The organism is Deferribacter abyssi (assembly GCF_049472655.1).
GTDB classification, from domain to species: Bacteria; Chrysiogenota; Deferribacteres; order Deferribacterales; family Deferribacteraceae; genus Deferribacter; species Deferribacter abyssi.
Genome location: NZ_JAQNCS010000003.1, coordinates 57,672 through 115,342, shown reverse-complemented (window position 1 = coordinate 115,342; position 57,671 = coordinate 57,672). Strand labels below are relative to the sequence as shown.

Sequence of the window (57,671 nt, the reverse complement as noted above, 5' to 3'; positions counted from 1 at the left end):
AATTTTTGAGGAGGATGTATGAAGAAATTATCGTTACTAATATTAAGTTTTGTTTTGGTTGTTTCTTTTTCAGTTTTTGCAAAAAGTAAAGATCTTACTATTGGTGTTGTAGGTCCAGAAACTGGTAATCTAGCAGTTTATGGAACTAAAACACTTGATGGAATTATGCTTGCGGTTGATGAGATTAATGCAGCAGGTGGTGTAAATGGTAAAAGACTAAGTGTTGTTCACTATGATGATAGGGGTGATAAAGCTGAGGCAGCAGCTGCAACCCAGAGGCTGATAAATAGGGATAAGGTTTGTGCAATTATTGGTGAGCCTACATCTGGAGCTACTTTTGTGATAGGCCCTATTGCTAACAGAGCAAAAGTTATATTGATATCTGCTGGTGCAACAGCAAAAGGTGTAACAGATGGAAAACCTTTTGTGTTTAGAGATACATTGCTTGATAGTGATGGTGCTCCAGCTACGCTCAAGTTTATTATGGATAAGTTTGGATGGAAAAACTTTGCCTTGATCACTTCCGTTAACAATGATTATAGTGTAGGTTTATCAGGAATATTTAAAGAAGCTGCTAAGAAATATGGTGCTAGTATTTTAGTTGAGCAGACAGTTTCCGATGGTGATACAGATTTCTCAGCTCAAATTACAGCTATTAAGCCACATAAACCTGATGCTATTATTTTCACAGGTTATTATCCTGAAGGTTCTTTGATTATGCTTGAAGCTAGAAAGCAAGGTTTAAAAGCACCTATGGTAGGTGGTGATGGTCTTCTTGCCCCAGATTTATGGAAAGTAGGTGGTGACTCTGTTTTGGGTTCTATTGTTTATGCTGGATTTTCTCCACAAGCTAAGGCTGAAAATGTTCAGAATTTTGTGAAAAAGATGAAAGAAAGAGGAAAAGAAGCTGATATGTTTTCAGCTCAAGGGTATGATGCGGTTTACCTTCTTGTAAATGCTATGAAGAAAGCAGGTCTTACAAGTTGTACAGATGTAAAACAAAGAATTAAAATGAGAGATGCTCTTGCTGCAACTAAAGATTTTATGGGTGTAAGTGGTAAGATGAGCTTCGATAGTGAAGGTAATGCAAAGAAGGTTCCTTTTATTCAAATGGTTGATAAAAAAGATGGAAAATACTATTTTAAACTTCTTAATGAATAAAAAAGTAGTTTAAAAGAGTATGTAGAGCCGCCGAAAGGCGGCTATTTCTTTGTTAGGAGGCATCACATTGTTAGAGATAATTATTAAACAGCTTTTGAATGGTTTAACAGTTGGTAGTGTTTATGCACTTATTGCTCTGGGTTATACTATGGTTTATGGAATTATCAAGCTGATTAATTTTGCTCATGGTGATATTTACATGGTTGGTGCTTTTTTGGGGCTTATAGCTGCAACCTTATTATTTAAGAATTTTGTAGTTGTTCTTGTTTTTGCTATGATGTGTAGCGCTATTTTGGGAGTATTGGTTGAAAAAGTAGCTTACAAACCATTAAGGAATTCATCAAGAATTTCTGCTTTAATTAGTGCTATTGGTGCTTCGATTATCTTATCAAATACTGTAGTTTTAATAAATGGACCACAAAGGGAAGCATATCCAAAACTTTTTCCGAATATTACTTTTAGTGTAGGTGATATTTCTGTTTCTTTATTGCAAATTTTTATAATTTTGGTTTCAATAGGCTTAATGTACGGCCTTTATTATATAGTTCACAATACAAAAATGGGTATTGCAATGAGAGCAGTATCTCAAAATTTAAATGCTGCAAGACTGATGGGTATTAATCCTGATAAAGTGATAAGCTTTACTTTTGCTATAGGTTCAGCTCTTGCTGCAGCAGCAGGTGTTTTGGTAGGTACCTATTACACAGCTATTGATCCGATGATGGGATTACTTTTTGGGTTAAAAGCATTTGTTGCAGCAGTTTTAGGTGGAATCGGTAGTATTCCTGGTGCAATGTTTGGTGGTATTGTTTTGGGACTTGCAGAAGTGTTAGGAGTTGCTTTTATATCTCCTTCTTTTAGAGATGCGATAGCTTTTGGTATATTAATTATTATTTTAATTGTTAAGCCAACTGGACTATTTGGCTCCACTGCAAAAGAGAAGGTATAGAGGGAAGCGTATGGATTTTTTAGCTTTTTTACAGAATGATTATTTTTTACAAATCGCTACTATGACATGTATTAATATTGTTATTGTATTGGGACTTAATTTAATAACGGGTGTAACCGGACAACTTTCATTGGGGCATGCAGCTTTTATGAGTCTTGGAGCATATGGTTCAGCATTGTTGGCTTTAAAGTTAAATATGCCTTTTTGGGTATGTTTGTCTTTCGGTACATTGTTTGCAGGTATTATGGGTGCATTACTAGGTATTCCAATCTTAAGATTAAGAGGTGATTATTTAGCTATTGCTACACTAGGATTTGGTGAAATTGTTCGTGTTGTTATTTTGAATACTCCTTTTGCAGGAAGAGCGTTAGGACTTTATGCTATACCTTTATATACAACATTTTTTATTGCATTTGTTGCTGTAGTTGTTGGTATAATTTTTATGTACAATTTTGAAAATTCTATGCATGGACTTGCTCTAAGAAGTATAAGAGAGGATGAAATTGCAGCAGAAATGATGGGAGTAAATATTGCGCGTTATAAAATCTTAGCTTTTGCAATAGGTTCTGCTTTTGCAGGATTGGGAGGTTCTTTATATGCACATTTTTTAACATATATAAATCCAAACGACTTTGGGTTTATGAAATCGATAGAGCAGTTGTGTATGCTTGTTCTTGGTGGTATGGGAAGTATAACTGGAGCTGCTGCTGGTGCTATTGTTTTAAGCACTGTACCAGAATTGTTAAGATTTGCTTCTGAATACAGAATGGTGACTTATGGTGTTGTATTGATTGTGATGATGGTCTTTAGGCCTCAAGGCCTGTTTGGTAAAATTAGAGTAAATGTTTAAGAGGCAGCTATGGGTGATGTTATTTTAGAGCTAAAGAATGTTTGTATGTATTTTGGTGGATTGAAAGCTGTTGATGATGTTAGTTTTGTGATTAAAGAAAATGAAATTATGAGTTTGATTGGACCAAATGGTGCAGGTAAAACAACAATTTTCAATGTGATTACAGGAGTTTATACGCCTACAAGTGGTGAAGTATTATTTAAAGGTAAATCACTGAGCAAAAGTAAGCCTCATGAAATTACAAAGCTTGGAATTGCTAGGACTTTCCAAAATATTAGGTTGTTTAATCAGTTGACAGTGTTAGAAAATGTTATACTTGCTATGCATTCTCGTAGAAAGCTTAGTGTATTCCATTCTGTATTACGTCTACCGTATTTTTACCGTGAATTGAAAAAAACTATTATTAGGGCAGAGGAATATTTAGATTATATGGGTTTATTAGGCAAAAAAGATGAAAAAGCTGAAAATCTTCCTTACGGTGAACAAAGAAAACTTGAGATAACAAGAGCACTTGCTACAGGTGCAGAGTTATTACTTTTGGATGAACCTGCGGCTGGCATGAATCCACAGGAGACTTCTGATTTGATGAATTTGATTCAAAAAATAAGGGAAGATTTAAGTAAAACTGTCTTTTTAATAGAACATGATATGAAAATGGTAATGGGTATTTCAGATAGAATTGTTGTTTTGGATTATGGGAAAAAGATTGCAGAAGGCTTGCCTGAGCAAATACGTAATAATAAGAAAGTTATTGAAGCATATCTTGGTAAAGAGGTTGCAAATGCTTAAACTTGAGAAAGTTCATACAAAGTATGGTCATATTGAAGCATTAAAAGGTATTGACCTCCATATTAAAGAAGGTGAGATTGTTACAATTATAGGTGCTAATGGAGCTGGCAAAACGACAACACTAAACACAATATCAGGGATATTAAAACCAGCTGCTGGTAAAGTTATATTTCTGAATAAAGATATAACCCATTTATCTGCAGATAAGATTGTTGCTAAAGGAATTGTTCAAGTACCAGAAGGTAGACAAATTTTTCCTAATTTAACAGTTTATGAAAATCTTTTGATGGGAGCATATTTAAGAAAAGATAAGATAGAAATAGAAAAAGATTTAGAGAAGGTATATGATCTTTTTCCGAGATTGCGTGAAAGAAAAAATCAGCTTGGAGGAACCCTTTCTGGTGGTGAACAGCAGATGCTTGCCATTGGTAGGGCTTTAATGAGTAAACCTGTCCTTTTATTATTGGATGAACCCAGTCTTGGCTTAGCACCGATTATTGTAGAAAATATTTTTGAAATTATTAAAGAGATTAATTCACAGGGGACAACAATACTTCTAGTTGAGCAAAATGCTCATTTAGCTTTATCTGTTGCTGACAGAGGATATGTAATGGAAACTGGGCGTATAATTATGGAAGATGATGCAAAATCTCTTTTGAGCAATGAAGAGGTGAAAAAGGCTTATTTAGGTATGTAAGAAGCGGCAATTTGTTTGCCGCTTTTTTTATATGTAAAAAATAAAAAAATTTTTTAAAAAGTATGTTCAAAATATTGAAATTTATTTTTTATTTTGATATAATGAACTATAAAATTTCATAGAGAGGTGAAATATGTTTCTGTTTAATAATAGTATAGTTAAGATTCCTTATCCTGAAAATGAACCAGTGTACAGTTATGCCCCTGGTACCAAAGAAAGGGAGTTGTTAAAAGAGGCTATCAATGATTTAAAAAGTCAAAAAATTGAGATTCCACTAATTATTGGTGGTAAAGAAATAAGAACTGGAAAATTGGCTAAAGTCGTTTGTCCTCATGATCATAGTCATGTGTTAGCTGAATATCATCAGGCTGGTGAAAAAGAAGTAAAGTTGGCAATTGATACTGCATTTGAAGCTTGGAAAGAATGGCAAAAGTTTAGATGGGAGGAGAGAGCGGCTATATTTTTGAAAGCAGCAGAGTTGTTGTCTGGAAAATATAGGTATATTCTTAATGCAGCTACAATGCTATCAGCTAGTAAAAATGTTTTTCAAGCTGAAATTGATTCTGCTTGTGAACTAATAGATTTTTGGAGATTTAACACATATTTTATGCAGCAAATTTATACTGATCAGCCTCCATATTCTCCAAAACCTACCTGGAACTATGTACAGCATAGGCCTCTTGAGGGGTTTATTTTTGCTGTAACTCCATTTAATTTTACATCAATCGGTGGTAATTTGCCTACAGCGCCTGCTATTATGGGTAATGTAGTTGTTTGGAAACCAGCATCAACTGCAGTATATGCACCTTACTTCATTATGAAGTTATTGAAAGAAGCTGGGGTCCCTGATGGAGTGATTAATTTTATACCAGGCCCAGGTTCTGTTGTGGGTAATATTGTATTAAGAGATCCAAACCTTGCAGGAATTCATTTTACTGGAAGTACAGAAGTATTTCAAAATATGTGGAAAATTGTTGGTGAAAATATCAAAAATTATAAATATTATCCAAGAATTGTTGGTGAGACTGGTGGTAAAGACTTTGTTTTTGCTCATAGCAGTGCAGATGTTAAAAAACTTGTTACAGCGCTTGTAAGAGGTGCTTACGAATATCAAGGGCAGAAGTGTTCTGCTGCATCAAGAGCATACCTACCTAAATCACTCTGGAAAGATGTAAAAGAATTGATGGTTGAAGAGATTAAATCTATAAAAATTGGTAATCCAGAAGATTTTACAAATTTCTTCAACGCCGTAATTGATGAGGCAGCATTTGAAAATATCAAATCTTATATAGATTATGCTAAAAAGTCTAATGAGGCTGAAATAATTGTTGGCGGTGGTTGCGATAAATCTGTGGGTTATTTTATTGAACCAACCCTGGTTGAAACCACAAATCCTAAGTTTAAACTGATGGAAGAAGAAATTTTTGGTCCTGTATTGACTGTGTATGTGTATGATGATGATAAATATGAAGAAACATTGGAGTTGTGTAACAGTACATCTCCTTATGGGTTGACAGGTGCAATCTTTGGAGAAGATAGACAAGCTATTAGTATTGCTTTAGAGAAACTTGAATATGCAGCAGGTAACTTTTATGTAAATGATAAACCGACTGGTGCAGTAGTAGGTCAACAACCTTTTGGTGGTAGCCGTGCATCTGGTACAAATGATAAAGCAGGTAGCTATTTAAACCTTATTAGGTGGGTAACTCCAAGAACAGTTAAAGAGAATTTTGATGCTCCTGAGGACTACAGATATCCTTTTATGAGTGAGGAATAAAGATGGGATTCTTGAATTTTCTCATTTCTAAATCAATTATGTATATACCAGGCCCCATTGTGGGCCTTTTTGCAAAAAGTTATATTGCAGGTCCAAATCTTCACGATGCAGTTAAAGTTACACATGAAATGAATAATAAAAACATGATGGCTACAATTGATATACTTGGTGAGTTTATTAGTACTAAGGATGAAGCAAAATATTTTAAAGAGAGATGTATTGAAATACTAGATACCATAGATAAAGAAGGACTTAATGCAAATTTATCCCTTAAACCAACTCAAATGGGGCTTCTCCTAGATAAGCAATTTGCTTTTGACAATATCAGAGAAATCGTGGCACATGCAAAATCGTTAAACAACTTTGTTAGGATAGATATGGAAGACTCCCCATGTACAGATGACACTCTTGAATTTTATAGAAAATTAAGAGATGAATTTCCCGGTCATGTAGGTACTGTTTTACAAGCTTATTTAAGAAGAACACCGTATGATATTGAAAAATTATCTGATGGAACGTTGAATTTTAGGTTATGCAAAGGAATATACAATGAACCAAGAAAGATTGCGTATAAAGATCCTTATATAATTAACAGAAACTTTATTTATTGTTTGGAAAAACTTTTTCAGAAAAGGGCTTATGTGGGTATTGCTACTCATGATGAAAAGTTAGTTTTTGAAGCATTGCGCCTTATAGAAAAATATGACTATAAAAAAGATGAATATGAGTTTCAGATGCTTTTGGGTGTGGATGAAGAATTAAGAGATATTATTGTATCTGCAGGACATCGGCTTAGGGTATATGTTCCTTTTGGAAAGGATTGGCTTCCTTATTCCAGAAGGAGATTAAAAGAGAATCCAAATATTGGCCGACATGCTTTAAGGCAATTATTTGGCCTCCATGGGAACTAATTGAGGAAGCATAAGCTTCCTCAATTAGTTATAAATCAAGTTTTTCAGTGTAATTACTTTATACTAGTTTTTTCAGTGAAGTCTAAATACATCTATTAAATAATAGATAATCCAGCCTGTTATAAATCCATCTAAAAATGCCCAAATGATTCCTACAAAAATCCCTTTTAAATTTTTAGTAGAAAAGCCTAAGTAAACCAATTTTATTTTGTCTAATATTAAATTGCAAAATTTGTTATTTTCAAAAAGTATTAACAGGCAAAATGTAATTGTGTATAATGAAGCTGCAATCATAGCGATTTTCATGATATAATTATAAAAGAAAAAATGAAAATAGAAAAGGAGTTATCTTATGAAAAGGATTTTATTTTTGTTCCTGATATTTTTAATATCTTGTGTGTCTAAAACGGACCCTTATAAATTGAAATATATATGGCAGCCAGAATCCGATTATGGAAGGGAATTGAAATCGATATATGTGGCCGAGCTTTTGTCTGTCTATGAAAATATTAAATTAACCGGTTTAAAGGTGCAGGAAAAAGGGATAGGTTTTACAACCTCGCTGGAATGTGAAGGGAAAGATACCTGTGATGACAATAAATTTTATATGTTTATAATTTTACAAAATGGTGAATTTAATAGTTTACGTTACAAAGATTATGAAAAACGTAAATCTAAGATGTTTAAGAAATATGGAAAAGATATTAAATACTTATTGAAAACAAGCAAGTTAGATAATTTGTTAAAAAATGAAGATTTTGGCGGATTTATAATTGATCTTAACTGGACTTTTAGGGATTTAAAGCATATTACAAAGCCGATTTTTGAAAGTTATAAATATGAAATAAAAAAAGATGAAATAATGTAGTGAGAAAATTTAAAACACATGTAAAAACTCTTTGAAAAATTATCGAAAGAACTATATTTCAATATGCGCATATATGAATAAATAAACATGGAGGTCAAAATGGATAAAGTTGTAATCGTGGGTGGTGGCCCTGCTGGAAGAGTGGTTGTTCATTCTTTGCATGCAGCGAAAAAAGAGTATGATGTGGTGTTAATAAAAGATGAAGAAATTAATGTAAACAGGTGTTCTATTCCTTATGGAATAGTTGATAAAAAACCGGTGGAAAAATATTGTATTTCTGATTCTCTTATTACTGAATTTGGAGCAAAGCTTGTTATTGATACTGTAGTCGAAATAAATAAAGAGGAGAATTTCGTTGTAACTGAAAAGGGACAAAAATTTAATTATGATCATCTTCTTTTGGCTACAGGTTCAAAACCTATTATTCCACCCATTACGGGGATTGATTTGGATAATATAACATCAGTACGTTCGAAAGCAGATTTGGAAAGGCTGAGAAAATATGCAAAAGAATATAAGAAATGTGTTGTTGTAGGTGGTGGATATATTGGTGTTGAAGTTGCTGTGGTGTTAAAAAAATTGGGGCTTGATGTGACGATAATGGAGATGTTACCTCATATATTATTAGCCACTATGGATGATGACTTTGCCGAGATAATAGAAAATCATGTAAAAGAAAAAGGTATAAACGTGATGACAGAAGCAAAAGTTGTTGAGTTTACGGGTAGTGAAGGGAAAGTAAAACAGGTTATTTTGGAAAATGGTGAGAGAATTGATGCTGATTTTGTCATTGTTTCGGTTGGTGTTGTTCCAAATACCGAATTGGCTGAAAAATCAGGTATAGAAGTTTCAAAATTTGGTGTTGTGACCGATGATTATTTAAGAACAAGTGTGGAAAATATTTTTGCTGCGGGAGATTGTGCTGAGAAGAAATCTTTTATTACCAAAAAGCCTACTAGGGGTGAGTTTGGCACAAATGCTGTTTTTATGAGTAAGGTTGTAGGAGCCAATATCCAAGGTAAAAATGTAATTTTTCCTGGTGTAATAAATGCAAACGCATCCACTGCTTTTGAATATAGTTTTGGCTCTGCCGGATTAATTCAAAAAATGGCTGAAAAAGAGGGGCTGGATATTGTTGTAGGTGAATCTGAAGTTTTAGATATGTATCCGATGATGGATGGAGTGGATAAAATTAAGACGAAATTGGTTTTTGACAGAAAAACAGGAAAATTAATTGGTGGTTCGGTGTTGAGAAAGGGGCATTGCACTGCTAACAATGTGGATTTTATCTCTTTTGCAATCCAAATGGGAGCCACCATCGAAGATATTATGAAGTATCAATATGCTACGCATCCCGAATTGGCTGCAAAACCTTCTGATAACACTTATGTGTTTGCAGCAAGGGATGCTTTAAGCAAAATGTAGAAAATTTAGAAGGGGGGATAGCCCCCCTTTTTTTATGTTTTGTGCAGGTATCCGTATAGGGATATTTCAAGAAAATCTTTTTCAGTTTTCAAGAAAACTCCTGAGCCTTTTTCTACAATACCTATTTCATAAACTTTTTTCGGAACAACTTTTAAGAACGTTTCATAATATTTTTTATCGATGGTAAAAGTGAGTGCATATTCTTCACCAGATTTCAAAATTTCATCTGTTGACACTGGAATGTTTTCAGCAACAGGTATTTTATTTTTATCAATTATAATTTTTACTTTGCTTGTATCAGCAATAGATGCCAAATCTACTCCAAGTCCGTCACTAATATCTGTACAACTTGTAACAAAAGGTAAAGTCCCCAGAAACTTACCGAGCTCTACTTCAGCTTCAAGATGATAATGTTCTGTAACGAAATCTCCTCCCAATTCTTTGTTTAAGTAATAAATGGATTTTCCAAGAGGTCGAGATACAAAAACTATATCTCCAGGTTTTGCTCCTTTTCTTGTAAGTAACAATTTGTTTTTTCTCCCAATGATTGTAACAGAGATGAAAAGTAATGCTGATTTTGAAAGGTCACCACCAATTAGATCGAGCTTATAATGGTCAAGTGTTTTCTCCAAAGCTTTTAAAAGGTCAGCATCATCAATATAATCGGGTAAACCAAGTCCCAGTAAAAGATATTTAGCCTCTGCTCCCATTGCAGCTATGTCACTAACATTTGAGGTGACGGCTTTAAATATAATATCATTTATATTATTTTTAAAAATGAAATGAACGTTTTCAATGAGTATATCTTTAGATATTATAAAATTTTGTAAAACTGCAGCATCATCAGAAAGATTCAATGATATTGATTTGTCTTTTGATAGGTTACGAAGTTTTTTTATTAAACTTTTTTCATCCATTATAGAAACTCAAGATTTCTTTTACTTTTTCAAATGGTTTTTTTGAAGCGCATATATAAGAGCTTATGGCAAAACCATCTATTTCTATGTTATTAAAATTGGAAATATTATACCCTTTTATTCCACCTATGGCAACAGCAGGCATATTTGCTTTTTTGATAAGATTGATATAATCGTCCTTGCTTAAAACAGGTCTTAAATCTTCCTTAGTATTTGTTTGAAAAGCAGGACCTATCCCGATGTAATCTGCAGGTATGTCGTTTGCATAACGTATATCAGATTCGGTATTGCAAGAATAACCAATAATTAAATTAGGATATTTTTCTTTGACTACTTTTGCCGGAATATCCTTGACACCAAGATGAACACCATCAGCTTCAAGAACAATCGCCAAGTCTACTCTATCATTTACAATGAATAAAGCATCTTTGTTATTTAATATTTTTTTTATTTCTAAGCCTATTAAGTAGTTTTCTCTTGCAGTTTTGTATTTGTTACGAAGCTGGAAAGCTCTGGCTCCAGCTTCGTAACATTGAAGAATAAACTCGTCTAAAGGTAATTTTAGAAAATCAGTTTCTAAAATAATATAGCATTTTAAATAGTTGGCAATTTTTGGTCTATTTTTACTGCACATAATCTTCCACACATGGTGCAGGAATTTATATCCCTATTTTTTTGAAACTTTTCTCTTGCCTTTTTTGGGTCAATTGCAAGCGAGAACATTCCTTCCCAATTAAGCTCTTTTCTATATTTGCTCATCTGTAAATCTCTTTCAAAGGCACCTGGAACACCTTTTGCAATATCTGCAATATGAGCAGCAATTTTTGATGCAATTACCCCTTGGTATACATCCTCTTCATCTGGAAGACACAAATGTTCAGCAGGGGTTACATAACATAGAAAGTCAGCGCCCACTGAACCTGCAATTGCTCCCCCTATGGCACTTGTTATATGGTCGTATCCTGGAGCAATATCGGTGGGAAGAGGTCCTAAAATATAAAATGGTGCTTCATCGCAGAGTCTTTTTTCTAATAAAATATTTGCCTCAATCTGGTTTATTGGGACATGTCCTGGGCCTTCAATCATAGCCTGTACATTCTTTTCTCTTGCCCTTTTTGCAAGTTCACCTAATATTATAAGTTCATCTATTTGAGCTCTGTCCGTAGCATCTGCAATAGCACCAGGTCTGTAACCATCTCCAAGACTCAACGTCACATCATATTTATAAGCAATTTCAAGTAAATCATCAAAATATTCATAAAGGGGGTTTTCTTTTTTATTTCTTCTTATCCAGTCTGCTAAAATAGATCCACCTCTACTAACAATACCACACACTCTGTCTGTTCTGTCCATTCTTTCTACAGATTCTTTTGTGACACCGCAGTGAACAGTTATATAATCTATCCCTTGCTTACATTGTTCTTCGATAGATTTAAATAATGTATCCGGATCCATTTTATAAGTTGGTATATCTTGTTCAGCTAATTTTGCTGCAACAGCATAAATAGGTACTGCACCAACCATAACTGTGGAGTGTTCTAAAATTGCTTCTCTAATAGCCTGCAAGTCTCCGCCTGTGGATAAATCCATGACACTATCAGCACCTGCTTCAATGGCCACTTTCAATTTATTAATTTCTCTTTCGATGGATGGACAATCTATACTTGTACCGATATTTGCATTTATTTTTGTTCTCAATTTCTTACCAATACCCATTACATTGGGGAAATCGTGATTTTTATTTTTAGGAATAACAATTTTACCTTGAGCTACCAGTTCACGTAGTTCGTTAGGTGAAATCTTTTCATCTTTTGCGATTTTTTCCATTTCTTTGGTTATAATTCCTTTTTTTGCAGCTTCGATTTGAGTCATCTTTTACTCCTTTCTAAAAAAAAATCCTTTCCGCCGCAGAGACGGAAAGGATTTTTTTTTCCTTCACCGTTTCCCTGCGCCGGAATTACCCGGATCAGGTTCAAGGGGTATTTCTCAGCCCCATGGTTGGAGCACCCCCACGGTGGAATTTATAATAGTTTAAAATTTTAAAAATTCAACAATATAATTTCTAGAGTCACTCCCATTTTTTTATCGCCAGTATAATTTATGTATATATATCAAATAGCTACATGTTGTTGCTTATAAAAAAAACATTTTCTTCATTCTCGCAAAACATCCGGTTTTGCTCCGAGGCAAGTTTCTCTAAAACCGCCGTCCATGGCGGTTTTAGAGAAACTTGAACCCAGAAAATGCTTTTCCATAAACAACTTCAAACAAGGTTTTACAAAAAATGGGGTGATTCCATTATAATTTAATTAGTTATGCTGCTTTGGAATGAAATTGCGAAATATGCTTTTATATTATAATGATTACAATTGTTTGTTTTTGAGAAAGATTTTAAATATTGACTCTATTTAGGTTGAAGTATATTTTGTTAGAAATTATTGAAATAGTGTTTTGAGACTTTTCTAGATGGTTTTATAATGTGATTTATTATAGACATTAAAGTATTTTTGTGTTATAAAGCAAATTGTATACAGTATACCATATGATCGGAGAGGCTTATGGCAAAGGTTTACTATGGCTTTTGGAAGGACCAGATAATAGATAATAGAAATAAGCCGTATGAGGAGTGGACAGACGCTCCGCTTAAAATTGACGATGAATTTAATGGTAAAAAATTAAAGGTTTTTGTAAACTGGAACGGTTTTTTAGTTTTTGATAAAGATGTGAATATCTTAGATGTTCTCACAAAGTATATGTATGAGATTAGTAGTTTTGGTTGTTGTGGCAGATGTTTTCCTGGTAGGATGGGTACAAGGATTTTGGCTGAACAGTTACAGAAGATGAAAACTAATGGCTTTAAAGAAGATGATGTTAAGTTAGCCTATGATATTGCTTATTCAATATATGTTTCTGCTAAATGTACTGTAGCTCCAACAGCCACTATACCAGTAAGGCAATTTTTGAAAAATTTTACTAAAGGTGAATTAAATGAGATTGATTTGAATCAAAATCATAAACAACTTGAATATATTAAACATTTAACTGCTCCTTGTACTGCTGGTTGTCCTGCAAATGTTAAAATACCAGAGTTTATAGAAGCAGTTAAAGATCATAGATATCTTGAAGCGTTAAAAATTATTAGGACAACTATGCCATTACCTGGAGTATGTGGTAGAGTATGTCCTCATCCATGTGAAGCAAACTGTAGACGCGGTTTAGTAGATGACCCTGTAAATATTATGGTTTTAAAAAGAACACCCTGGGATTACGAATATTACCATCATAAAGATCCTGACATCGATAAAATAAGAGATGAAGAAACAGGAAAAAAAGTTGCCATTGTTGGAGCAGGGCCTGCTGGTCTTACGGCTGCTTATTATTTGGCATTGATGGGACATCAAGTAAAAATCTATGAAATGCTTCCAGAACCAGGTGGAATGGTTGCTGTTGGTATTCCTGATTACAGACAACCAAGGCATCTCTTAAGACGAGAAGTAGAAATTGTTCAGTCATTAGGCGTGGAAATACAATATAATACAAAGCTTGGTAAGGATATATTTTTAAAGGATTTAAAAGAGCAATATGACGCTGTTTTACTTGCAATAGGTGCTTTTAAAAGCCGTGATATGGGTGTTGAGGGTGAAAAAGACGGCTATAAAGGTGTAATGGATAGTGGTATTGGTTTTTTAAGACGTGTATCTTTGGGCGAGCCAGTGGAAATTGGTGATAGAGTGGTTGTTGTTGGCGGTGGTAATACTGCAATAGACTGCGTAAGAACTGCCTTAAGACTTGGAAGTAGTGATGTGAATCTAGTTTACCGTCGTTCTCGTGCTGAAATGCCTGCAGAGGATTACGAGGTGGTTGATGCTGAGGAGGAAGGTGTTAAGTTTCATTTCCTTTGTAATCCAGTAAAACTTATTGCCGAAAATGGTAAGCTTGTTGGTGTGGAGTGTGTTAGGATGAAACTTGGTGAACCAGACGAGTCAGGCAGAAGAAGACCTGAGCCAATACCTGGTTCTAATTTTGTAATTGAATGTGATACGATTATACCTGCTATTGGACAGTTTCCCGATTTGAGTTTTTTAAGTGAAGAAGATGGTATTCAAGTTACAAGGTGGAATACAATAGCTGTTAAGGAAGATTTATATATGACTGATGTCCCAGGAGTGTTTGCTGCAGGTGATTGTGAATGGGGACCTGCTACAGTGGTTAAAGCTATTGGTGCTGCAAGATGGGCGGCTAAAATGATTGATAGATACCTTATGGAAGGTGAGCCATATTTAACAGACAACGAAAAGTTAGAATTAACCTTGTATAAAAATAAAGTGTTTGAAAAAGATGAAAGGATTCAAGAAACACATACGATTCCTAGGGTTCATCAAGAAAAATTACCACCTGAGGTTAGGGTAAGGAATTTTGAAGAAATTGAAAAGCCATATACTGAGAATCAGGCCTACTTGGAAGCTACTAGATGTTTGAGATGTGTTAGAATGGCAATGGTTGGTTTGGATAAATAAATAATAGGGGTATTGATATGGCGCAGATTTTTATAAATGACAAACCTTATGAGTTTAAAGAAGGAGAAACCATATTAGATGTTGCTAGAAGAAATGATATTTATATACCTGTAATGTGTTACCTAAAAGATATTACCCCTACTGGAGCGTGTAGGCTTTGCCTTGTGCAGGTTGAAGGGATTGATAAGCCTGTTGCATCTTGTGTTACCTATGCTATCGATGGTATGAAGGTATATACTAATACTGAAGATGTTATTGAACAAAGAAAAAGAAATCTTGAGTTTATTTTAATAAAACATCCACTTGATTGCCCAGTATGTGATAAAGCTGGCGAATGTTTGCTTCAGGATACAACTTATGAATTTGGGATAAATGAAGAGTCGGTTAAGTCTGTAAAACCGAATAAGCCTAAGTTTGATTGGGATATGATTATTCATGATGCTAATTTATGTGTTTTATGCGAAAGATGTGTGAAGGTTTGTCATGAAATTACAGGTTGTAGTGCACTGAAAATTGAGGAGAGGGGTTATAATAATCTCATTACTACAGCCAATAATGCAAGCCTGCAGTGTGATTTCTGCGGGCTTTGCGTTGATTTTTGCCCTGTTGGGGCGCTGCTTGATAAGCCTTATAAACATAGTGTGAGGAATTGGGATTTAGAATACGTTGAAACATCTTGTAATTTTTGTCCAGTTGGGTGTTCTATCAAATATGGAAAGCATGAAAATACAATTTATAAAAGTTCAGTAGCTGATGGATATATTTGTTCTTTAGGAAGATATGCTTATAAATACACTGAGCATGAGGACAGGGTTAAGGTTCCTTTAATTAAAACTAATGGAGAGTTGAAGGAGGTTGACTGGACTTCTGTAATTGAAAGCATAAAAACAAAACTTGGTGGTATCGTTGATAGATATGGTAATGATAGTATTGCTTTTATTTTAGGAAGTAGGCTTTCCAATGAAGCGCTTATAAGCTATAAAGTATTGGCTGATGGGTTAGGAGTGAAAAAAATTGTATCAGATATATCTTTTAATCATCCTGAGTTTTTTAATTTGTATTTTCAGAAGTTTGGCAGTTATGAAACTGTTGGTAAACTTGATGATATTAAAGATTCTGACTTAATCTTTGTTATTGGTGCAGATATTGCGAGAGAATCGCTTGGAATTAAATGGAAAATAATGAATGCCGTTATTCATAATGATTCAAAACTGGTGACAATTGGTCTTAAAAAATATGAATATGATTACTTTACTGATGTATCAATTTTAGCAGATTATGGTGATTTTGCGATAGTTTTTTATAATATTATTAATTCTGATAATAAGTTATATAAAGATATAAGAGAGTTTATTGGTAAAGCTGAGAAAATATCATTTATTGTAGGAAATGAATATTTAGAGGCAGAATCACAAAAAGAATCAATTTTTGCTTTTGTAGATTTTATTGGAAAGGATAAACTTAAGTCATTTTTTTATACTTTTGATAAACCTAATGTAATAGCAAGCTTTTCATTGGGGATTTATGGGAATTATGGTGCGGATGAATTGATAGAGGACATAGAAAAAGGGAAAGTTAAATGTTTGATTACTGCTGATTTTTATCCTTTTAATACGAGAGGTAATTATAAAAAATTAAGAGATATTGTTGGGAAATTAGAATATTTTGTTAGTATTGATTTGTTTAAGAACGATTTTAACAAAGGAGCCGATGTTATTTTACCTGTTCTTTCGCATCTTGAAACTGAGGGCACTCTTACCACCATTGATGGTAGAATCATAAAATATCGTAAAGTAATAGAACCAGAGCTGGATGCAAAAAGTGATGTGGAAATTGCTTATTTGATAGGTTTTGCCAATGGTGTTCAATGTGAAAGTTACCCTAAAGCAGTTTGGGATAAAGAGATTAGAGGTAAATATGGTTATCCAGATGCTTTTTTCGATGAGATAGACGGGTTGCTTTATAAAGATAAAAATTTTAACATAAGTAAAACAGAATATAATTATAAAGAACAGCCTAAAGGTACAAAAGAAGTATATGTAAACGCAAGATATCATAATAGCTTTTTATCTACAAAGGCTGTAATTGAGAAAAAATCTGATGATACGTATAGAAAATATTATTTTGATGTGGACAAATCTGTAATTATTGGTGAAGATACAAAATGTAATATTTCAAATTGTAGTTTAGACAAAAATATTGCTAAAGGTATTATTTTAATTCCAAAAAATTAAAAAGGAGCTTTTTTGCTCCTTTTCTCTGGTTATAAAATCATCATAGATAATGTCTTGTAATGTGAAGAGAGTTGTTCAAATAATAATTTTTCTTGAAAAATGTAATTTTATGCATATTATATTTGCTAAAAAAAATTATTAGCACTTGGAGGTGGGTGATGCCAATATATGAATATGAATGCAAAAAATGTGGTAATGTATTTGAGTTGATGGAAAGTATTCATTCGGATGTTTATGAAAGAAAGTGTGTTAAATGTGGGGGAACAGCCAAGAGGATTATTTCATTATCAAGTTTCCATTTGAAAGGGTCAGGTTGGTACGTGACAGATTATAAGAATAATAAAAGTTCTGGTAATAAAACGAAAAGTGAAGGAACAAGTTGTAGTGCTGGATCAAAAGAAGCCTGTCCTACATGTCCAGCATCGCAAAATAATTAGTTAGCCCTTGTTAGGGCTAACTATTGCTATCTTTGAAGTCTATTTTTTCTCTTATCTCTTTGATTATCTTCCATGAACCTTGTACTTGTTTCATGTATGATATACAAAATTGAACAATACTATTTTGATTATCGAGGATATATTCAAAAAAAGTAACTTTTGATAAATTACTTTTAATATTTTCATCAAGGATTTGTATTTTTTTTATTTTTATTTGCTTTGCGAATTTTGCCATGAATATGGTATAATCGGTAAGTGACGGATACATTTGCTTAAGAAGACTATTATCATCGTAAAGCTCATATATTTCTTTAAAACGTTTTTCTTCAAAGAGCTTTTGTCGATAAATAATTAATTCAGCTGGACGCATATTTTAGTTTTTTTTTAAATATTTTGTAAAAGATTTTGTCGAGAAGGGGTTGGAATGTTTTTCTGTCCAATGCAGATATGAAAGCTGCTTCTGGATATTTCTTTTTTACTTCTTTCAAATATTCATCGTTAACTAAATCAATTTTGTTGAAAACAAGAATAGTATCTATATCTTTAATGTTAAGTTCTTCTAGTATTTTATTTACACTTTCAATTTGTTTAATATAATTTTTATTTGAGATATCGATTACATGTAAAAGGAGGTCTGCATCATATAACTCTTCTAGGGTAGATTTGAAGGCATCTTTTAGATCTTCAGGTAAATCTTTAATAAATCCCACTGTGTCAGTAATTATTATTTCTTTTTCTTCAGGAAAGCGGAGCCTTTTAGAACTAGTATCTAAGGTAGCAAACATCAAATTATCAGCATATATTTTACTGTTTGTTAGGCTATTAATTAATGTGGTTTTTCCTGCATTTGTGTATCCCACAATAGATACTGTGGGGATATCTTTTTTAGTTCTTTTTTTACGTTGGATAGTTCTGGTTTTTTCAATCTGTTTTAATTTTCTTGTTAAAAAAGCAATTTTATCTTTGATCCTACGTCTGTCTATTTCTAATTTTGTTTCACCTGGGCCTCTTCCGCCAATACCGCCAGTAAGGCGTGACAAAGAGTCATCCTTAACACTTAATCTTGGCATTAAATATTTTAATTGAGCGAGTTCTACTTTTAATTTTCCTTCATTAGAATGGGCTCTTTTAGCGAAAATATCTAAAATTAGTTGAGTTCTATCCATAATTTTTATTTCTACTAGCTTACTTATTTCTCTAGCTTGTGAAGGCGTAAGATTATTGTCAAAGATTATGTAGTCTACTCCAAGTTGATAAGCCCTAATTGCTATATTTTTTAACTTACCAATTCCTAATATATATTTTGGATCAACTTGTTTTCTAATTTGATAAATTGTATCAACGATATTTAAACCTGCACTTCTTGCCAGTTCCTTTAATTCTGATAGAGACTCATTAACTTCTTCTTTATTTTTATAACATCCTACAAGGAATGCATTATTTTCCTCTTTTACTTGAAAGAGAGATACACTTTTTTCTTTAATTTCTTTTTCTAAGTTTTTGATAAATCCTATAAAACTAGTTTTTTGGTTATAAATATCTGTTTCATCAAGAAGTTCATATAATTTATTCTCCTTGTTTGGTGGCATAAGAAAAGCGGTTTCTATTTTTGATGGAAGCCCTTCTTGATTTATAAGTATAGCTGATACAGCATCAAGACGAAGCATTGCTAAATCTGTAATATCATCTTCTGTCAGTCTTTCATTATATAGATGAGTGTGGATTAACCTTAAACCTCTTAATTTTCCTGGAACTAATCTAAATCTTTTAAGCTCAGGTATGAAAATAGATTTATTATCTCCTACTATTACATATTGTATTTCATTAGATCTATCAATTAAAAGCCCAATTTGTCTATTTATTTCTTTTGAAAGCAATGATAGTCGTTTTGCTAATTCTGGTGAGATGACAAAATCAGTTTTGAACTTTTTTCTGTCAAGCTTTTCTAATTTATTAATAATACTTTGTTTTAAATCTTTGATATTCCCTGTTAATATAATAACCTCCTACTTAATAATTATAAATATATTATAGTTAGTTGAAAAAGATTTGCAACTGACTTATAATCTAAGTAAGTATTTTTAATGGGGTGGAAGATGATAAATCCTTATGATGCTTTAGATTTAATATTGTCAAACATAAAAGAAGTTGGGTATGAACTGATTCCTGTATTTAATGCTACAAATAGAGTTGCTTATGAAAATGTTAAATCAAAGGTAAATTTGCCTGGGTTTGATAATTCAGCAATGGATGGGTTTGCTTTTAGATACGATGATTTAAAAGAATGTGATAATAAATTTAAAATAAGAGGAACTATTTCTGCTGGAGATTTTGGTAATTATAAAATTGAAAAGGGTTGTGAATGCTATAGAATAATGACTGGTGCTAAAATGCCTGATGGTGCCGATACTGTGATGGAAGTTGAAAAAGTTGATGAAAAGGGAGAGTTTATTTTTTTACTTGATAAAATAAAAAAAGGAAAAAATGTTAGAAAAGTTGGAGAAGATATTAAGGTAGGTGATGAGATAGATATAAAAGGGAAATTTTTGAAACCGTGGGATATTTCGAGATTGATTAGTTGTGGTATTTTCAATGTTAAGGTATTTAGACGTTTAAAGGTAGCTGTAGTAGCAACTGGGGATGAGTTATTAGTACCCGGAGAAATTTTAAGTGGTGAAAAGATTTATGATGCAAATAGCTATAATATAAAACTTTTACTTGAAAATTATGGTATTGATATATCATATTTTGGTGTTGCAGAGGATGATTCTGATAGGTTTTTGAAGCTTTTTGAATTGTTTGAGGATTATGATGCTGTTATCAGTAGTGCCGGTATCTCATTTGGGGATTTTGATGTTGTTACTAATGCATTTGAGAAGAGAGGAATAAAATGGCTATTTAAAAATGTAAAACAGAAACCAGGTAAACCTTTTTCTTTTGCGCTAATTGATGGGAAAATACCGTTTTTTGCTTTACCTGGAAATCCTGTTAGTGCATTTTTTTGTACGTTTTTTTATGTGTTACCTGCTTTAAGAAAGATGCTTGGATTTAAAAAATATACGAACAGTTTTGTATATGCAAAGCTGATGGGTAATATGACGAAAAAAAATAATCGTTTCCATTTTAATCGTGTAAGTGTGAAATTGAATGAAGGGGAGTTTTTGGCATTTCCTTTTAGGACACAGGACTCACATGTGATTAGTTCAATATTTTTTGGTAATGCATTTGCTGTTATTGAAGATGATAGGGTAGGTGAGATACCTGCGGGGGAAAAACTGAAATGTTATCTTTATGACTATGAGTCAATTTTCTAAGAAATATGATATAATATATGAAGATGATGATATATTGGTTGTATGTAAAAATCATGGTGTTCTCGTAATACCTGATAGGTATGATGAAAGTCTATTTAATTTAAAAGCGCATTTTGCTGATATATACGGAAAAATATTCGTTGTTCACCGGCTTGATGCTGGTACGGGTGGAGTGGTTGTTTTGGCAAAAAACAGTTTTGCTCATAAAAGGTTATCTCTTCAGTTTCAAAACTGTTCTGTTAAAAAAAAATATCTTTGTATTACTGAAGGAATATTGAAGTATCCTTTTACAACAATGTTGCCTATATCCAAAAGAAATTACCGTGGTAAGTATAAAATAAATTTTAAGAGTGGGAGGAAATCTATAACGACCTTTTATCCAATAGCTTACAATGAAAAGTATTCTTTTGTAGAAGCTGTTCCAAAAACTGGCAGGTCTCACCAAATAAGAGTTCATTTAAAAGCTTATCAATCTCCCTTAATGCAAGATTATCTATATAATAAACGTGTTAAAGATAAAAGGTTGACACTTTTCGCATATTTTTTGGAGTTTGTACATCCTATCACGGGTAATATCGTTCAATTTAAAGCAAAACTTTTTGATTTTATGGAAGAAAAATTAAAAAGAACTGGGTTAGTTTTTTGAAATTAACATTTTAATGGGAGATGAAGGAATGAGATTAGTTGTAGCAGATTCAGAAAGATGTGTAGGATGTCAAAGCTGTATGTTTGCATGTTCAAGAAAAAATAATGAAGCAGGATTGTCAAAAACAAGCTTGATGGTAAAATCAGTGGGTGGAATTAAAAATGGTTTTGTTATAATTGTATGTAGAGCCTGTGAAGATCCTTCTTGTGTTAAGGTTTGTCCTACTAATGCATTGACTAAACGGGAAAAAGGTGGAGTTTTTGTTGAGAATTCAAAATGTATAGGGTGTAGATATTGTCTTGATGCATGTCCTATAGGTGCTGTTTTTTGGGATGATGAAATCAATAAGCCTATGATTTGCTCTCATTGTGGTTATTGTGTTAATTTTTGTCCTCATGGTGTTTTAAAAATGGAAAAAGGGAGGTAAATAATGCTTATAAATGATTCGCTTGCTAATGTATTATATATAGATCTTACTAATAAATGCTTTTGGGTTGAAAGAAGAGAGGATCTTTTTAATAAAAATATAGGTGGCTCTGGTGTTGCTATTTCACTTCTTCATGAAGAGTGTCCAGAAAATTGTGATCCGTTATCGCCAGAGAGTCCTATTATTTTTACAGTAGGGCCTTTGACAGGACTATTTCCTTTGGCTTCAAAAACTGTTGCAATGTTTAAGTCTCCTCATACAAAAAATCTTGGTGAGAGTCATTGTGGCGGACGAAGTGCTATTGCTATTAGAATGGCTGGTTATGGCGCAATTGTTATTAAGGGTAAGAGTGATTTCCCTATATATCTTGCTATTCATGACGGGAAAGTTTTTTTTCGTGATGCTTCTGCACTATGGGGAATGAGTAGTAGTTTTACAGTGGGAAGAATAATAAGGGAAAAAGAATCTGGCGATGGTTTAAGGACAATAATGCGTATTGGTAGAGCAGGTGAAAAGTTGGTTTCATATGCATGTGTGACTACAGAGACATATCGCCATTTCGGTAGGCTTGGTTTAGGTGCCGTATTTGGTAGCAAAAATCTAAAAGCAATAGTTATATCAGGGAAAAAATCTTTGCCTGTTGTCGATATGAAACAATATAAAAAGCTTTATTCTGATATTTACAAAGCATCTGTTTCAAGTTCAGCAATGAAAAAGTACCATGATTTGGGGACTCCACAAAATGTCCTTCCTTTAAATGAGCTCGGTGGACTACCAACTTATAATTTAAAGGAGAGAAGATTTAAATATGCAAGGGAATTATCAGGAGAAAATTTTGCTGAAAATTTTCTTGGTCGAAGGGTAGCATGTGCTCATTGTCCGGTGGGATGTGTCCATATAGCGGTTTTGAGAGAACCGTATGGAGATGAGCCATATTTCTATAAAACATCTATGATTTCTTACGATTATGAGCCAATATATGCATTGGGTTTTATGCTAGGTTTATCTGACGCTCCAAAGTTTTTGAAATTGATGGATAAGATTGAAATTCTTGGACTTGATGTAATGAGTACAGGGGTTATTCTTGCTTGGGCAACAGAGGCTTTAGAGCGTGGTATGATTACTACTGATGAGACAATGGGGGTAGATCTTAAATGGGGTGAGTTAGATCATTATCTAAAAGCAGTAGATTTAATTGTAGAACAACCTAATGAATTTTATTATGCTTTAGCGAATGGTGTTGAATATGCGTCATCAAAATATGGTGGGAAAGATTTTGCTTTAGCGTTTGGTAAAAATGAAATGCCTGGTTATCATACGGGACCTGCTGCTTATTTAGGATATTCAATAGGTGCTAGACATAGCCATCTGGATAATGCAGGTTACAGTATTGATCAAAAGATTCTTCCGAAAAATAGATTAACTCCAAAAGAAATGGCAGAAGCTTTAATCTCTGAAGAACAGTGGCGTCAGATTTTATCAAGCATAGTAATATGCTTTTTTGCAAGAGAAATTTATAAACCTGAAATAGTATCTGAGTCATTGAAAATTGCAGGGTTAGAATTAGGATTAGATGAATTAAAAGTGATCGGGAAAAAAATTTTATATGATAAATACAGATTTAAATTTAGAGAAGGATTCTCTTTTGATTCTCTTAGATTACCTAAGAGAATTTTTGAAACACCATCTCCGTTGGGTAAGTTGGATGAAAGATATATGCGTAATGTGATAGAGCATGTAAAAGAAGAGTTAGATAACTTTTTATAGACCTTTTTCTTTTTTTGTTATTAAATATAAGCCAAAAAATGTAAAAATTATATGTGATGTAAAGTTTGCTAAAACTGGGGTTAAAATTCCACTTTTTCCTAACGATATACATATTGATTGTAATATCCAAAATAACATACTAAAACTCAGAGATTTTGAGGCTATTTTTATGTATTGATAATTTCTTGATATATCAATAGATAAAGGGATTAAGAAAATGATCATAACAATCAAAATTAGTGGTACGGAGATTTTATTGTAATAAATTAATTTGTATTTATCAGCATTAAGTCCCTTTGATTCATAAGTTTTGATAATTTTATCTAATTCTTTAAATGTTAGTCTTTTGGGTTCATCTGATGGCAGGTTTATTAATTGTGTCAATGTGTTGTCTAAACTTTCTAGTTTTTTGTATGAGTATTCAATTTTTGGGATATCAGATGTATCAAAAGATTTGTAATTGTAGAAGATCCAAACGTTATTCCCTTTGTAAATTGCTTTATCAGCCTTTACTACTTTTATTATGTTATTGTCTTTAATTTTATAAATTGTTATATCAAAAAATGTTTTTTTATCAAATGCTATTAGTCCTATTGAATATATAAAGTTTTTTTCTTTAAAATAAAAGTCTGTTAAGGAAAAATTTTTTATATATTTTTCTTTATATATTTTCTCTTCTTTAAATTTTTTTCTTATACTTTCAATCTTAGGATTAATTACATCAGAATAATAGATTAAAATACCCGTAAAAATAAAGTTTAGTATTACAATTAACAAAACTAAGTCTTTAATTTTACCGCCGAGACTGAGGTATGCTATAAGCTCATTATTTTTAATTAATTTTAATATAGTAATTACGACGGCTGTTGCTCCAGCTACTGGAAATACTTGATATATAGAATAAGGAATTTTTAAGAAATCATAAACTAATATATTAAATAAAGAAGTATTGTATTTTGATAAATATTTTGTATGCTGAATTATTTGGAAAAATGTATATAAGATTAAAATCAATGCAAGTACTGAGATAAGATTTAATAAATAAATCTTTAACACATATTTATTAAACTTTTTCATTTTAGACCTTTTTTAAGGCAAAAAGTGATAGAAAACAAAAAAATACATTTGCAATCCATGCTGCAAAAAAAGGAGGTACTGTATTAATCATATTTTGGGAGAAGATAAATAATGAGTTATAAACAAGTACAACTATTATAGACATAAAAAGCCCAAATGTTTTTCCGCTTCTATGAAAGAATGAACCTAATATGCCTCCAAAAAAAGCCATGATAATTGATGCAAAAGGGAGAGCAAAACGTTTTGAATACTCAAATTTGTAAAGTGTATTTTTATTAAAGTTTTTCTTTAATTCTTTCATGGTCATTAATCTTTCTGATTTAATATCAATTTTGTTAGTTGTTATTATAGGGATATTTACAAGAAAGTTACTAAATTCTATTTTTGATGGAGTAGATTTATTCATATTTAATAAAACTCCTTTTTTTAAATTGAAAATCAAGTTTCCGTTATTTGTATTTGTAATGGTACCTAATTTTGAAGTTATTACAACATTTTTATCTTTATTTATAATAATGAACCCTTTGTAATTATTATCGTCTAATTTTTTGTCAGCATAAAGAATAAAGCCTGGTATTTCTGTATAAAGTTCGTGTTCTTTAAAATCTTTAATTGAAACAAATTTTGAGATTTCAAAAAGTTTTTTTATTGCGTATTCATTACCGAGTGGCATTAGATAGATGCTCATTAAAATGGCTAATGCTAATGATAACATACCAAAGACGACTGTAGGTTTATAAAGTGTAATTTTATTTGCTCCAAAAGATTTTATAGCAATTAGTTCAGAATCATCAGATAGTCTTCCGTAAGTTATTAATGATGCTAATAAAGTAGATGTTGGGATTGTGATTACAAGAAAGGAAGGGAGGTAGAAAATTATTAGTTCTATAATAATGAAAAAAGGAACGTTTTTAGTAAAGATTAAATCAGATAAAGAGATAAACTTGTCTAACAATAAAAGAAAAATAAAAAAGAGGTTGCCAAGCACAAATATTGGAATCAACTCTTTTATAATATATTTTTCTATTAATTTCATGAATCGTTTTTATAAAGTCTAATAATAGGGGTTTCCTTTTCTAATATAATTTCGTCTATTCTGACGATATAGTTTATTGGGATAAATGTTTTTTCTACGTCTTTGAACTCACTTTTTATTTTGTCATCATTAGGTGTAAACAAAATTTCTGAAGTATCAAGGAAAACAATATCTGATACTTCTATTAGACCCAAAAAAGAAGATGTATTAACTTTGCTTGCATGAATTGTAAGGGTTTCTTTTTTATCATTTAAAAAAGTTATTTTAAATAGTTTCTTTTTCATAGTTTTGGCCTTATTAATAATTTTGGTTTTCCGTTTACGATATTTATTTTTATTTCAAAATCTTTAAAACCTTTTGCTTGCATTTCTTTCACCTTCTTATTTATTATTTGTTTGATTTTTTCTTTATTATAGGAATCTGAAAGTTTTTCAAGTTCTTTATCTATTTTAGTGTTTGTATCTGATTCCATTTTATACGTTTTAGTTTCATCATCAAGATAGCCTCTTTTTATATAGTTGCGCTTGATGCCCTCTATTTCCATCATTTTTCTATTCCATTTTTCTCTATATGTCAAAAATCTAGCAACTAAATTGTTGAATCTGAAACGAAGTGTTGGATTGGTTATTTGATATAAGTTGTATTTCCTAATAATTTTATTGATTTCTCTTTCTTTAACAATAGGAGGATGTTTTATGTTACCTGCAAAAAAATTTGAATATTCAAAGTTAAAAGATTTAATTAAACTTTCAAACTTTTCAAGATCTTCCTGAATTTCTTTTATTTCCATTCAAAAAACCTTATTTCTGAATTTGTAGCGAAAATATCAAAGATAAAGTTTACAGCACCTATTATTATACTACCTCCTACTGCAGGCCAGAAACCGTCAATAAAGAAGCCACCAATTAATACTGAAGTCAATTTTAAAATAAAAGCATTAGTTATAAGGTAAAAAATTCCGAAAGAGAGTATTTGAATTGGTAACGTTAATATAAGTATTACCGGTTTTAATATAATATTTAAGATAGTTAAAAGTACTCCAGCAATAAATAAAGATAAAAAGGAGTTAATTACTATATGTTTAAAAAATAAAGCAGCGAATCCTATTGCCACAATATTAACACACATCCTATATACCATAAAACTAGTTCTATACATAGCTATTCCCATTCTAATGTTAACTTTACATTTAGTATAATCTAAAGATAAAAAATTAACAAGTAGATATTAAAACTCCATGATATTAAAAAAGCCAGCCTGTTAGGCTGGCAAAAAATATATTTTAAGGAGGGGGGAGGAGGGTCCTTAAAATATCTGATGTTAATATATAAAATATTTTACTAAAGTCAAGTAAAAAAGTTGAACGATATAACTTGTTTTAACAACAAAGGTATTTACTTTAGTTTTCAATAGTATTAACAAATAGAAAATTATGTTTTAGGATTACTAAACTTTTTCCATATCTTGACCACAGCATACAAGAGTGCCTTTGCCAGATTCAATTACTTTTACTTTGTTTCCGCATATTGAGCAATAATATATTTCTCCAACTTTTGTAGCCATTTTCCTACCTCCTTTTTCTTAATTATAACATAAATTGATTATTTTGTGCACTCAAAGTTGAATTTCTTGATTTTATTAAAAATGTATGAAATTTATAAATATATTGCCACTTTTATTTTTGTCAGTTTCTTAAAAGGTATATCTTTGTGCTTAGTTATGTAAAAATAAAGATTGTAATTTTTGATGTATGTTGTAAGATATAGTTATGAATGAGAAGATTAAATATTTTTATGATCAAAAAGTTCATTTTTTTATGAAAAGTGAAGAATATGGTAGGGCTGAGTCATTATTGAAAAGCTATTTGAAACGTAGCAATATTTCTGCTTTAGATAAGTCTAAAATTTATGAGCTTTTAGGCGTTTTAAAATTTCAAACTGGTAATTACAAGCTTTCTAAAAGATATTATAATTTATCTCTTAAATATAACATTAGGAATAGTAATGCACTACTTAATTTTGGCAATATTTTAATTATTGAAAATCGATACTATGATGCAATTAAATTATTTAAAAGTTATTTGAAACATCAAAAGTATAAGAAAGAAGTGTTGAGACAGTTAGGATGTTGTTATGCTTTTGTTGGAGATATAATTCATGCTAAATTTATCTTTGAGAAAATCTTAAAGGAAACTGATCTTGATGAGCAGTCTTTTGTTGATTATGCGTATGGTTATGTTGTAAATAAAGATTTCGAGTCAGCTAAAAAGATTATTATTAAAGCACTGGGTAAATATCCTGATAGTTTTATTCTTTTAGATGCTTATGATGAGTTTGTCGATATTGAAGAAAACCTGAAGAATATTAAGAAAAATATTTTGTTTCCTTTTTTACAATCTATCAATAATCGGTTATATGTAAGAGCTGCAACTCTTCTCACCGAAGGGATGTGTGTCCGTGGGTATTTTAGATTTGAAATTGAAAAAGGTTTAGAATTGTTAGAGATGTTATACAAAAAGGGTGCTGTATTTTCAAACAGTAATTTGATAGCTGCAGTATGCGAATATTTTACTACCTTGAGTATTACAGATATAGATTTTACTTTAAATACTGTGGGTACATTTTATAATATTAATAGAAACACATTAAAGAAAGCTGTGAATGTGGTTAATGACAATTACAGTAGTATTATTGAGGAATTTACTAATGAATTGAGCATGTTTTATAATTATGAATTGGATAAAATCTCTGAAGAATTAGGGGATTTTGATGATTAAAAAAAATATAGGTGAATTACTAGTTGAGTATGGCTTGATAAATGAAGATGATTTGAAAGAGGGGTTGGAATATCAGAAATCACGTGGTTTGAGATTGGGAGAGGCGCTTGTTGAATTAGGTAAAATTTCCTACGATGATATAGAGTATATTTTAAGTAAACAGTTGGATATTCCGTTTGTAATTTTAAATGAAAAAATACTTGAACATGATTATATAAAAACTTTTCCTGCTGATTTACTTAAAAAATTTAATTTTATCCCCCTTTATGAAACAGGAGATACTCTAGCAATTGTTACGGATGATCCTTTCAATAGTGAACTTATTGATGAGTTGGAAAAATTAAAGCAAAAAAAAGTTCAGGTATCTTTGGCAAATGGCAGAAAAATTAAAGAGCTTTTACAGAGAGTTATAAAAGACGATGGTGACTTGGATGTTTATTTAACAGAATGGATAAAAAAAATAAAGAAGACTTCTTTCTATAGATTAGACTTTATTAAAAATGAAAATCATATTAAAGTTTTTGCTTTTGGCTTTGGTTTAAGGAAAGAACTTTTTACTTTTAAATCTAATGGTGAATTGGTTGAAAATATAAAAAAATTTTTTATGAAAGAAGGGTACGATATATGTTATGAAAAGTTTTGTAATGAAAGCTGTGAAATGACTACAGTATTTCCTATTGATAGAGCATTTTTTTGTGAAAAAGATTATGATATCATAGTTGCAGCAAGATTTGGATTGATTTACGATGACATCTTGTTTTGTTTGAATAAGAGTGTTTATTCAAACAAATTTCTGTTTTCATCTAAAACTTATGTTCCTGGGTATAGAAATTTTGTTTTTGATAAAAATTATTATAATAAAATACTAACAACAATTGATTATATTTGTGATGATAAAAAATTTTATTTTATTGGTTATATACCAAAAATGTGTGATTGTGATAGTGTTGGATGTGAAAAATGTAGTAATTTAGGGTATTTGTTTGAAGAAATAGATGGTTATTACACTAAAGCTGAGTTAAAAAAACTTACAGGTTTTGAAAATGGCTAAGATTGATGCTTTTTTCAAATATTTGATTGAGCAAGGTGGAAGTGATCTTCATCTTAGTTCAGGTTGCAAACCTATGATGCGTATACACGGTGAATTAGTTGAGATTAAATACCAGGTGTTGACTGATGAGATCTTAAAAACGTTATTGTTTGAAATTTTGGATGAAGAAAAAAGAAAGCTTTTTTTAAAAAAAGGTGATTTAGATTTTGCATATGAAATTAAGGGTGTTGCAAGATTTAGAGCAAACTATTTTTTTCAAAAAAGAGGAATTGCAGCTGTTTTTAGGCAAATTCCTGCAAAGATTTTATCTGTGGAGGAACTTAATCTTCCACCTCAGATTTTGAAATTTGCTGATTTATCAAGAGGTCTTGTTCTAGTAACTGGACCTACCGGTAGTGGAAAGTCAACGACTCTGGCTGCAATTATTGATTATATTAATAAAACTAGAAAAGATCATATACTGACAATAGAAGATCCCATAGAATTTGTACATGTTAATAAAGGGTGTCTTATCAATCAAAGAGAAGTTGGTAACCATACAGATTCATTTGCTTCAGCATTGAGAGCTGCTTTGAGAGAAGATCCTGATGTAATTTTAGTTGGTGAGATGCGTGATTTGGAGACTATTGAGCTTGCAATTACAGCAGCTGAAACTGGACACTTAGTTTTTGGAACTTTGCATACAAATTCTGCAGCTAAAACAGTGGATAGAATTATTGATGCTTTTCCAGCTGGCCAACAGGCACAAATTAGGACAATGCTTTCTGAGTCGTTGAAAGGGGTGGTTGCTCAGCAACTTTTGAAAAGATGTGATAAACCTGGAAGAGTAGCTGCATTAGAAATTTTATTTGTTAATAGTGCAGTGGCTAACTTAATTAGGGAAGGTAAGACGTTTCAAATACCTTCTGTTATTCAAACTGGTAAAGCTGATGGTATGCAATTAATGGACCAATCAATTATGGATTTATTAATGAAAAAGATTGTATCTCCTGAGGAAGCTTATTTGAAAGCTAATGATAAAAAGGCGTTTGAACGGTTTTTGAGACAATAGTGATTAATGGATGGTTTGTCTTTATATAAAATAATCAATTATTTTAAACCTCAGTTGGTTAATGCCCGTATTAACTGGTGTGCATATGATCATGATAGGTTTATTTTAAGTCTTTATAATAATAAAAATTTTTTTCTAATTTTTGATTTATTACTAAATTCTTATATTCTAGTATCTAATAATCAAAAGCATGGTAGAATAAGGCTTACACATATTTCAAATGCAAAAATTGTTGAAATAAAACAGCGTGGTTTTGATAGGCTGTTGACCTTAAACTTGATAAAAAGGAAACCCAGTGGTAAGTTATTACAAATGAAACTGATTTTTGAAATAGTTGGTAGGTTATCTAATGTTTTTGTCTTGGATCAAAGTGATAAAATAATTTTTAGATGGAATGATAATAATATTGATAGTGATAGAAAGATTAATTTAGGAAATATTTATACACCTTTTAAAAGTAATAAAAAAAATAATTTGTTCAACATTGAAAATTGTGATGATTTTGAAGAGTTAGAAGGGTTTTATAAAGTGACAGCAAAACATGCAAATGAATTACGTAATCATTTTAGCAACTTTGAAAATGTTAAGAACTTTATTTTAAACTCACTTAATTTGGATGACTCTTTCTATTTGGATAATCAAAATAAACTTATACCTTTTGAGATATTGTCGTATAAAGAAAAAATAAAGATAGATTTCTTAGACCAGCATCTTGATTCTATTGTTAGAGCTAAAAGTCATAATGATTATAAGTTTGTAAGAATAAAAAACTATTACATTAAGAAGAAATTGAATTATGAAAAGTTATTAAAGAATCTATATGATGATTTAGAAAAAGCTAAGAATCATATAAAATATTATGAAGAAGCAGAGCTTTTAAAAAATAATCTTTCGAAAATAAAAGGAAAGACAGGAAGAGTATTGCTTGATAAATATACTGAATATGGTGTGGAAAAGATTGTTTATTATATTGATTCTGGGGAATCTGTTTTAAAAAAAATTGAAAATTTATATGCTAGTGCTGAAAAATTGAAAAGAGCATTGGAAAAATTGTCTAATAGGATTGATGAAGTAAAAAGAACAATATCTTATTATGAAGAAGAAATTTTTAATTTAGAAAATATGAATTTGGAAGAGGTTAATAAACTTTATGAAGAGCTTTTTGTTTTAAAAAACAATAAAGTTAAAGATGTTGTGAATGTTCCATATCTTACTTTTAAAAAGAATGATATACTGTTTTTTTTAGGGAAAAATAGTCGTTCTAATCATTTTGTTGTTTTTAAAATTGCTAATCCTAATGATTATTGGTTTCATGCGCATGAAATACCTTCTGCGCATCTGATTCTGAGGAAAGAATCTCCAGTTGCTGAAGATGATATAATTACTGCTGCTCGTATTACTGCAAGTTTTTCAAAATTTAAAAATGAAAAAAGGGTGCCAGTGGACTACACTTTAAGGAAATATGTTAAAAAACCTAAAGGAACACCAGAAGGTTACGTTATTTACAAAAACTATAAAACTATATATGTTGAGCCATTTTCTGAAGAAGAGTTGGAGCAATTAAATGTTAATGATTAGTTGCTATGAAAACTTGAAGAAAGTTTTCAATGATATGTAGTTATTGGTTTGCTAATACTCTAAGTTGTGATTGATATAAATCTCCCACAGTTTGAAATTTGTGTTTTATCTTTATTACAAGCTTATTAAACACTTCTGCTGTAGCTAGTGCATCACCTAGTGCAGTATGGCGTCCCTGACACTTTACATTGTAAAGTTTTAAAAGATAATCGAGACTTACATGTTCATCTCTATTTAAGATATTTTTTGAAAAAAGAAGCATTGTATCGATCCAGATATTTTTAATTTCAGCATTAAAATATTCTTGTAATTCTTTGTTGATCATTTTTAGATCAAAATTTACATGATGTCCGACGATAACTGAGTCTGAGACAAACTTTAAAAACTCAGGTAGTATTTCAGCGATAGTGGGTTTATCTTTTACCATATCGCTAGTTATTCCGTGCCATTGAATTGAGCTCTCTGGTATTTCTGTTTCAGGGTTTATAAACACATTGTAAAAATCTTTGATTTTAAAATTTACTACTTTTACTGCAGCAACATTAATCAATTTTGCAGTTTTAATTTCCAAACCTGTGGTTTCGGTATCGATAACACAAAAGGTAGCATCATTGATTTTTTTCTTAAAAATTTCATCATTATTAATACTATTTATTAAATTGTTTATATAGCCTGATAAAGGGTCAGAAAATGTTTGTTTTTTATTTTTAATTATTTTGAATAATCTTCCTATCATTTTGTTTGCATCTTGGTATATTTTTGTTAATATATAAAATATATTTAATTAAAAATCAAATAAAACAGTATTGTATAAATATATATTTAAAGCATATGGAGTGATTCGAGGTTAACTTATTAATATATAAATGATATTATAATGGATAGTAGAAAATTTTGAATAATGGTTTTACTTCGTATGGAGAATGAATTTTGAAATTGATTTTTAGTTTTATTTTCTCCTTTATATATTATAAAGAAAAGAAGCTTTCTTTTTATGCTTCTTCTTTGGCTATATATTTAATTTTATCTTTATTTCCAGCTTTAATGTTAATAATGTTGCTATTGAATATATTATTTATTAAAACAAAGTATTATGAGTTGTTAGTATCAGAATTACAAAAGTTAGTGAGTTTCCAGATTATTGATTATTTGGGTTTAAGTTTATCTAAGTATAATAAAATAATATTTGGGTATGGTCTTTTTGGTTTATTTATTGCAATAATGTTTTCGACAATATTTATAAGAGGATTTTTTGATACAGTTATTTATCTTTTTGAGATAGATCAAAGGAAAGTAAAAAGTAAATGGATTGTATCATTTTTAAGTGTATTTTTTCTTCTTTTAGTTTTGGTATTGTTGATGCTTATAAAGATATTATTCTCTTTTGCTATTAATTTTATTTCTGATTTTATAAACATAGGAGTTTTGCAGCAATTTTATTTAAAGATGATTTATTATGCTGTAATCTGGATATTATTGACTTTGTTATTATTCGTTATATTAAAAAAAGAGGTTAAATTCAAAAATTTATTGATTGTTTCAGCAATATCTTTGATTTTAATGGTAATATTTAGTAAGTTTTATTTTATATTGATAAACAAGTCTATATACAATGCACTTTATGGCTCATTCTCAGCTTTAATTTTAACAATTATGTATATGTGGACTGTTTTTAATATTTTTATAATGATATTATCTAACTTTTATGTTTATACAAATTTTGACAAATTTGTTGATAACTTTTTGAAAACGGGAAAAAAGTCCTTTTTGTTTGTTATATGTAAAAAAATATATGATTTAATGAAATTAAATAAGTACTATCTTAAGAATAAAGGAAAATTTGATAATTTTTTAGTTTTTAAGTATGAGAATAGAATGTTTTGCTTAATTGATAATGTTGAGTTTGCTGATAGGATAAAAAATATTTATTATCTTGGTTATTGAATATGGATATTATTACTTTTTTGGCAGAACAAAAAATAAAAGAAGCTATAGAAAAAGGGGAATTTGATAATCTCAGTTGTAAAGGGAAAAGAATAGAAATTGAAGATTTAAGTTTTGTACCTGAAGAATTGCGAGCTTCATATAAAATTTTGAAGAATGCAGGTGTTTTACCAGAAGAGTTGCAGATACAACGAGAAATTAAGCAAATCGAAGATTTGTTAGAATACTGTTTTGATGATGAGGAGAGAGGAGTACTAAAACGTAAGCTCACCGAAAAACAGCTAAGATTTAATATCCTTATGGAAAAAAGAGGTAGAAGTCTAGCTTATTATGAATATGTGAATAAAATAAATTTAAAGCTTAGTAAGTGATTATTTCCAAAAAATATAAATATGAGTTGTAATTTTTTTTAAATTTGGTAAAAAAAGTAAAATTTGAATAAACATTAAGAGGTTGGTAGATGCGCTTTGATATCGCTAAGAGTGGCAATGGCTTAACATATGAAATAAGAAATATCGTGAATATTGCAAATGAACTTCAAAAAAGTGGTATGGAGATTTACTGGGAAAATATTGGTGATCCTATTTTGAAAGGCGAGAAGCTACCAGATTGGATGAAAGAGATATTAAAAGAGATAATTGAAAATGATAAAAGCTATGGTTATAGCCCTACAAAAGGTGTGGATGAAACAAGAGAGTTTATTGCTGCTCAGGTTAATAAAAAGGGTGGAGTTCAAATAACAAAAGAAGATATAATTTTTTTCAATGGGTTGGGTGATGCGATTGCAAGAAGTTATAGTGCCATTAGAGTAGATGCCAGGATTATTATGCCAGAGCCTACATATTCTACTCATCTTCTGGCTGAAGTTTTGCATGCATCATTTCCACCAAATACTTATAGGATGAATCCTTACAATAACTGGGCACCTGATTTGAATGAACTTGAGAGGAAGGTCAAAAGTCATAAATCCATTGTGGGTATTCTTGTAATAAATCCAGATAACCCAACGGGGTATGTATACGATGAGGAAACTTTGAGAAGAATTGTTGAAATAGCTAAAACATATGATTTGTTTCTAGTGTTTGATGAAATTTATAATAACATGGTATATAATGGTAAAAGTACGGTTTCTTTGGCAGAAATTATTGGTGATGTGCCAGGAATGTGTATGAAAGGGATTTCAAAAGAATTACCTTGGCCTGGTGCTAGATGTGGCTGGATAGAGGTTTACAATGCTAAAAATGATCCGGCTTTTGAAAGATATATTAATGCGATTTTACAGCAAAAAATGGCAGAAGTGTGTTCTACAACATTTCCTCAGATGGCGATACCTAAGATAATGACACATCCAGAGTATAAAAGTTATCTTAAAGATAGATTGAGACATTATGAGAAACTTTCAAATATTGCTTATAATATATTGAAAGACGTCCCTTATATTGTGGTAAACAGGACTAATGGTGCATTTTACATGTCTGTTGTATTTATTGAAGCAGTATTGAATAACAGACAGACACTACCGATTGAAAATAAAGCTGTTAAAGAGTATGTAGAAAAGATTACTAGTGAACCTATAGAAAACGATAAACGTTTTGTTTACTATCTTTTAGCTTCTACTGGAATCTGTGTTGTACCTCTTACATCCTTTTTTACTCCACTTCCAGGCTTTAGGATGACACTACTTGAAAAAGATGTGGATAAATTTGAGCATACGGTGAAGGTATTGGCTGAAAAGATTGTAGAATATGTAGATTCTGCAAAATAAATTATGCCCTTTTTATTACTTACGTTAAGTGCATTATTTTGGGCTGGCAATTTTGTTTTAAGTAAATGGGCTGCTGCTTCTATTCCACCAGTTGCTCTTGTTTTCTGGCGCTGGATTGTTGCTTTTTTTGTTCTTCTTCCTTTTACTTATAAGAAAATTTTAGAACAAATAGAATTGATTAAGGAAAATATTAAATTTTTATTACTTTTTGGTTTTTTAGGAGTTACCCTTTTCAACACGTTGATATACAAAGCAATGCATTATACGACTGCTATAAATGCTCTACTAATAAATTCATTTGTTCCGATAATGATATTTTTTGTTTCATTTGTTTTGCAAGGATTACGAGCAAGTAGATATCAATTGCTGGGAGCATTTATTTCATTGACTGGGGTTGCGATAATTATTGTTAAGGGTGATATTAGTAGACTTTTATCACTAAAGTTTAATCCTGGGGATTTATTGGTATTACTTGCAGCTTTTTCATGGGCTCTTTATTCGGTATTACTGAGGAATCTTGACAAGAGATTAAATCCCCTCGTATTTTTAGAAGTAATAATTATTTTAGGGCTAATTTTACTTTTGCCAATTTATCTCTTTTCAGAGAAAAATTTTGCGTTGGATTATAAAAATGTAATTGTAATCTTCTACGTTGGGATTTTTGCATCTGTTCTTGCTTTTATTTGCTGGAACAGAGGTATTAGGGAGATAGGTGCCAACAAAGGTGGAAATTTTGTTCATCTAATGCCTGTTTTTGGAACCATAATGTCTATAATTTTTTTGAAGGAAAAGCTTTATTTATATCAAATAGTATCTATTCTTCTAGTTTTTTCAGGTATTTTTCTTACAGCTAAAGATTAGTTTTTATTTTTGCTTGGCATGAACAGAAAAACTAAAAAAAATAGTCCAAAAATACCGAAATATCCTGCATGTCTAAATGTATCCTGAAAAGCATGAGAAGCGCTCATAAGATACTGTACTTTACCAAAAAGTGCATAACTTTTTAATTCAGCTGTTTGTTCTAACATTATTTGTGATAAATAGGTTTTAGCGTTATATAAATAATTTGATATGTATGAATAATTTTGAATAGCACTTATTTCATCATAATGGAAAGAAATTTTTGACTGTAGAGTATTGGTTGCGATGGCTGTGCCAAATGACCCCCCCATGAATCTTATATAGTGTAAAAAACTAACTCCCATTTGTGTTTTGGCCCCTAATTTTCTCATAGCCAGGGTAGATATCGGTGCAAAAAAAGTTCCGAGGGAAAAACCTAATGGTATGGTAAGCAATATTGTTTTTATCGAGGGCGTATAGTAATTAAGTTTTGGAATGAGTATAACAGAAGTGATAAAGTATAAGATAGCATTTATTAAAAGAATATTTTTTTCTCCATACTTATCAGAAAATGCACCTGCAAAAAATGATGTAAAACCTATAAAAATAGCAAATGCTAACATATGTAGTCCAGTTTGTAATGTTGTATATCCTTTTAGATTTTCATAATATAGAGGTATGAGATAAAAAATTTGATAAATTGATAGGCCAAGGGTAAAAGCGTAAATTAGAATTGCTACAGAATATTCTTTTATTTTAAAAATTGAATAGTCAATAAGTCTTTTTTTGGAAAGTATTTCAGATATGGCAAACAGTAATAAACCAAATACTGATATAAATAATAGTTTAACAATAAATGGAGATTGAAACCATCCTTTTTGCTGACCTTTTGACAGTAAAATGAGCAATGGAATTGTAAAGATAGCAAAAAATGTGTAGCTAACAAAATTAAAATGTAATTTTTCTCTTTTTTCTAAAACCTTAGGTAGCATAAAAAGTCCTAAAATAATAACCATAAGACCAACAGGTAAATTTACGTAAAAGACGTAGCGCCAGCTAAAATGTTCTGTCAAATATCCACCTGCTGTAGGACCTAAAGCCGGTGCAAAGCTTACTCCCATTCCGAAAATACCCATAGCAATACCTTTTTTTTCTGGAGGGAATATTGAAAACATAATTGTTTGAGCTGTTGCTACGATAAACGCTTCCCCAAGTCCTTGAAAAGACCTTGAAATGATCATTTGTGCTAAGTCAGATGCCACTCCACAAGCGGCACTTGAAATGGTAAAAATAGTTATACCTATTAGAAATAGATTTCTAAGTCCAAGAACCTTTGTTAACGATTCAATTAGTAAAAGTCCTGTTGCAGCTGCCGTCATATAAGATGTAATAACCCATTGAACTCCATAAAGATCAGTTTTTAAAGGAGACATCATTTTAGGTACTACTACATCAACTATTGTAGTGTCAAGAATTGCCATGAATGTACCAGTCATGACAATAAATGTTATGATTGCCCTGCTAACATTATCTATTCTTTCATACAGAGGTAGTTGCTTTGTAGTCATTGGAAAATCCGTTATTAGTTTACTCTTTTGATTCTTACTTCACCACCCATTCCTACTTTTAACAGTGAAATATTTCCTTCTGTTATTTTAATTTTTATAGGTATACGTTGGGCAACTTTTGTAAATTCTCCAGCAGAGATATCTCTTGGAACAAGAGCATATGTAGCAGCTGAAGCAGGATAAATTGATTCTACTATTCCTTTAAATTCAATGTTTGGGTACGCATCTACTCTGAAAGTGGCAGGAGCCCCTTTTTTCACACCATTCATTTTAGTTTCTTCTAGTAATACTTCAACATATAAATCTTTTGTATCTACAATGGAATAAATTGGATAACCGCTATTAACAACAGTACCTACTTCAACATACTTTTTACCAACAACACCATCGAAAGGAGCATACAACTTACAGTATGATATAAGATTTTTAGTATCTTTTTGCTCTTGTTTTGCTGCATCAATTTGTTTAATTAAAGATTCTTTTGTTTTTTCTAGTTCTTTAATCTGTTTGAATTTTTCTTCAATAATTCTAATATTATTGTATGCCATATCTTTTTGTTTAATTAATCCTTCTAGTTTACTTTCTAACGATTTCTTTTTTTGTTTTAGACTTTTTAGTTTTGTTTCAATATCTTCGTAAGAGCGTTTTGATACAGCTTTTTGTTCATACAGAGTTTTGTATCTATTGTAATCTCTTGTCATCTGTTCGATATTAGTTTCCATTTCTTCGATATTGTATTTTATTGATTTAATTTCTTTTTCAATATATTCTACGTTTTTTTGTGCATTTTGTTTTTTTATGACAAGTTCTTTTGAAACTCTATCGATTTGAATATCAAGTTGTTCTTTTTTCTTTTTGAGACTTTCAATTTTTTTTGTAATCGCTTCGAGTTTGACTTTATAATCTGTAGAGTCGATTTCAGCCATTAAGTCTCCTTTTTCTACATTATCTCCTTCTTTAAAGTATAACTTTATGAGTTTGCCACCAACTCTTTTAAAACTTATATTGGTAATTTTGTTACTTTTTACAAACATAGCATCAGTGGTAGCGAATTCTTTTATAAAATTAAAATATTGATAAGCAAAATAAATAAATACTGCTAAACCTAAAGTTAAAAGTAAAATTGCTATTTTTGCTTTTTTCCCCATTTTTATCACCTCAACTCTTTTCCAATTGCTTTTTCTATAGCAAAGTATTTTTCAATAATATTGTAATATGCATTTTTTTCTCTCATTAAAGCGTCGGTAAGCATAGCTTTTGCATCTAGTAAATCGGAGTTATTTGCTAACCCTTCCTTATATTTTAGATTTAAAATTCTGTGATATTCCTTTGCTTTTGTTACAGCGTCTTTGGCAGCTTTGAGATTTTCTTTGGCACTATTTAAATCTTCTATTGCTTTTTTTACTTCAAGTAAAACTTTTAGTTTTAAATTTTCTCTATTTTTGATTATGGCATATTTAATTTCTTTTCTTGCTTCTGTTTCTTTAAAAGGTTTGTTCCAGTCAAGATTGAAAGAGATACCAGCTTGGATTAGAAAATTACCTTTGGGGTTGATATCTTCTAACATATCTGAATATTTATAGCCTCCTATAAGGTATATTTTTGGTTTAAATTGTGATTTTGTGGCAGTTATTATTTGATCAGCCACCTTTATTTGAGTTTTTAGAGATTGCAAAATAGGTCTATTTTTTTCTGCTATATTATATAATTGATCAACTGGTAACTTATTAGGTATATTGTAATTTAAACTTTCCACATGGTAATTATCATTTAATTTTTCACCCATAAGTGTTGATAGATGAGATTTTGCTACTTTGATATTATTTGTTATTGTTGTTAATTTTTGTTTTGCTTCACTCAATTTTACTTCAGTTTGTAATATGTCAATATATGGAACAAGTCCTTGATCATACATTAGTTTTGTATCATTAAGATGACTAGTTAATGATTTCACGTAATCCTCTGCAATTTTCTTGCTACTATAGAGTCTTAATATATCCAGATATGCCTTTTTAGTTTTGAATATTATTTTTAATTGTTCTTCGCTTAGTATTGATTTTGAAGATTCATATTCAAGTTTTTTAGTCTTGATATTAGAAGATATTAACCCTCCAGTATAAAGATTAATTTTAACTCCTGTAAAGATATCAAAATATTCTTTTTCACTCATTGTTATTTTTTCAGAGAAAAAAGGGGTTGTAAATGGTTGGGTCTTTTTCTCATCAAGTAACGTGTAGGTAGCGCTAAAGAAAAGAGAAGGATATTTTGCTGCACTTGCAGCTTTTATTTCATATTTTTTACTATTTACCTCTTTTTGTTTTGACTGCAGATAAAAATTATTTTTTAATGTTTTGTTTACAGCTTCTTCCAAAGTTAAAGCATACACACTGCATATAGGTAACATCATGAACAAAAATAGAATAGAAAATTTCTTATATTTTTTCATGTTAAACTCCATTTATTTTTTCTAATCCTTCATATAAATATTTAAGAATTGTATCTAAGTCTTCCTCTAAAAAAAGTATGTAATATTCAATTAATTCTTTCAAAAAACCTGATATTATTGAAATTGTAATTTCTTTATCATCAGTATTATCAGGTAAAACTTTTGATAAAGTATTTCTGATATTTTTTTTGAATTTAAAATAAAGTGTTTCAAATTTCTTGCCACTACTTATAGCTTCGAAAATAAAAACTTTCGAGAGCATTTTGTATTGATAAATTCTTTTTATGAATGATGTACAAATATCAAAAATGGTAGATTGCTTGTTTTCTATTAGTAAGTTCATTTGATGAAGTGTTTCTTTATGCAAATATTCTAAAAGCTCATATAAACAATCATCTTTGCTATTAAAATAGAGATAGAAGGTGCCTTGGGCAACACCAGCTTCTGCAACAATATCAGATACTTTTGTTTTCCAAAACCCATTTTTTGCAAAGGTTTTTATTGCAGCATCAAAAATTTTTTGTTTAGTGTTTTTGTTCGACTGACTCATCAGTCATAAAGTAAGATAAAAATTATTTTTTGTCAACTTTTATTTTGATGGTTTTTTTCCATTTTTCCAGACGTATTAAATAAAGTTTTGTGAAAAAATAGATGATCCAGTTATTTTTGATTTTAAATTTTTATAAAAGATGTATAGTATTTAGTTGAGTATTTTTTGGGTGGGAGATAATACAGGTGATAATTAATATTTATTTATTAATAATAATATTTTTAATAATATTTGTTATCCTAATTTTTAATTTTTACAAGGTTAAAAGAGAAAAAAAGTCGTTACAAAAGTTAATTGAAGAGAAAAAAAAATTAGAAGAATTTATGTTAAATTTAATTCCTAAACCTATTTTTATTGTAGATATTACTGGGAAATATTTGAATATAAATAAACAGTTTGAAGATTATTTCTGTGTTAAAAGAGAGAATCTAATTGGTAAAGATATAAAATCTGTTGATATAAGAGAGCTGGATAAGTTAGGTAAAATTATAGATTTAGAATTAAAAGGAGCTAGAAAGTATGGCTTGAGTGCTGTTACTTCAAAACCTTTAGAAATTTCATTAAGATCACAACTTTTTGATGTAAAACGTATAAAAATTTCTAAATCGTTTTTTGTTAACGATAAAGGTAAAATTGGAGGATTTGTTGGAATTATTGATGATGTTACCGAGCAAGAAAAAAAGATAAGTGATTTAATGAAAAAGGCTATTTTAGATGAATTAACAATGGCATATAACAGAAGGTATTTTAATTTAGTTGTTAATGAGGAAATTGAGAGAGCCAAAAGATATCGACAAAAACTGGGTTTAATAATTTTTGATATAGATTTTTTTAAAAAAATAAATGATACCTTTGGGCATCAAGCAGGTGATTATGTTTTGAAAAAATTATCAAATATTATAAAGAAAAACATTAGAACGACAGATATCTTATTTCGTGTAGGTGGAGAAGAATTTGCTATTCTACTACCAAACACTGACTTGGAAGCTGCTTGCAATGTTGCTGAAAAGTTGCGTAGAATAATAGAGAATATACAATTTGATACTGTTAAAAAAGTTACGATTAGTATGGGTGTTACAGAGTTAAAAGAAGGGGATGATATGGAATCTTTTTACGATAGATGTGATCAAGCATTGTATCAAGCAAAGGAAAATGGACGAAATCGCATCGAATCAAAATAAATAATCACATTATATTTTTTTGACTTAGCTGATGAAAAACAGTTAGCACTTTAAAAGTGCTAACTGTTTTTTATAAAACGGCTCCCTGGTTTTTCTAATGGTATTCCTTTTTTACATAAGGGACATTCGTTTGGAGCGTATGTTTTTACATTAACTGTAAGTAAGGGAAAAAAAGGGTATTCAAATTTGGCTTGTCCATTGCTTCTATCAATGAGACTAGTGATTGCTACAACATTTCCACCATGTTTTTTTACTGCCTCAATACATTCTTTTGTGGATTTCCCTGTGGTGACAACATCTTCAGCTATAAGGATTTTTTCATCAGAGTCTATTGTAAAACCTCTTCTTAAAGTCATTGTACCATCAACTCTTTCTGTAAAAATCGCACGTTTCTTCAAAAGTCTTGCCAGTTCGTAACCAAATCTTATTCCTCCAATAGCAGGACTTACAATTGTTGTAAATTTTAAATGGTAAATTTCTTTAACAAGCTCATTTATAATTTCTTCAGCTATAACTGGATATTGCATTACAAGTGCTGATTGTAAATAAGTATCACTATGAAGACCTGAAGAAAGAAGAAAATGGCCTTTTAAAAGTGCGTTATGTTTTTTGTAAATTTCAAGAATTTCATTTTTATCCATATATTTCCTCCTTAAAAATCATTGCTGCTTTTTTAGGATCTTCTGCTTGTGTAATTGGTCTGCCGATTACAATATAATCTGTGCCCATAATTTTGGCATCTTTAGGTGTTACTACTCGCTTTTGGTCATTTATTTTATTTGAAGCAAGACGTATTCCTGGAGTAACTGTTAAAAAGTTATTACCCAATTGTTTTTTTATGATGGGAGTTTCTTTTGCAGAGGATACCACACCGTCGAGCCCAGCCATTTTTCCTATATTTGCAAGATGTAATACATATTCAGTTTCACTGTTAAACGTTATATTGAACTCTTTAAAATAGCTTTTATCTAGTGAAGTAAGTAAGGTTACACCAAGGATGATTACTGAACTATTGATTTCTTTAACAGAAGACACAGTTTCCGAGATCATTTCTTTACCACCTTGAATATGTATGTTGAACATATCAATGTTTAACTTAGCAGCTGCAATACTAGCTTTTTTCACTGTATTTGGAATATCATGGAACTTAAGATCTAAAAAAACTTTTTTGTTTTTATTTTTTAAATAATCAATAATACTGTGACCTATAGAAATGAAGGCTTCTAACCCTACTTTGTAGAAAGTTATTTCATCTTCTAATTGGTTAATGATTGATTTCGCTTGATCAAAATTTGCGAAATCGAGTGCAACAATTATTTCAGGCTTCAAATTACCCTCCTTTGTATTCATTTCATATAACCTTAAATGTGTAAATTTTTATTTTATAAATCTACAATATGTGCATCCTGAAATTTTATAATTTGAGAAGCTTTGAATTTTTTTTATAAAAAAAAGCGGGTATAAAACCCGCTTTTTATTCATTTTCTTCAGAACATTCAAGCTTTGTAGCAAGTTGTTTATAAATGCTGTATCTTCTTTTAATACTTTCATTAAGAGTATCTGCAAGCATTTTGGCTCTTTCTGGGAACATTTTTGCCACGGCTCTGAATCTGTTTTCCGTTTTCATGTAGTCATAAATAGAGGCTTTAAGATCTTTAGTATCAAATTGAAGAGGATTTTTACCTTCAATGCTAAGTCTGGGATCAAACCTGTAAAGTAACCAGTATCCTGAATTTACGGCAAGTTTTTGTTGTTCTACACCTTTACTCATGTCAATACCGTGGGCTATGCAGTGAGAATTAGCAATTATAAGTGATGGACCATCGTAACTTTCTGCCTCAATGAATGCTTTTACACACTGAGCTGGATTAGCAAGAGAAACCTGAGCTACATACACATGACCATAACTCATAGCCATCATACCAAGATCTTTTTTGAAATCAGATTTACCGTTGTATGCAAATTTTGCAAAAGCACCAGTATTAGTAGCTTTTGATGACTGTCCACCTGTATTTGAATATACTTCGGTATCAAGTACTAGTATATTAACGTTGTATTTTTGAGCGAGTACGTGATCAAGACCACCGTAACCAATATCATAAGCCCATCCGTCACCACCAAGTATCCATATTGATTTTTTAATAAGGTAATCTGCAACATCATAGAGCAGTTTAGCTTTGGGATCATCAAGTTTAGATAATATATCTTTGAGTTTTGCAACTTTTTCTCTTTGTTTTTCTATACCCAATTGATTAGATTGATCAGCATTAAGGATTTCATCTGCAAGTTCAGCACCCACTTTATCTTTAAGTTCAGTTAATAATTCTATAGCTTGTTCTTTAAATTTTTCTGTGGCAAGACGCATACCAAGGCCAAATTCAGCATTATCTTCAAAGAGAGAATTTGACCATGCAGGACCCCTGCCGTCAGTTCTTGTTGTATAAGGGGTCGTTGGTAGGTTACCACCATAGATAGATGAACAACCTGTAGCATTTGCAATAATAGCTCTATCACCAAAAAGATGGCAAAGAAGTCTTACATATGGAGTTTCACCGCAACCGGCACAAGCACCAGAAAATTCAAAAAGATGAGGTGATAGTTGGCTACCTTTTAGCGTAGCTTTGTTATATTTGGAGTAATCAAGATCAGGGATTGAAAGGAAGTATTTAAAATTTTCTGCCTCTTGTTCTCTCAGTGGTGGTTGCAATTCCATGTTGATTGCTTTTTTTGTAGGATCTGTTTTACTTTTAGCAGGACAATTATAAACACAAGCACCGCAACCTGTACAATCTTCTGGAGCAACTTGAAGTGAAAATTTCATTCCTGCAAATTCCTTACCTTTTGCATCAGCTGATTTGAAAGTTTTTGGTGCATTTTCAAGATATTTTGGATCGTAGATTTTCATTCTTATTGTTGCATGAGGGCAAACAAAAGAGCATATACCACATTGAATACATACTTCTGGATCCCAAACAGGTATTTTTAATGCAATGTTTCTTTTTTCATACTTTGATGTTCCAGTTGGGTATGTACCATCATCTGGTAGCCAAGACACAGGGATGTTGTCTCCTTCCATAGCAATCATTTTACTTATTGCCTTTTTAACAAATTCTGGAGCATCTGGGTCGTCAATGTATTTATGCATTTTTACGTCTGATGTGACAGATTTTGGGTAATCCACTTCGTATACTTCATTCATTCCTGCATCTACTGCTTTCATATTCATGTTAACAACTTCATCGCCATATTTTCCGTAGGTTTTTTTGATAGCATCTTTAATTGCATCTACAGCTTTTTCGAATGGGATAATATTTGATATTTTGAAAAATGCGGTTTGTAAAATTACATTAATTCTTGGTCCTAAACCTATTTTTTCTGCTATTTTATTTGCATTGATTACGTAAAATTTTGCCTCTTTCTCAATAAGTTGTTTTTGAACGTCAGCAGGTAGTTTGTCCCATATTTCATCTTTAGAATAGATACTATTAAGTAAGAAAATACCACCTTTTTTGAGTGGTTTTAAAATTTCGTATTGCTCAAGAAAAGAGAAGTTGTGGCAAGCAATGAAATCTGCTTTTTGAATTAAATAAGAGCTTCTGATTGGCTTATTGCCAAATCTAACATGAGATACTGTCATAGAACCAGATTTTTTTGAGTCGTAAACGAAATATGCCTGAACAAAATTATCTGTCAAATCACCAATAATTTTAGCGGAGTTTTTATTGGCACCTACTGTACCATCAGAACCGAGGCCAAAGAACATTCCATTAAATATATCATCTTGAGGTGTGAGCCACTCTGGATCATAGTCGAGACTTTTATTTGTTACATCGTCCTTTATACCGACAGAGAAATTGTTGATTGGTTCTTCTTTATCAAGATTGTCATAAACAGCTTTAACCATTGCTGGTGTAAAATCTTTTGAACCAAGACCGTACCTTCCTCCAACGATAACTGGATATTTATCAAAATTGATCATTTTTTTCTGCATTGCTTCCCCTATTGCAGTTCTAATATCAAGGTAAAGTGGCTCGCCTAAAGAACCAGGTTCTTTTGTTCTATCAAGAACAGCAATTTTTTTAACAGTTTTTGGAAGTGAGTTAATAAAAGCTTCTAATGGGAATGGCCTGAAAAGTCGAATTTTTAAAACACCAACTTTTTCACCTAAAGAATTTAGGTATTCTACAGTTTCATGAACTACATCAGCACCTGAACCCATAATTACTACGACTTTTTCAGCATCAGGAGCGCCTACGTAGTCTACAAGATTGTATCTTCTGCCGGTAAGTTCGAAAAATTTATCCATTTGTTTTTGAACTATGGTTGGAACATTGTCGTAATATTTATTTACTGCTTCACGGCTTTGGAAGAAGACATCAGGATTTTGGGATGTTCCTTTAATGGATGGTTTTTCAGGATTTAAAGCCCTCGCTTTATGTTTTCTAATAAGTTCATCGTCAATCATTGCTCTCATATCATCAAAAGTGAGTTCTTCTACTTTTTGTATTTCATGGGATGTTCTGAAACCATCAAAAAAATGTAAAAATGGAACTCTTGATTCAAGGGTTGATGCTTGGGCAATTAGAGCAAAATCCATAACTTCTTGAGGATTGTTAGATGCAAGCAGTGCCCATCCTGTTTGTCTACATGCCATTACGTCAGAGTGATCTCCAAAAATTGAAAGCGCGTGAGTAGCTACAGCTCTTGCACTGACGTGAAAAACAGTAGGGGTTAGTTCGCCAGCAATTTTATACATATTTGGTATCATAAGTAGCAATCCTTGAGATGCAGTGAAAGTTGTTGTAAGGGCTCCTGCAGATAAAGACCCGTGGCAGGCTCCTGCTGCACCACCTTCTGATTGCATTTCTATCACTTTTGGAATTGTTCCCCATATATTTTTTTCACCTTTAGCGCTTTTTTCATCAGCTAATTCTCCCATTACTGAAGAAGGAGTGATAGGATAAATTGCAATTACTTCATTTGTAGCATGTGCCACATATGCTGCAGCGGTATTACCATCGACATTGACATACCTTCTTTTAGACATTAAAACCTCCTATTTAAAATTTATCAAAGGTAAAATTATATAGCATTTTATCAAAATTCAGTCAAACAATTTTCGTTATTTTTAAAGTATTTTAGAGTCACTAAATTTTTAAAACAATGTTAAAGTAAGGTTATGTTTTTTTGTAAAAGTGCTTGAAAATATTTTTTAATAATGATATAGGTTTGTCGAAACTGTAAAATGTAAAGCGATATTAAACAATGCGGAGGAAATGATGGAAAAATTCAATTTTATTAAACAGACTATTGGAGAATATTTAAAACACATTGCTGATAAATATCCTGACAATGAAGCTGTTATATACCCGTTTAGAGGAATTAGGTTAACATATAAAGAACTTGATTTGTTAACTGATAAGCTTGCGTATGCTCTTTTAAAACTCGGAGTTAAAAAGGGAGATCATGTTGCGATTTGGGCACATAACGTACCTGAGTGGATTTATCTTTTATTTGCTACTGCTAAAATTGGCGCTGTTTTAGTAACGGTGAATACTATGTACAGAGAGAGAGAGCTTGAGTATCTTTTAAAGCAGTCTGATACTAAATACTTATTTTTGGTTGAGAGATATAGAACAATTGATTACGCTAAAACACTTTATAATATATATCCAGAGCTTGCTGAAGGTAGAAAATCTGAGAAATTTCCTTTGTTAGAAAAGGTTGTGATGATTGATGATAAGGATTTTTCTGGAATGATTAATTTTGATGAGCTTTATAAAATAGGTGATTCTTTTGATAAAGAAGAATTAGAAAAAGTTATGAGTAGTTTGGAGTATAATGATGTTATTAACATGCAGTATACTTCTGGGACTACTGGGTTTCCAAAAGGAGTTATGCTTACTCACTATAATATACTAAACAATGCTTATGCAATAGGTATGATTATGAAGTTTACAGATAAGGATAGATTATGTATTCCTGTTCCTTTTTTCCATTGTTTTGGTCTAGTGTTAAGTATTCTTGTATGTCTAACACATGGTGCAACGATGGTGCCGGTTGAATATTTTAACCCAATTGAAGTTTTAAAGACTGTTGAAAAAGAGAAGTGTACAGCTTTACATGGTGTACCCACTATGTTTATATCAGAGTTACAAGTTTTAGAATATGAAAATTTTGATATTGGATCTCTTAGAACTGGGATTATGGCTGGTTCTCCCTGTCCAGTAGAGGTAATGAAAAAAGTTATGGATAAAATGAATATGAAAGAAATTACTATAGTCTATGGCCAAACTGAAGCTTCACCAGGTATTACTCAAACTAGAGTGAATGATAATATAGAAAAACGAGTTTCTACAGTTGGTAGAGAATTGCCTGGAGTAGAGGTGAAAATTATTGATCCGTCAACTGGTAAAGAGTGTCCACCAAATGTGGCTGGAGAATTATGTGCAAGAGGTTATAATGTTATGAAAGGTTATTATAAGATGGAAGAAGCAACAAAACAGGCTATTGATAGTGATGGATGGTTGCATACGGGAGATTTGGCTTTAAAAACTGAGGATGGTTATTATGTAATAACTGGTAGAATTAAAGATATGATTATTCGGGGTGGTGAGAATATTTATCCTAAAGAGATTGAAGACTTTTTATATACTTACGAGGTTATCGAAGATGTTCAAATCGTAGGTGTACCGGATAAAAAGTATGGTGAAGAAGTTATGGCTTTTATAAAGATTAAAGAAAAATATCGTGGTAAAATAACTTCTGAAGATATTAAGGAGTTTTGTAAAGGGAAAATTGCTGATTATAAAATTCCTAAATATATTGAATTTGTGGATGAATATCCAATGACAGCTAGTGGAAAAATACAAAAATTTAAATTGAGGGAAATGGGGGCAAAAAAATTACAACTTGTATAAAAGAAGTATTCTTTTTCAATTGGTTGCCCACTTTTCAGTGGCAACCAATTTTATAATTAATAAATTAATATTTATGAATTCAAATAATGTTAATATTTTCCACAAACACAATTAAACAAAGTTTTGCAAAAAAATATGGGGTGACTCCAGTTACAATATTTTGTTGACAAAAATTATTTAAATACTAATATCCGCATCATGCGTAATTTAAAGCTGAGCCCTTGGTCGTATTTAATATTAACTTTTGCAATTCTTATTATCGCAGGTTCTTTTTTCTTGATGATACCTGGGGCATACTCAAAAGGCAATTTGTCATATTTGGATGCTCTTTTTACTTCGACATCTGCTGTTTGTGTAACGGGTTTAATTGTGACGAATACATCAAACTTTACTCTTTTTGGACAGATCATAATTTTAATATTAATTCAACTTGGTGCTATTGGTATTATGACTCTTACATCTTCATTATATATCTTTTTAAGAGGAGAACTTGATTTGAGTCAACGAATTATGGTGGCTAAGATTACAGATGTTTTTGGCTTGCATGAAGTAGAAAGTATTTTGATATATATTATAAAATATACTTTTGTTTTTGAACTAATTGGAGCAATTTTTCTGAGTATAGGATTTTATATTTCTCACTATTCTTTAGGTGATGCTATTTATTACGGGGTTTTTCATTCAATTTCTGCTTTTTGTAATGCTGGTTTTTCCACTTTTGATCAGAGTTTGATTGGAACCAATCTGATAGTGAAATTAACTATAACTAGTTTGATAGTTTTAGGTGGTATAGGATATTATGTTATATATGATTTAAATAAATACTTTAAGCTTAAAAGCAGGTTAAAACTTCATACTAAAGTGGTACTTTTAACTACTTTTACATTAATCATAATGGGGGTGATGATATTTTCTGTAGTTGAAAAAGAGATGAATGTGATTGATGGTCTTTTTCAGTCTGTTACAGCAAGGACTGCTGGATTTAACACCATTGATTTAACATCCTTACACAATATAAGTAAATTTACTTTGATAATATTAATGCTAATTGGTGCATCTCCTGGTTCAACTGGCGGTGGTGTTAAAACAACAACATTTTTTATTACAATTTCTTCAATTACAAAAGTATTACGAGGTGAAAATAAGATAGTCGTCTTTAAGAGACAAATACCTTATCAAACAATTTTGAGGGCATTTGCACTTATATTTTTATACTTGTTTGTGGATGTTACAGCTACCTTAATTTTGTTGTATATTTACGATTACAATTTTTTAGAAATGTTGTTTGAGGTAACATCTGCTTTGAGTACAGTTGGTTTGAGTCTTGGAATTACCACTAAATTAACAGCTGCAGGTAAATTGGTTATTATTCTATGTATGTTTTTAGGAAGGGTTGGACCAGCCGCTTTAGTTATGGCTATGCTAGGAAGAGAAAAGAAAAGGGCTGTTCAATACCCTGAAGAAAAAGTGGTGTTGGGGTGATATATGTTTGAAAAAAGTAGAGATGTCTTAGTTATTGGGCTTGGAATATTTGGTTTTGAGGTTGCAGTAGGTTTAGCAAGAGAAGGTATAAATGTTTTAGCTGTAGATAAGAATACTAAGATTATTAATCAAATAAAGGATATAGTTACTGATGCTCTTGTAGCTGATGCTACAAATGAAGAGGCTTTAAAAGAGTTATCGGTGGACAAATATGATGCTGTAATTTTAGGAATGAGTAGTAGCTTTGAGAGTTTGATTTTATGTATTACATACTTAAAAAAATTAGGGGCAAAATATATAATCGCAAAAGCTAGTACTACAATTCAGAAAGAAATTTTGATAAAGATAGGTGCTGATAAAGTTATTTTACCTGAAAAAGAGATTGCTCTAAAGTTGGCTGAAAAAATTGCAAGACCTAATATAATTGATTTTTTTGAATTGAGTGGTGATGCTGCTGTTGCAACAGTAAAAGTACCTTCAAAGTTTTTTGACAAATCTTTGATGGAAATAGATTTAAGAAAGAAATATAATATTACAGCTATTATTTTAATTAGAGATGGGAATGCTAGACTAATAAGAGATGCTAGTGTTAAACTTATAGAGAACGACGAGCTTGTTGTGGCTGGGGAAGAAGATAATATAAAAAAAGTGTTTAGTGATTAAGAATTTTTGATGAGTTTAAATTAAAAAAGGGGATACCCCCTTTTTTAGCCTTCAATTACCTTTAGAGCAAATTCACGTCCCCATTCTTTAGCATTTTTTAATTCTTCTTCTGATGGGGTCATTTTTACTTTAAATGCTGGAAGTGGTAATTTCATTCTCATAGTTTTCAATATATCTTCAGTCATTTTAATACCTTCACCGCTCCAACCATAAGAACCAAAAGCTCCCGCTTTTCTGTTTGCTACGTTTAGTACAACTAGATTTGCAAATAGAGTAAAAATCGGTTTTGCAGCTTTTGCATTCAAAGTAGGTGAGCCTATAAGCAATCCATGAGATAATTCTATCTCATCGATAATATCATTCATGTTATCTAGTGCAGCATCAAACATCTTTACTGCTAAACCAGTTTCTTCAATACCTTCTTTAATTTTATCTGCTAACATTTTTGTGTTACCATAAGCAGTTCCATAAACGATAGTAATTTGTTTGTTTGGATTGTTGAGATAATATCTATTAGCTTGTTCTTTATAGAAATTAATATAATATTCTATGTTTTCTCTCAAAATAGGTCCATGTGAAGGACAAACTATTTCAATTTCTAAACTGTCAATTTTTTTAAGGGCATTTAAGATATGCTCTTTATAAGGTCTCATTATCATGCTGTAATAAAATTTAAATGCAGTGATTGCTTCATCTTTATTTTCTAATGTATCATTAAAAATATTTTTATCACAATAATGAGCTCCAAGAAAATCGCAAGGGAATAAAATTTTATCTTCAACTAAATAGGTGAACATTGTATCAGGCCAATGAAGAAATGGTGTATGGAAAAACTTTAATGTTTTTCCTCCAAGATCTATAAAATCACCATCGCCTACAGCTTGGCCGTTATACTCTTTGTTAATAATGTTATCAACAAATGACTTAGCTGTTTTTGAGTAGATAACCTGAATATTAGGATTTTTTTCAACAATAGCAGGTAAGGCGCCTGAATGATCAGGTTCATTATGGTTTAAGATAATATAATCTATTTCTTCAATAGGACATATTTCTTCAATTGTTTTTATGTATTCATTTGTAAAAATTTTTTTATTTGCTTCTATTAAAGCTTTTTTTTCTGTACCTATAACCAGATAGCTATTATAAGTAGTCCCATGTTCGGTAGGTATAACAATATCGAAAATTTCTAAATCAGGATCAAACACACCAACCCAATAAATATTTTTTTTTATTTTAACAGCACCCATGTATTATCCTCCTTTATATGAAAAAAAGGCTATCAGATGATAGCCTTTTAGTCTTGAGGCTCAAATGCTTCTTTACTTGCACCACATTCAGGACACACCCAGTCATCTGGAATATTCTCAAATTCAGTACCTGCTTCTACTCCATTGTCAGGATCACCTACTTCAGGATCATAAATCCAGCCACATACAGTACATATATACTTTTTCATAAGCACCTCCTTGCTCTAATTTATAATAATTATAAAAAACGAAATGTCAAATACTTTTTATGTCAACTTTGTCGATTTTGATTGCTAGCTTTTTTAATAGTCTTTTTCTTAGAATACCAATGACTTGAGAATAATCTCTATCATTAAGTGGAATTTGTCCTCCAGCAGATTTTATATGTCCACCGCCAGTACCTAAATTTCTTACAATTTGTAAAGCAATACTTCCTACTTTTCTTTTTGAAGATTTGCAGCGAAGAGAAAAATAACATATATTATCTATCCTACCAATTACAAAAGACCATTTAATATCTCTCATTCTTAGTAGAAAATCTGATGTCTCCGCAATCAAGTCTGCATTTCTTACTTCTTCTAAATTACAAAAAATTAAATCATCAATTATTTCACTTTGTTCGATAGCTTTTTTTAAATTTTTGAAATAATATTTTGGTAATTCAGGTGATTCAATTTTAGAGAGTTTCTTCAATGAAATTTTTGGTAATAAAAAACTCATCATTTCTAAATCTGTTTTTGAATTACTTCTTGCTGAACCTATGGTATCAGTTTTTATCCCATAATAAAGTGCTGTTGCAACATATCTATCAGGTTCTAAACCAAGTTGCCTCATATATTGAGTGATAATTGTTGAAGTTGATCCAGCTTCTTGCTTAACGTCATAAATTTTAGCTTTTGTAGTTGCTTTTCTAAAATTATGATGGTCTATTACTATTTGTGGGAAAAAACCTTTCGGAATATAAACATTTCCTGCAGTAGGTTGTGAATCAACAAGTACTAATATTTCATATCTTGAAAAGTTAAGCTTTTTGGAAAGATGCATTTCTATTTTACATTCTTTGACAAGTTCTCTGTTTTCAGCTCTACCAATCAACCCTTCATAAGCAATTGTACATCTTTTTTTGTATATACTATGAAAAATAAATTTCAAACCATAAGCAGACGCAATGGTGTCAGGATCTGGATTGTTGTGTGTTAAAATTAGAATTTTTCGAGCTGGTTTTATTAGTTCTAAAATTTCATCAATCATTTCGAAAAGTCTATTATAATTTCTCCGTTGCCAAAATTAATAATATTGTACTTGTAATTTTTTTGCAATAATTTTAATTTTTTCTCCAAATTATCGACAGGTAAAAGAGATATTATATCAAAAACTGCCTCATTTAGTGAAAACGATTTCATTTTATATTTTTCTATATAGTGTTTATTGTCAAGTACTTTCAATAATTTTAGGATTATACTTAAATTGTTAAAATTGATGAAAGTTAGGGTTAATTCATTTTTCGAAATATTTATTTTAGGTAATTCAATATAGTTGTTCTTTATATACTCAACAGCTTTATTAATTGAGGATAATATGGAGTTGGAAATACAATCATTTTTGCTAATAATAGAAGATTTGGTAGAGACAACTTTAAATATTTTAAATTTTTTTTCTTTGGTGAATGTTTCTGTTATGAGTTCTGTTTTACAAGAGTAAGGGATTTCTCCAGATTCTGAAATAATATTTGTTTTAAATATTATTAAATATTTGGCGCTGCTTTTTGCAAATTCGTTTAATAAATCATCGTAGGAAGGATTTTGAGGTAGGTTGAATAAAAAATCATCTTCATTTTTCAATGAAAGATTATATTTTCCAAATATATTGGCAATGTTTTTATCGTTATTTAAATTTGACATATTAACAATATAGTAAATTACGGATTGTTTGAGATTGTTGAAAAACAGGGGAAGATCATCAACAGTAATTTCGTCTACGTTTACTAAAAGATGATAATAAACAGTATAATCTTTAATATATCTATTAAGAATCTTATATGATTTGACAAACCTGATAAAGTCTTTTGTTATTTCAGGTATTTTATCTTTATTAGTAGTCACTTTTTCAAAATGCTTTTTAATAGCGTTTAGCAGTGCGTTTGTTAGGGCACTTTTATCCGCTTTTTTAAGATTATTATTTTCTATTACAGAAGTACCAAAGCTATCGTACTGAATAGCATAAGTTATACTATAACTAATGAGTAGAATTGCTAATAAAATAAGCAAATGTTTTTTCAATGGCATCCTCTAATAATGTATAATTTTTCCATCCAAGTATTTTAAAAGCTTTATCCATTGAAATAGATGAATTATATTTTTTGTCAACTCGATAATTTATTTCTTTATCATAAACTCTGTTGAATTTATGTTTGGCAATGGTTATTGCAATTTCGATAAAATCATTAATAGAGATATTTTCTCCACCTAAATTGAATATATTAAATTTTCCTCTAATTTTTAACCCATGTTCAAGACCATATATTAAATCTTCGTAGAAAATTACGTTTATTATTGAATTTTTTGAAATAGTTAGAGTAATTGGATAATTGAAAAAAATGTTTTTTAAAATAGTTGTAGGGATGTTTTTGTGTTGACAACCAGGTCCAAAGTAATTGGAAATTCTGAAAGTTGTGAGAGGTAAATTATGATCAAAGTGCAAAGATTGTAAAATTAATTCATTTGCAGCATGGACACTTCCTTTTAAGGTTGATGGCATCAACTTGCTTTCTTCATCAAATTGTTTCTCCGTATCAAGATATCCGTAAACATCTGTAGAACTTATATAAACAAAGTTCTTATTATTTAAAGATTGCCAGTTTTTGATGGCAGCGATTGCAAGATTTATAGGTAAGTAAATGTTGTTTAAAGGCGTTTTTGATGAAGATATGTCTAATATGTTTATATCACTATTAAAAGCAAATGCATAAATTACATCTATATTACCAAATGAAAAGTGACTAAACATGCCTTTATGTTCATTTAGGATTTTATTAATAAATGATTTGTCTTTTAAATCTCCCTTTATATATAGTATATTGCTAACGTTATTAAATCGTTGTTTATTGTTAATATATTTTTCATCGTTTTCATTATCTACTGCAATTATCTTATACATAGGAAAATTATTAGCAAGAAAGATAGAGAAATTATTTCCTAAAAATCCTAATGCACCACTTATCAGTATATTTTTCATCTTTTAAAAATTTCCCTAGATGTATCTCCAATTCCTTTAAAGGATATTAATAAATAAAAAATATGTTCATATTTACTAGATATTGAATCAGAATTTATATTTGTATTTAGTTTTTTATGATATTGTAAACCTAGACTCCAACAGTCAGAATTGTAAACTCCTGTTACTATAAATTCATTTGTTTTTAAAGAATCATTTGATAAATATGTTAATTTTTTTCTAAATCCAGATTTTTTCAGTGAAACTGACATTTTTAATTTTTTATAAGTATATCCAATGCTGTTTGTCCAGGATGTGTTTTCATCGTATGTAATATTTTTATTGAAGATAAGTTCAGTTGACATAAAAAAATTGTTATAAATGAATCTTATATAGTCTTTATTATAAAAGGGTTCCTTTTTATAAAAATCATAATCGGCGTTTTTGTAAATTTTTATAAAATTTTTGTAGTTAAATTCTAATTTATAGCTTAATGGCTCAAGTCTTTCGTTATTTTTTGCTACATTATAATTTTCATTAATTTCCATTTTTAAATTCCAGTTTTTAGATTTAAAATAATGTGTCATTGTATATTTATAAATATTTTCTTCATAAATTTTATCATCTTCAATGACCAAAGGGATAGTAGATTGATCTAAAAATGGAGTTTGAATATACTCCAAGCTGTTATATATGGAATGTTTGAATGTTTTATAATTTTTGTATATTTCATTTAATTCAAATTTTAACTTATAAGTGTATATGAATCTTTCAATACTGTTATTATTGGTACGAATGTTTAAAAATATGTTTTCATTATCATCTTTACCTCTAAAATTGAAATCTGCATCATACCATCTAGTATAATATTGAGTATATTTAGGAGTAAATGTTCCAATTTTAACGTTAATCGGCTTATATAAATTTATTTTAAAGTGTTCCCTTTTCAAGTTAGTAGAAGTGATATATATATTATTGTTTATTTTATTTGTTATTGTAGTGGATTTTAAACTATTAAAATCAGCATAATAATCTATTTTTAGGTATTTTGTATCTAAGTTGTTTTTTTCAAAAATGATTTGTGGTTTTCTATACAAATGTTCTTTGGTGTACCCATTGAATATGTCTGAAAATTTCATGTCATCTTTGTACACCAGCGAAATATCAGAATATTTGGTATGTAAAATCAATCTAAAATCTGCAATAAATTTATTATCTTTATTTTCTTTAATTTCTTTATTTAATGATAAGGTTTCAAAATCACTTATATATTGAAAATCACTTACGTAATCCAGATTGACCCTTAATTCCAGGTTTTTCAGTAGAAATATATTTGTATTACTAAAAAGTCTCCAACGTTTGTTGTCAATGAAAACAATATCATTATCTTTTATATATTCTCCATAAAAATAGAATTTTTCAAAATCAGATTTTTGGTATCGTAATTCAAGATTGTATAATAGCCCCTTTTTTTGGAAATAACTGACTCCAATAGTGGCATCTTTATCAACATCTATGTTCCAAAAATATTTTGGTGTAATGAAAAAACCTGTATTGGAACTTACTCCAATATCAGGTACTAGAAATCCTGATTCAC

54 protein-coding genes and 1 riboswitch (1 of these 55 only partly in view) are annotated in these 57,671 nt (G+C 30.6%); of the genes, 28 read left to right on the top strand and 26 right to left on the bottom strand.

Annotated features, from left to right (window positions below; translation table 11 throughout):
- Positions 1-18: 18 nt before the first annotated feature.
- The 7 genes from OWK30_RS02560 to OWK30_RS02530 all read left to right on the top strand — a co-directional run bounded on the left by OWK30_RS02560 (position 19) and on the right by OWK30_RS02530 (position 7,134).
- Positions 19-1,161, top strand: coding sequence for an ABC transporter substrate-binding protein (locus OWK30_RS02560; protein WP_423323300.1), 1,143 nt, complete (start codon positions 19-21; stop codon positions 1,159-1,161).
- A gap of 67 nt (positions 1,162-1,228) precedes the next feature.
- Positions 1,229-2,110: a branched-chain amino acid ABC transporter permease gene (locus OWK30_RS02555; protein ID WP_423323298.1), complete on the top strand. Its 882-nt coding sequence runs from the start codon at positions 1,229-1,231 to the stop codon at positions 2,108-2,110.
- A gap of 10 nt (positions 2,111-2,120) precedes the next feature.
- A complete protein-coding gene (locus OWK30_RS02550) occupies positions 2,121-2,960 on the top strand; it encodes a branched-chain amino acid ABC transporter permease (RefSeq protein WP_423323296.1) in 840 nt (279 codons plus the stop codon).
- A gap of 9 nt (positions 2,961-2,969) precedes the next feature.
- Entirely contained in the window at positions 2,970-3,749 is a 780-nt protein-coding gene (locus OWK30_RS02545) for an ABC transporter ATP-binding protein (RefSeq protein WP_423323294.1), read from the top strand.
- Positions 3,742-4,446: an ABC transporter ATP-binding protein gene (locus tag OWK30_RS02540; protein ID WP_423323292.1), complete on the top strand. Its 705-nt coding sequence runs from the start codon at positions 3,742-3,744 to the stop codon at positions 4,444-4,446. Before OWK30_RS02545 ends, OWK30_RS02540 begins: the two co-directional genes overlap by 8 nt.
- 133 nt (positions 4,447-4,579) lie before the next feature.
- Positions 4,580-6,223 carry an L-glutamate gamma-semialdehyde dehydrogenase gene (gene pruA / locus OWK30_RS02535; RefSeq protein WP_423323290.1) on the top strand — a complete coding sequence of 548 codons (1,644 nt, stop codon included), beginning with the start codon at positions 4,580-4,582 and terminating at the stop codon, positions 6,221-6,223.
- A 2-nt stretch (positions 6,224-6,225) separates the two neighbouring features.
- The gene (locus OWK30_RS02530) at positions 6,226-7,134 is read left to right on the top strand and encodes a proline dehydrogenase family protein (RefSeq protein ID WP_423323288.1); all 909 of its coding nucleotides are present in this window, start codon (positions 6,226-6,228) and stop codon (positions 7,132-7,134) included.
- 72 nt (positions 7,135-7,206) lie between these two features.
- On the opposite strand, the gene OWK30_RS02525 is transcribed toward OWK30_RS02530, so the two are convergent.
- Positions 7,207-7,440 carry a hypothetical protein gene (locus tag OWK30_RS02525; RefSeq protein WP_423323286.1) on the bottom strand — a complete coding sequence of 78 codons (234 nt, stop codon included), beginning with the start codon at positions 7,438-7,440 and terminating at the stop codon, positions 7,207-7,209.
- A 46-nt stretch (positions 7,441-7,486) separates the two neighbouring features.
- Here OWK30_RS02525 and OWK30_RS02520 point away from each other — a divergent pair, with 46 nt between their 5' ends.
- Together OWK30_RS02520 and OWK30_RS02515 are read left to right on the top strand one after the other, a co-directional pair.
- Positions 7,487-8,002 carry a hypothetical protein gene (locus OWK30_RS02520; RefSeq protein WP_423323284.1) on the top strand — a complete coding sequence of 172 codons (516 nt, stop codon included), beginning with the start codon at positions 7,487-7,489 and terminating at the stop codon, positions 8,000-8,002.
- A 99-nt stretch (positions 8,003-8,101) separates the two neighbouring features.
- Complete coding sequence (locus OWK30_RS02515; RefSeq protein WP_423323282.1) at positions 8,102-9,427, top strand: NAD(P)/FAD-dependent oxidoreductase; 1,326 nt, start codon at positions 8,102-8,104, stop codon at positions 9,425-9,427.
- 32 nt (positions 9,428-9,459) lie between these two features.
- Here OWK30_RS02515 and thiL read toward each other — a convergent pair whose 3' ends face one another.
- The 3 genes from thiL to thiC are packed head-to-tail and all read right to left on the bottom strand — an operon-like array spanning position 9,460 to position 12,216.
- Positions 9,460-10,344, bottom strand: a complete 885-nt coding sequence (gene thiL, locus OWK30_RS02510) for a thiamine-phosphate kinase (RefSeq protein ID WP_423323280.1) — start codon at positions 10,342-10,344, stop codon at positions 9,460-9,462.
- Positions 10,337-10,978: a thiamine phosphate synthase gene (thiE, locus tag OWK30_RS02505; protein ID WP_423323279.1), complete on the bottom strand. Its 642-nt coding sequence runs from the start codon at positions 10,976-10,978 to the stop codon at positions 10,337-10,339. The genes thiL and thiE overlap by 8 nt, the downstream gene beginning before the upstream one ends.
- The gene (gene thiC, locus OWK30_RS02500; RefSeq protein WP_423323277.1) at positions 10,939-12,216 is read right to left on the bottom strand and encodes a phosphomethylpyrimidine synthase ThiC; all 1,278 of its coding nucleotides are present in this window, start codon (positions 12,214-12,216) and stop codon (positions 10,939-10,941) included. The genes thiE and thiC overlap by 40 nt, the downstream gene beginning before the upstream one ends.
- Positions 12,217-12,269: 53 nt before the next feature.
- Positions 12,270-12,365: riboswitch (TPP riboswitch) on the bottom strand.
- A gap of 537 nt (positions 12,366-12,902) precedes the next feature.
- On the opposite strand from thiC, the gene OWK30_RS02495 reads away from it, so the two are divergent.
- The 3 genes from OWK30_RS02495 (at position 12,903) to OWK30_RS02485 (ending at position 17,532) form a co-directional block, all read left to right on the top strand.
- Positions 12,903-14,861, top strand: a complete 1,959-nt coding sequence (locus tag OWK30_RS02495) for an FAD-dependent oxidoreductase (protein WP_423323275.1) — start codon at positions 12,903-12,905, stop codon at positions 14,859-14,861.
- A gap of 17 nt (positions 14,862-14,878) precedes the next feature.
- Positions 14,879-17,095: a molybdopterin-dependent oxidoreductase gene (locus tag OWK30_RS02490; RefSeq protein ID WP_423323273.1), complete on the top strand. Its 2,217-nt coding sequence runs from the start codon at positions 14,879-14,881 to the stop codon at positions 17,093-17,095.
- A 158-nt stretch (positions 17,096-17,253) separates the two neighbouring features.
- Positions 17,254-17,532 (top strand): FmdB family zinc ribbon protein, encoded by a 279-nt coding sequence (locus OWK30_RS02485; protein WP_423323272.1) that lies wholly within the window; start codon positions 17,254-17,256, stop codon positions 17,530-17,532.
- A gap of 16 nt (positions 17,533-17,548) precedes the next feature.
- Here the strand turns inward: OWK30_RS02485 and OWK30_RS02480 are convergent, their stop codons facing one another.
- Complete coding sequence (locus tag OWK30_RS02480; RefSeq protein WP_423323271.1) at positions 17,549-17,902, bottom strand: hypothetical protein; 354 nt, start codon at positions 17,900-17,902, stop codon at positions 17,549-17,551.
- Positions 17,889-19,409: a GTPase HflX gene (gene hflX / locus OWK30_RS02475; RefSeq protein WP_423323269.1), complete on the bottom strand. Its 1,521-nt coding sequence runs from the start codon at positions 19,407-19,409 to the stop codon at positions 17,889-17,891. Before hflX ends, OWK30_RS02480 begins: the two co-directional genes overlap by 14 nt.
- 219 nt (positions 19,410-19,628) lie before the next feature.
- On the opposite strand from hflX, the gene OWK30_RS02470 reads away from it, so the two are divergent.
- The 4 genes from OWK30_RS02470 to OWK30_RS02455 are packed head-to-tail and all read left to right on the top strand — an operon-like array spanning position 19,629 to position 23,686.
- On the top strand, positions 19,629-20,846 hold the full coding sequence (locus tag OWK30_RS02470) for a molybdopterin molybdotransferase MoeA (RefSeq protein WP_423323267.1): 1,218 nt from the start codon (positions 19,629-19,631) through the stop codon (positions 20,844-20,846).
- On the top strand, positions 20,830-21,492 hold the full coding sequence (locus OWK30_RS02465; protein ID WP_423323265.1) for an RluA family pseudouridine synthase: 663 nt from the start codon (positions 20,830-20,832) through the stop codon (positions 21,490-21,492). The genes OWK30_RS02470 and OWK30_RS02465 overlap by 17 nt, the downstream gene beginning before the upstream one ends.
- A 28-nt stretch (positions 21,493-21,520) precedes the next feature.
- The gene (locus OWK30_RS02460) at positions 21,521-21,919 is read left to right on the top strand and encodes a 4Fe-4S dicluster domain-containing protein (RefSeq protein WP_423323263.1); all 399 of its coding nucleotides are present in this window, start codon (positions 21,521-21,523) and stop codon (positions 21,917-21,919) included.
- Positions 21,920-21,922: 3 nt separating this feature from the next.
- Positions 21,923-23,686: an aldehyde ferredoxin oxidoreductase family protein gene (locus OWK30_RS02455; protein ID WP_423323261.1), complete on the top strand. Its 1,764-nt coding sequence runs from the start codon at positions 21,923-21,925 to the stop codon at positions 23,684-23,686.
- Here the strand turns inward: OWK30_RS02455 and OWK30_RS02450 are convergent.
- The 6 genes from OWK30_RS02450 to OWK30_RS02425 form a co-directional block, all read right to left on the bottom strand.
- Entirely contained in the window at positions 23,681-24,763 is a 1,083-nt protein-coding gene (locus OWK30_RS02450) for an LptF/LptG family permease (RefSeq protein WP_423323259.1), read from the bottom strand. The two genes, OWK30_RS02455 and OWK30_RS02450, sit on opposite strands and share 6 nt — an antisense overlap.
- 1 nt (position 24,764) lies before the next feature.
- Positions 24,765-25,799: an LptF/LptG family permease gene (locus OWK30_RS02445; RefSeq protein WP_423323257.1), complete on the bottom strand. Its 1,035-nt coding sequence runs from the start codon at positions 25,797-25,799 to the stop codon at positions 24,765-24,767.
- The gene (locus OWK30_RS02440) at positions 25,796-26,083 is read right to left on the bottom strand and encodes a DUF1820 family protein (RefSeq protein WP_423323256.1); all 288 of its coding nucleotides are present in this window, start codon (positions 26,081-26,083) and stop codon (positions 25,796-25,798) included. Before OWK30_RS02440 ends, OWK30_RS02445 begins: the two co-directional genes overlap by 4 nt.
- Positions 26,080-26,589: a hypothetical protein gene (locus OWK30_RS02435; protein WP_423323255.1), complete on the bottom strand. Its 510-nt coding sequence runs from the start codon at positions 26,587-26,589 to the stop codon at positions 26,080-26,082. The genes OWK30_RS02440 and OWK30_RS02435 overlap by 4 nt, the downstream gene beginning before the upstream one ends.
- Positions 26,580-26,957 (bottom strand): phage holin family protein, encoded by a 378-nt coding sequence (locus tag OWK30_RS02430; RefSeq protein ID WP_423323253.1) that lies wholly within the window; start codon positions 26,955-26,957, stop codon positions 26,580-26,582. Before OWK30_RS02430 ends, OWK30_RS02435 begins: the two co-directional genes overlap by 10 nt.
- 288 nt (positions 26,958-27,245) lie before the next feature.
- A complete protein-coding gene (locus tag OWK30_RS02425; protein WP_423323251.1) occupies positions 27,246-27,362 on the bottom strand; it encodes a desulfoferrodoxin FeS4 iron-binding domain-containing protein in 117 nt (38 codons plus the stop codon).
- A 205-nt stretch (positions 27,363-27,567) separates the two neighbouring features.
- Here OWK30_RS02425 and OWK30_RS02420 point away from each other — a divergent pair, with 205 nt between their 5' ends.
- The 4 genes from OWK30_RS02420 to OWK30_RS02405 are packed head-to-tail and all read left to right on the top strand — an operon-like array spanning position 27,568 to position 32,255.
- The gene (locus tag OWK30_RS02420; protein WP_423323249.1) at positions 27,568-28,575 is read left to right on the top strand and encodes a tetratricopeptide repeat protein; all 1,008 of its coding nucleotides are present in this window, start codon (positions 27,568-27,570) and stop codon (positions 28,573-28,575) included.
- Positions 28,568-29,626 (top strand): cyclic di-GMP-binding domain-containing protein, MshE-related, encoded by a 1,059-nt coding sequence (locus tag OWK30_RS02415; protein WP_423323247.1) that lies wholly within the window; start codon positions 28,568-28,570, stop codon positions 29,624-29,626. The genes OWK30_RS02420 and OWK30_RS02415 overlap by 8 nt, the downstream gene beginning before the upstream one ends.
- Positions 29,619-30,677 (top strand): type IV pilus twitching motility protein PilT, encoded by a 1,059-nt coding sequence (locus tag OWK30_RS02410; protein WP_423323246.1) that lies wholly within the window; start codon positions 29,619-29,621, stop codon positions 30,675-30,677. Before OWK30_RS02415 ends, OWK30_RS02410 begins: the two co-directional genes overlap by 8 nt.
- A gap of 6 nt (positions 30,678-30,683) precedes the next feature.
- On the top strand, positions 30,684-32,255 hold the full coding sequence (locus OWK30_RS02405; RefSeq protein WP_423323244.1) for an NFACT RNA binding domain-containing protein: 1,572 nt from the start codon (positions 30,684-30,686) through the stop codon (positions 32,253-32,255).
- 40 nt (positions 32,256-32,295) lie between these two features.
- Here OWK30_RS02405 and OWK30_RS02400 read toward each other — a convergent pair whose 3' ends face one another.
- Entirely contained in the window at positions 32,296-32,991 is a 696-nt protein-coding gene (locus tag OWK30_RS02400) for a 3'-5' exonuclease (protein ID WP_423323242.1), read from the bottom strand.
- 194 nt (positions 32,992-33,185) lie between these two features.
- Here OWK30_RS02400 and OWK30_RS02395 point away from each other — a divergent pair, with 194 nt between their 5' ends.
- From OWK30_RS02395 to OWK30_RS02380, 4 genes are all read left to right on the top strand, one after another.
- Positions 33,186-34,199 (top strand): YhjD/YihY/BrkB family envelope integrity protein, encoded by a 1,014-nt coding sequence (locus OWK30_RS02395; RefSeq protein ID WP_423323240.1) that lies wholly within the window; start codon positions 33,186-33,188, stop codon positions 34,197-34,199.
- A 2-nt stretch (positions 34,200-34,201) separates the two neighbouring features.
- On the top strand, positions 34,202-34,570 hold the full coding sequence (locus OWK30_RS02390) for a DnaJ family domain-containing protein (protein WP_423323238.1): 369 nt from the start codon (positions 34,202-34,204) through the stop codon (positions 34,568-34,570).
- A gap of 89 nt (positions 34,571-34,659) precedes the next feature.
- On the top strand, positions 34,660-35,964 hold the full coding sequence (locus tag OWK30_RS02385; protein WP_149266351.1) for a pyridoxal phosphate-dependent aminotransferase: 1,305 nt from the start codon (positions 34,660-34,662) through the stop codon (positions 35,962-35,964).
- Positions 35,965-35,967: 3 nt separating this feature from the next.
- Positions 35,968-36,825 carry a DMT family transporter gene (locus OWK30_RS02380; protein WP_423323236.1) on the top strand — a complete coding sequence of 286 codons (858 nt, stop codon included), beginning with the start codon at positions 35,968-35,970 and terminating at the stop codon, positions 36,823-36,825.
- Here OWK30_RS02380 and OWK30_RS02375 read toward each other — a convergent pair.
- From OWK30_RS02375 to OWK30_RS02360, 4 genes are read right to left on the bottom strand one after another with little or no spacing between them, the layout of a single operon-like run.
- Positions 36,822-38,372, bottom strand: coding sequence for a DHA2 family efflux MFS transporter permease subunit (locus OWK30_RS02375; RefSeq protein ID WP_423323234.1), 1,551 nt, complete (start codon positions 38,370-38,372; stop codon positions 36,822-36,824). The two genes, OWK30_RS02380 and OWK30_RS02375, sit on opposite strands and share 4 nt — an antisense overlap.
- 14 nt (positions 38,373-38,386) lie before the next feature.
- Positions 38,387-39,520, bottom strand: a complete 1,134-nt coding sequence (locus OWK30_RS02370; RefSeq protein ID WP_423323232.1) for an HlyD family secretion protein — start codon at positions 39,518-39,520, stop codon at positions 38,387-38,389.
- Positions 39,521-39,525: 5 nt separating this feature from the next.
- Complete coding sequence (locus OWK30_RS02365) at positions 39,526-40,818, bottom strand: TolC family protein (RefSeq protein WP_423323230.1); 1,293 nt, start codon at positions 40,816-40,818, stop codon at positions 39,526-39,528.
- Between the two features lies 1 nt (position 40,819).
- Positions 40,820-41,368, bottom strand: a complete 549-nt coding sequence (locus OWK30_RS02360) for a TetR/AcrR family transcriptional regulator (protein ID WP_423323228.1) — start codon at positions 41,366-41,368, stop codon at positions 40,820-40,822.
- Positions 41,369-41,553: 185 nt separating this feature from the next.
- Between OWK30_RS02360 and OWK30_RS02355 the strand changes: the two genes are divergently transcribed.
- The gene (locus OWK30_RS02355) at positions 41,554-42,549 is read left to right on the top strand and encodes a diguanylate cyclase (protein WP_423323226.1); all 996 of its coding nucleotides are present in this window, start codon (positions 41,554-41,556) and stop codon (positions 42,547-42,549) included.
- Between the two features lie 59 nt (positions 42,550-42,608).
- Here the strand turns inward: OWK30_RS02355 and pyrE are convergent, their stop codons facing one another.
- The 3 genes from pyrE to nifJ form a co-directional block, all read right to left on the bottom strand.
- The gene (pyrE, locus tag OWK30_RS02350; protein WP_423323224.1) at positions 42,609-43,190 is read right to left on the bottom strand and encodes an orotate phosphoribosyltransferase; all 582 of its coding nucleotides are present in this window, start codon (positions 43,188-43,190) and stop codon (positions 42,609-42,611) included.
- The gene (gene pyrF, locus OWK30_RS02345; RefSeq protein ID WP_423323223.1) at positions 43,183-43,878 is read right to left on the bottom strand and encodes an orotidine-5'-phosphate decarboxylase; all 696 of its coding nucleotides are present in this window, start codon (positions 43,876-43,878) and stop codon (positions 43,183-43,185) included. Before pyrF ends, pyrE begins: the two co-directional genes overlap by 8 nt.
- 145 nt (positions 43,879-44,023) lie before the next feature.
- Positions 44,024-47,596, bottom strand: a complete 3,573-nt coding sequence (gene nifJ, locus OWK30_RS02340; protein ID WP_423323221.1) for a pyruvate:ferredoxin (flavodoxin) oxidoreductase — start codon at positions 47,594-47,596, stop codon at positions 44,024-44,026.
- Between the two features lie 232 nt (positions 47,597-47,828).
- On the opposite strand from nifJ, the gene OWK30_RS02335 reads away from it, so the two are divergent.
- The 3 genes from OWK30_RS02335 (at position 47,829) to OWK30_RS02325 (ending at position 51,614) form a co-directional block, all read left to right on the top strand.
- Complete coding sequence (locus tag OWK30_RS02335; RefSeq protein WP_423323219.1) at positions 47,829-49,469, top strand: AMP-binding protein; 1,641 nt, start codon at positions 47,829-47,831, stop codon at positions 49,467-49,469.
- 198 nt (positions 49,470-49,667) lie between these two features.
- Complete coding sequence (locus tag OWK30_RS02330; RefSeq protein WP_423323217.1) at positions 49,668-50,951, top strand: TrkH family potassium uptake protein; 1,284 nt, start codon at positions 49,668-49,670, stop codon at positions 50,949-50,951.
- A 3-nt stretch (positions 50,952-50,954) separates the two neighbouring features.
- Positions 50,955-51,614: a potassium channel family protein gene (locus OWK30_RS02325; RefSeq protein WP_423323215.1), complete on the top strand. Its 660-nt coding sequence runs from the start codon at positions 50,955-50,957 to the stop codon at positions 51,612-51,614.
- Between the two features lie 44 nt (positions 51,615-51,658).
- On the opposite strand, the gene OWK30_RS02320 is transcribed toward OWK30_RS02325, so the two are convergent.
- The 6 genes in view from OWK30_RS02320 to OWK30_RS02295 are tightly spaced (at most 47 nt apart) and all read right to left on the bottom strand, a layout consistent with a single transcriptional unit that may run on beyond the window.
- Positions 51,659-52,861, bottom strand: coding sequence for an FprA family A-type flavoprotein (locus OWK30_RS02320; RefSeq protein ID WP_423323213.1), 1,203 nt, complete (start codon positions 52,859-52,861; stop codon positions 51,659-51,661).
- A 47-nt stretch (positions 52,862-52,908) separates the two neighbouring features.
- Entirely contained in the window at positions 52,909-53,070 is a 162-nt protein-coding gene (rd, locus tag OWK30_RS02315; RefSeq protein ID WP_423323212.1) for a rubredoxin, read from the bottom strand.
- 46 nt (positions 53,071-53,116) lie between these two features.
- The gene (locus tag OWK30_RS02310) at positions 53,117-54,112 is read right to left on the bottom strand and encodes a DHH family phosphoesterase (RefSeq protein WP_423323210.1); all 996 of its coding nucleotides are present in this window, start codon (positions 54,110-54,112) and stop codon (positions 53,117-53,119) included.
- Positions 54,109-55,140 (bottom strand): hypothetical protein, encoded by a 1,032-nt coding sequence (locus OWK30_RS02305; protein ID WP_423323208.1) that lies wholly within the window; start codon positions 55,138-55,140, stop codon positions 54,109-54,111. Before OWK30_RS02305 ends, OWK30_RS02310 begins: the two co-directional genes overlap by 4 nt.
- A complete protein-coding gene (locus tag OWK30_RS02300; RefSeq protein ID WP_423323206.1) occupies positions 55,097-56,095 on the bottom strand; it encodes a GDP-mannose 4,6-dehydratase in 999 nt (332 codons plus the stop codon). Before OWK30_RS02300 ends, OWK30_RS02305 begins: the two co-directional genes overlap by 44 nt.
- On the bottom strand, positions 56,092-57,671 hold the 3' portion of the coding sequence (locus OWK30_RS02295) for an LPS-assembly protein LptD (protein WP_423323204.1). The gene runs 568 nt beyond the window's last position; 1,580 of the gene's 2,148 nt are visible here — the last part of the coding sequence; the start codon falls outside the window, past its right edge; the stop codon is at positions 56,092-56,094. Before OWK30_RS02295 ends, OWK30_RS02300 begins: the two co-directional genes overlap by 4 nt.

Coding starts and splice junctions, on each gene's coding strand:
- OWK30_RS02425 (WP_423323251.1), bottom strand. CDS start 27,362: ATGGCTACAAAAGTTGGAGAAATATATTATTGCTCAATATGCGGAAAC.
- thiC (WP_423323277.1), bottom strand. CDS start 12,216: ATGACTCAAATCGAAGCTGCAAAAAAAGGAATTATAACCAAAGAAATG.
- OWK30_RS02430 (WP_423323253.1), bottom strand. CDS start 26,957: ATGTATAGAACTAGTTTTATGGTATATAGGATGTGTGTTAATATTGTG.
- thiE (WP_423323279.1), bottom strand. CDS start 10,978: ATGTGCAGTAAAAATAGACCAAAAATTGCCAACTATTTAAAATGCTAT.
- OWK30_RS02495 (WP_423323275.1), top strand. CDS start 12,903: ATGGCAAAGGTTTACTATGGCTTTTGGAAGGACCAGATAATAGATAAT.
- OWK30_RS02445 (WP_423323257.1), bottom strand. CDS start 25,799: ATGAAATTAATAGAAAAATATATTATAAAAGAGTTGATTCCAATATTT.
- OWK30_RS02525 (WP_423323286.1), bottom strand. CDS start 7,440: ATGAAAATCGCTATGATTGCAGCTTCATTATACACAATTACATTTTGC.
- pruA (WP_423323290.1), top strand. CDS start 4,580: ATGTTTCTGTTTAATAATAGTATAGTTAAGATTCCTTATCCTGAAAAT.
- OWK30_RS02360 (WP_423323228.1), bottom strand. CDS start 41,368: ATGAGTCAGTCGAACAAAAACACTAAACAAAAAATTTTTGATGCTGCA.
- OWK30_RS02385 (WP_149266351.1), top strand. CDS start 34,660: ATGCGCTTTGATATCGCTAAGAGTGGCAATGGCTTAACATATGAAATA.
- rd (WP_423323212.1), bottom strand. CDS start 53,070: ATGAAAAAGTATATATGTACTGTATGTGGCTGGATTTATGATCCTGAA.
- OWK30_RS02545 (WP_423323294.1), top strand. CDS start 2,970: ATGGGTGATGTTATTTTAGAGCTAAAGAATGTTTGTATGTATTTTGGT.
- OWK30_RS02390 (WP_423323238.1), top strand. CDS start 34,202: ATGGATATTATTACTTTTTTGGCAGAACAAAAAATAAAAGAAGCTATA.
- OWK30_RS02435 (WP_423323255.1), bottom strand. CDS start 26,589: ATGGAAATAAAAGAAATTCAGGAAGATCTTGAAAAGTTTGAAAGTTTA.
- nifJ (WP_423323221.1), bottom strand. CDS start 47,596: ATGTCTAAAAGAAGGTATGTCAATGTCGATGGTAATACCGCTGCAGCA.
- OWK30_RS02400 (WP_423323242.1), bottom strand. CDS start 32,991: ATGATAGGAAGATTATTCAAAATAATTAAAAATAAAAAACAAACATTT.
- OWK30_RS02455 (WP_423323261.1), top strand. CDS start 21,923: ATGCTTATAAATGATTCGCTTGCTAATGTATTATATATAGATCTTACT.
- OWK30_RS02490 (WP_423323273.1), top strand. CDS start 14,879: ATGGCGCAGATTTTTATAAATGACAAACCTTATGAGTTTAAAGAAGGA.
- OWK30_RS02530 (WP_423323288.1), top strand. CDS start 6,226: ATGGGATTCTTGAATTTTCTCATTTCTAAATCAATTATGTATATACCA.
- OWK30_RS02370 (WP_423323232.1), bottom strand. CDS start 39,520: ATGGGGAAAAAAGCAAAAATAGCAATTTTACTTTTAACTTTAGGTTTA.
- OWK30_RS02450 (WP_423323259.1), bottom strand. CDS start 24,763: ATGAAAAAGTTTAATAAATATGTGTTAAAGATTTATTTATTAAATCTT.
- OWK30_RS02515 (WP_423323282.1), top strand. CDS start 8,102: ATGGATAAAGTTGTAATCGTGGGTGGTGGCCCTGCTGGAAGAGTGGTT.
- OWK30_RS02330 (WP_423323217.1), top strand. CDS start 49,668: ATGCGTAATTTAAAGCTGAGCCCTTGGTCGTATTTAATATTAACTTTT.
- OWK30_RS02300 (WP_423323206.1), bottom strand. CDS start 56,095: ATGAAAAATATACTGATAAGTGGTGCATTAGGATTTTTAGGAAATAAT.
- OWK30_RS02465 (WP_423323265.1), top strand. CDS start 20,830: ATGAGTCAATTTTCTAAGAAATATGATATAATATATGAAGATGATGAT.
- OWK30_RS02485 (WP_423323272.1), top strand. CDS start 17,254: ATGCCAATATATGAATATGAATGCAAAAAATGTGGTAATGTATTTGAG.
- OWK30_RS02380 (WP_423323236.1), top strand. CDS start 35,968: ATGCCCTTTTTATTACTTACGTTAAGTGCATTATTTTGGGCTGGCAAT.
- OWK30_RS02415 (WP_423323247.1), top strand. CDS start 28,568: ATGATTAAAAAAAATATAGGTGAATTACTAGTTGAGTATGGCTTGATA.
- OWK30_RS02375 (WP_423323234.1), bottom strand. CDS start 38,372: ATGACTACAAAGCAACTACCTCTGTATGAAAGAATAGATAATGTTAGC.
- OWK30_RS02420 (WP_423323249.1), top strand. CDS start 27,568: ATGAATGAGAAGATTAAATATTTTTATGATCAAAAAGTTCATTTTTTT.
- OWK30_RS02325 (WP_423323215.1), top strand. CDS start 50,955: ATGTTTGAAAAAAGTAGAGATGTCTTAGTTATTGGGCTTGGAATATTT.
- OWK30_RS02460 (WP_423323263.1), top strand. CDS start 21,521: ATGAGATTAGTTGTAGCAGATTCAGAAAGATGTGTAGGATGTCAAAGC.
- OWK30_RS02560 (WP_423323300.1), top strand. CDS start 19: ATGAAGAAATTATCGTTACTAATATTAAGTTTTGTTTTGGTTGTTTCT.
- OWK30_RS02335 (WP_423323219.1), top strand. CDS start 47,829: ATGGAAAAATTCAATTTTATTAAACAGACTATTGGAGAATATTTAAAA.
- OWK30_RS02540 (WP_423323292.1), top strand. CDS start 3,742: ATGCTTAAACTTGAGAAAGTTCATACAAAGTATGGTCATATTGAAGCA.
- OWK30_RS02550 (WP_423323296.1), top strand. CDS start 2,121: ATGGATTTTTTAGCTTTTTTACAGAATGATTATTTTTTACAAATCGCT.
- OWK30_RS02440 (WP_423323256.1), bottom strand. CDS start 26,083: ATGAAAAAGAAACTATTTAAAATAACTTTTTTAAATGATAAAAAAGAA.
- pyrE (WP_423323224.1), bottom strand. CDS start 43,190: ATGGATAAAAATGAAATTCTTGAAATTTACAAAAAACATAACGCACTT.
- OWK30_RS02405 (WP_423323244.1), top strand. CDS start 30,684: ATGGATGGTTTGTCTTTATATAAAATAATCAATTATTTTAAACCTCAG.
- OWK30_RS02310 (WP_423323210.1), bottom strand. CDS start 54,112: ATGATTGATGAAATTTTAGAACTAATAAAACCAGCTCGAAAAATTCTA.
- OWK30_RS02410 (WP_423323246.1), top strand. CDS start 29,619: ATGGCTAAGATTGATGCTTTTTTCAAATATTTGATTGAGCAAGGTGGA.
- OWK30_RS02470 (WP_423323267.1), top strand. CDS start 19,629: ATGATAAATCCTTATGATGCTTTAGATTTAATATTGTCAAACATAAAA.
- thiL (WP_423323280.1), bottom strand. CDS start 10,344: ATGGATGAAAAAAGTTTAATAAAAAAACTTCGTAACCTATCAAAAGAC.
- OWK30_RS02480 (WP_423323271.1), bottom strand. CDS start 17,902: ATGCGTCCAGCTGAATTAATTATTTATCGACAAAAGCTCTTTGAAGAA.
- OWK30_RS02365 (WP_423323230.1), bottom strand. CDS start 40,818: ATGAAAAAATATAAGAAATTTTCTATTCTATTTTTGTTCATGATGTTA.
- OWK30_RS02520 (WP_423323284.1), top strand. CDS start 7,487: ATGAAAAGGATTTTATTTTTGTTCCTGATATTTTTAATATCTTGTGTG.
- OWK30_RS02320 (WP_423323213.1), bottom strand. CDS start 52,861: ATGGGTGCTGTTAAAATAAAAAAAAATATTTATTGGGTTGGTGTGTTT.